This is a genomic window from Marinomonas algarum (assembly GCF_020532605.1).
Taxonomy (GTDB): Bacteria; Pseudomonadota; Gammaproteobacteria; order Pseudomonadales; family Marinomonadaceae; genus Marinomonas; species Marinomonas algarum.
On sequence record NZ_JAJATW010000007.1, the window covers coordinates 1 to 57671 of the forward strand.

Annotated in this window: 55 protein-coding genes, 1 tRNA gene and 1 pseudogene (1 of these 57 running past the window's edge); 25 read left to right on the top strand and 32 right to left on the bottom strand. The window is 46.9% G+C overall.

Annotation, left to right across the window (positions count from 1 at the left end; translation table 11 throughout):
• Positions 1-97 precede the first annotated feature (97 nt).
• Complete coding sequence (locus LG368_RS05905) at positions 98-1522, bottom strand: RNA-guided endonuclease InsQ/TnpB family protein (RefSeq protein ID WP_226753812.1); 1425 nt, start codon at positions 1520-1522, stop codon at positions 98-100.
• Positions 1523-1595: 73 nt separating this feature from the next.
• On the opposite strand from LG368_RS05905, the gene tnpA reads away from it, so the two are divergent.
• On the top strand, positions 1596-2045 hold the full coding sequence (tnpA, locus tag LG368_RS05910; protein WP_226753813.1) for an IS200/IS605 family transposase: 450 nt from the start codon (positions 1596-1598) through the stop codon (positions 2043-2045).
• Between the two features lie 864 nt (positions 2046-2909).
• A pseudogene (locus LG368_RS05915) lies at positions 2910-4262 on the top strand (sensor domain-containing diguanylate cyclase).
• A gap of 12 nt (positions 4263-4274) precedes the next feature.
• Here LG368_RS05915 and LG368_RS05920 read toward each other — a convergent pair.
• Complete coding sequence (locus LG368_RS05920) at positions 4275-5276, bottom strand: ecdysteroid 22-kinase family protein (protein ID WP_226753814.1); 1002 nt, start codon at positions 5274-5276, stop codon at positions 4275-4277.
• Between the two features lie 145 nt (positions 5277-5421).
• On the opposite strand from LG368_RS05920, the gene umuD reads away from it, so the two are divergent.
• The 4 genes from umuD to LG368_RS05940 all read left to right on the top strand — a co-directional run bounded on the left by umuD (position 5422) and on the right by LG368_RS05940 (position 9203).
• Positions 5422-5868, top strand: coding sequence for a translesion error-prone DNA polymerase V autoproteolytic subunit (gene umuD, locus LG368_RS05925; protein ID WP_226753815.1), 447 nt, complete (start codon positions 5422-5424; stop codon positions 5866-5868).
• Positions 5868-7136 (top strand): translesion error-prone DNA polymerase V subunit UmuC, encoded by a 1269-nt coding sequence (umuC, locus tag LG368_RS05930; RefSeq protein WP_226753816.1) that lies wholly within the window; start codon positions 5868-5870, stop codon positions 7134-7136. Before umuD ends, umuC begins: the two co-directional genes overlap by 1 nt.
• Before the next feature lie 278 nt (positions 7137-7414).
• Positions 7415-8605, top strand: coding sequence for a formate-dependent phosphoribosylglycinamide formyltransferase (purT, locus tag LG368_RS05935; protein WP_226753817.1), 1191 nt, complete (start codon positions 7415-7417; stop codon positions 8603-8605).
• Between the two features lie 259 nt (positions 8606-8864).
• The gene (locus tag LG368_RS05940; RefSeq protein ID WP_226753818.1) at positions 8865-9203 is read left to right on the top strand and encodes a thioredoxin family protein; all 339 of its coding nucleotides are present in this window, start codon (positions 8865-8867) and stop codon (positions 9201-9203) included.
• A gap of 138 nt (positions 9204-9341) precedes the next feature.
• On the opposite strand, the gene LG368_RS05945 is transcribed toward LG368_RS05940, so the two are convergent.
• A tRNA-Arg gene (locus tag LG368_RS05945) sits at positions 9342-9418 on the bottom strand.
• A gap of 132 nt (positions 9419-9550) precedes the next feature.
• Between LG368_RS05945 and LG368_RS05950 the strand changes: the two genes are divergently transcribed.
• The gene (locus LG368_RS05950) at positions 9551-9880 is read left to right on the top strand and encodes a c-type cytochrome (RefSeq protein ID WP_226753819.1); all 330 of its coding nucleotides are present in this window, start codon (positions 9551-9553) and stop codon (positions 9878-9880) included.
• 17 nt (positions 9881-9897) lie between these two features.
• Here the strand turns inward: LG368_RS05950 and rep are convergent, their stop codons facing one another.
• Together rep and LG368_RS05960 are read right to left on the bottom strand one after the other, a co-directional pair.
• Positions 9898-11946 carry a DNA helicase Rep gene (rep, locus tag LG368_RS05955; protein ID WP_226753820.1) on the bottom strand — a complete coding sequence of 683 codons (2049 nt, stop codon included), beginning with the start codon at positions 11944-11946 and terminating at the stop codon, positions 9898-9900.
• A gap of 191 nt (positions 11947-12137) precedes the next feature.
• The gene (locus tag LG368_RS05960; RefSeq protein ID WP_226753821.1) at positions 12138-13055 is read right to left on the bottom strand and encodes a bile acid:sodium symporter family protein; all 918 of its coding nucleotides are present in this window, start codon (positions 13053-13055) and stop codon (positions 12138-12140) included.
• 475 nt (positions 13056-13530) lie between these two features.
• Between LG368_RS05960 and LG368_RS05965 the strand changes: the two genes are divergently transcribed.
• A complete protein-coding gene (locus LG368_RS05965) occupies positions 13531-15465 on the top strand; it encodes an FAD-dependent monooxygenase (protein WP_226753822.1) in 1935 nt (644 codons plus the stop codon).
• Positions 15466-15592: 127 nt separating this feature from the next.
• Here the strand turns inward: LG368_RS05965 and LG368_RS05970 are convergent, their stop codons facing one another.
• Positions 15593-17104, bottom strand: a complete 1512-nt coding sequence (locus LG368_RS05970; protein ID WP_226753823.1) for a YifB family Mg chelatase-like AAA ATPase — start codon at positions 17102-17104, stop codon at positions 15593-15595.
• Between the two features lie 121 nt (positions 17105-17225).
• On the opposite strand from LG368_RS05970, the gene LG368_RS05975 reads away from it, so the two are divergent.
• Positions 17226-17456: a TIGR02450 family Trp-rich protein gene (locus LG368_RS05975; protein WP_226753824.1), complete on the top strand. Its 231-nt coding sequence runs from the start codon at positions 17226-17228 to the stop codon at positions 17454-17456.
• 59 nt (positions 17457-17515) lie between these two features.
• On the opposite strand, the gene LG368_RS05980 is transcribed toward LG368_RS05975, so the two are convergent.
• Positions 17516-17758, bottom strand: a complete 243-nt coding sequence (locus LG368_RS05980; RefSeq protein ID WP_226753825.1) for an accessory factor UbiK family protein — start codon at positions 17756-17758, stop codon at positions 17516-17518.
• Positions 17759-18274: 516 nt separating this feature from the next.
• Between LG368_RS05980 and glnK the strand changes: the two genes are divergently transcribed.
• The 4 genes from glnK to radA all read left to right on the top strand — a co-directional run bounded on the left by glnK (position 18275) and on the right by radA (position 23022).
• Entirely contained in the window at positions 18275-18613 is a 339-nt protein-coding gene (glnK, locus tag LG368_RS05985; protein WP_110576897.1) for a P-II family nitrogen regulator, read from the top strand.
• Positions 18614-18650: 37 nt separating this feature from the next.
• Positions 18651-19916: an ammonium transporter gene (locus tag LG368_RS05990; RefSeq protein WP_226753826.1), complete on the top strand. Its 1266-nt coding sequence runs from the start codon at positions 18651-18653 to the stop codon at positions 19914-19916.
• Positions 19917-20091: 175 nt separating this feature from the next.
• The gene (locus LG368_RS05995; RefSeq protein ID WP_226753827.1) at positions 20092-21618 is read left to right on the top strand and encodes a carbon-nitrogen hydrolase family protein; all 1527 of its coding nucleotides are present in this window, start codon (positions 20092-20094) and stop codon (positions 21616-21618) included.
• Positions 21619-21633: 15 nt separating this feature from the next.
• Positions 21634-23022, top strand: coding sequence for a DNA repair protein RadA (gene radA, locus LG368_RS06000; protein WP_226753828.1), 1389 nt, complete (start codon positions 21634-21636; stop codon positions 23020-23022).
• A 112-nt stretch (positions 23023-23134) separates the two neighbouring features.
• Here radA and LG368_RS06005 read toward each other — a convergent pair whose 3' ends face one another.
• Both LG368_RS06005 and LG368_RS06010 read right to left on the bottom strand, forming a co-directional pair.
• On the bottom strand, positions 23135-23764 hold the full coding sequence (locus LG368_RS06005) for a COG3904 family protein (RefSeq protein WP_226753829.1): 630 nt from the start codon (positions 23762-23764) through the stop codon (positions 23135-23137).
• Positions 23765-23874: 110 nt separating this feature from the next.
• Positions 23875-25365, bottom strand: coding sequence for a CoA-acylating methylmalonate-semialdehyde dehydrogenase (locus tag LG368_RS06010; protein WP_226753830.1), 1491 nt, complete (start codon positions 25363-25365; stop codon positions 23875-23877).
• 197 nt (positions 25366-25562) lie between these two features.
• On the opposite strand from LG368_RS06010, the gene LG368_RS06015 reads away from it, so the two are divergent.
• The 4 genes from LG368_RS06015 to LG368_RS06030 all read left to right on the top strand — a co-directional run bounded on the left by LG368_RS06015 (position 25563) and on the right by LG368_RS06030 (position 31848).
• Positions 25563-26468, top strand: a complete 906-nt coding sequence (locus LG368_RS06015) for a LysR family transcriptional regulator (protein WP_226753831.1) — start codon at positions 25563-25565, stop codon at positions 26466-26468.
• Between the two features lie 111 nt (positions 26469-26579).
• Positions 26580-27692, top strand: a complete 1113-nt coding sequence (locus tag LG368_RS06020; RefSeq protein ID WP_226753832.1) for an efflux RND transporter periplasmic adaptor subunit — start codon at positions 26580-26582, stop codon at positions 27690-27692.
• 1 nt (position 27693) lies between these two features.
• Complete coding sequence (locus LG368_RS06025) at positions 27694-30780, top strand: efflux RND transporter permease subunit (RefSeq protein WP_226753954.1); 3087 nt, start codon at positions 27694-27696, stop codon at positions 30778-30780.
• 87 nt (positions 30781-30867) lie between these two features.
• Positions 30868-31848, top strand: coding sequence for a LysR family transcriptional regulator (locus LG368_RS06030; protein WP_226753833.1), 981 nt, complete (start codon positions 30868-30870; stop codon positions 31846-31848).
• 12 nt (positions 31849-31860) lie between these two features.
• On the opposite strand, the gene LG368_RS06035 is transcribed toward LG368_RS06030, so the two are convergent.
• Positions 31861-32085: a DUF1653 domain-containing protein gene (locus LG368_RS06035; RefSeq protein ID WP_226753834.1), complete on the bottom strand. Its 225-nt coding sequence runs from the start codon at positions 32083-32085 to the stop codon at positions 31861-31863.
• A 165-nt stretch (positions 32086-32250) separates the two neighbouring features.
• Here LG368_RS06035 and LG368_RS06040 point away from each other — a divergent pair, with 165 nt between their 5' ends.
• Genes LG368_RS06040 through astB form a run of 4 tightly spaced genes read left to right on the top strand, consistent with a single transcriptional unit; the run spans position 32251 to position 37328 of the window.
• Positions 32251-33264, top strand: coding sequence for an arginine N-succinyltransferase (locus tag LG368_RS06040; protein ID WP_226753835.1), 1014 nt, complete (start codon positions 32251-32253; stop codon positions 33262-33264).
• A gap of 56 nt (positions 33265-33320) precedes the next feature.
• On the top strand, positions 33321-34403 hold the full coding sequence (gene astA, locus LG368_RS06045) for an arginine N-succinyltransferase (protein WP_226753836.1): 1083 nt from the start codon (positions 33321-33323) through the stop codon (positions 34401-34403).
• 47 nt (positions 34404-34450) lie between these two features.
• On the top strand, positions 34451-35932 hold the full coding sequence (gene astD, locus LG368_RS06050) for a succinylglutamate-semialdehyde dehydrogenase (protein ID WP_226753837.1): 1482 nt from the start codon (positions 34451-34453) through the stop codon (positions 35930-35932).
• A gap of 49 nt (positions 35933-35981) precedes the next feature.
• Positions 35982-37328 carry an N-succinylarginine dihydrolase gene (gene astB, locus LG368_RS06055; RefSeq protein ID WP_226753838.1) on the top strand — a complete coding sequence of 449 codons (1347 nt, stop codon included), beginning with the start codon at positions 35982-35984 and terminating at the stop codon, positions 37326-37328.
• A 2-nt stretch (positions 37329-37330) separates the two neighbouring features.
• Here the strand turns inward: astB and LG368_RS06060 are convergent, their stop codons facing one another.
• The 6 genes from LG368_RS06060 to cbiB form a co-directional block, all read right to left on the bottom strand.
• A complete protein-coding gene (locus LG368_RS06060; RefSeq protein ID WP_226753839.1) occupies positions 37331-37663 on the bottom strand; it encodes a DUF1904 family protein in 333 nt (110 codons plus the stop codon).
• Between the two features lie 34 nt (positions 37664-37697).
• Positions 37698-38102, bottom strand: a complete 405-nt coding sequence (locus LG368_RS06065) for a DUF2914 domain-containing protein (protein WP_226753840.1) — start codon at positions 38100-38102, stop codon at positions 37698-37700.
• Positions 38103-38262: 160 nt separating this feature from the next.
• A complete protein-coding gene (gpt, locus tag LG368_RS06070) occupies positions 38263-38760 on the bottom strand; it encodes a xanthine phosphoribosyltransferase (protein ID WP_226753841.1) in 498 nt (165 codons plus the stop codon).
• A gap of 74 nt (positions 38761-38834) precedes the next feature.
• The gene (gene cobU, locus LG368_RS06075; RefSeq protein ID WP_226753842.1) at positions 38835-39353 is read right to left on the bottom strand and encodes a bifunctional adenosylcobinamide kinase/adenosylcobinamide-phosphate guanylyltransferase; all 519 of its coding nucleotides are present in this window, start codon (positions 39351-39353) and stop codon (positions 38835-38837) included.
• Positions 39350-40462 carry an aminotransferase class I/II-fold pyridoxal phosphate-dependent enzyme gene (locus LG368_RS06080; RefSeq protein WP_226753843.1) on the bottom strand — a complete coding sequence of 371 codons (1113 nt, stop codon included), beginning with the start codon at positions 40460-40462 and terminating at the stop codon, positions 39350-39352. Before LG368_RS06080 ends, cobU begins: the two co-directional genes overlap by 4 nt.
• Positions 40447-41433 carry an adenosylcobinamide-phosphate synthase CbiB gene (gene cbiB / locus LG368_RS06085; RefSeq protein ID WP_226753844.1) on the bottom strand — a complete coding sequence of 329 codons (987 nt, stop codon included), beginning with the start codon at positions 41431-41433 and terminating at the stop codon, positions 40447-40449. Before cbiB ends, LG368_RS06080 begins: the two co-directional genes overlap by 16 nt.
• Positions 41434-41519: 86 nt before the next feature.
• On the opposite strand from cbiB, the gene LG368_RS06090 reads away from it, so the two are divergent.
• Positions 41520-43010: a cobyric acid synthase gene (locus LG368_RS06090; RefSeq protein WP_226753845.1), complete on the top strand. Its 1491-nt coding sequence runs from the start codon at positions 41520-41522 to the stop codon at positions 43008-43010.
• A 36-nt stretch (positions 43011-43046) separates the two neighbouring features.
• On the opposite strand, the gene LG368_RS06095 is transcribed toward LG368_RS06090, so the two are convergent.
• The 7 genes from LG368_RS06095 to LG368_RS06125 form a co-directional block, all read right to left on the bottom strand.
• Positions 43047-43229 carry a hypothetical protein gene (locus LG368_RS06095; protein ID WP_226753846.1) on the bottom strand — a complete coding sequence of 61 codons (183 nt, stop codon included), beginning with the start codon at positions 43227-43229 and terminating at the stop codon, positions 43047-43049.
• Positions 43213-43803, bottom strand: coding sequence for an ATPase (locus tag LG368_RS06100; protein WP_226753847.1), 591 nt, complete (start codon positions 43801-43803; stop codon positions 43213-43215). The genes LG368_RS06095 and LG368_RS06100 overlap by 17 nt, the downstream gene beginning before the upstream one ends.
• Before the next feature lie 140 nt (positions 43804-43943).
• Complete coding sequence (locus LG368_RS06105; RefSeq protein WP_226753848.1) at positions 43944-45314, bottom strand: MATE family efflux transporter; 1371 nt, start codon at positions 45312-45314, stop codon at positions 43944-43946.
• A gap of 121 nt (positions 45315-45435) precedes the next feature.
• The gene (gene hepT / locus LG368_RS06110) at positions 45436-45879 is read right to left on the bottom strand and encodes a type VII toxin-antitoxin system HepT family RNase toxin (protein WP_226753849.1); all 444 of its coding nucleotides are present in this window, start codon (positions 45877-45879) and stop codon (positions 45436-45438) included.
• Positions 45863-46270: a type VII toxin-antitoxin system MntA family adenylyltransferase antitoxin gene (gene mntA, locus LG368_RS06115; protein WP_226753850.1), complete on the bottom strand. Its 408-nt coding sequence runs from the start codon at positions 46268-46270 to the stop codon at positions 45863-45865. Before mntA ends, hepT begins: the two co-directional genes overlap by 17 nt.
• 57 nt (positions 46271-46327) lie before the next feature.
• Positions 46328-46624, bottom strand: a complete 297-nt coding sequence (locus LG368_RS06120; protein WP_226753851.1) for a type II toxin-antitoxin system RelE/ParE family toxin — start codon at positions 46622-46624, stop codon at positions 46328-46330.
• 5 nt (positions 46625-46629) lie between these two features.
• Entirely contained in the window at positions 46630-46887 is a 258-nt protein-coding gene (locus tag LG368_RS06125; protein ID WP_226753852.1) for a type II toxin-antitoxin system ParD family antitoxin, read from the bottom strand.
• 239 nt (positions 46888-47126) lie between these two features.
• Here LG368_RS06125 and LG368_RS06130 point away from each other — a divergent pair, with 239 nt between their 5' ends.
• Together LG368_RS06130 and LG368_RS06135 are read left to right on the top strand one after the other, a co-directional pair.
• Positions 47127-48041, top strand: coding sequence for a LysO family transporter (locus LG368_RS06130; RefSeq protein ID WP_226753853.1), 915 nt, complete (start codon positions 47127-47129; stop codon positions 48039-48041).
• Between the two features lie 190 nt (positions 48042-48231).
• Entirely contained in the window at positions 48232-48942 is a 711-nt protein-coding gene (locus tag LG368_RS06135) for a BamJ family beta-barrel-assembly machinery protein (RefSeq protein ID WP_226753854.1), read from the top strand.
• Between the two features lie 94 nt (positions 48943-49036).
• On the opposite strand, the gene LG368_RS06140 is transcribed toward LG368_RS06135, so the two are convergent.
• From LG368_RS06140 to LG368_RS06170, 7 genes are all read right to left on the bottom strand, one after another.
• A complete protein-coding gene (locus LG368_RS06140) occupies positions 49037-50290 on the bottom strand; it encodes an O-antigen ligase family protein (RefSeq protein WP_226753855.1) in 1254 nt (417 codons plus the stop codon).
• A gap of 120 nt (positions 50291-50410) precedes the next feature.
• Positions 50411-51841 (bottom strand): mannose-1-phosphate guanylyltransferase/mannose-6-phosphate isomerase, encoded by a 1431-nt coding sequence (locus LG368_RS06145; RefSeq protein ID WP_226753856.1) that lies wholly within the window; start codon positions 51839-51841, stop codon positions 50411-50413.
• A gap of 105 nt (positions 51842-51946) precedes the next feature.
• On the bottom strand, positions 51947-52963 hold the full coding sequence (locus LG368_RS06150) for a Stealth CR1 domain-containing protein (RefSeq protein WP_226753857.1): 1017 nt from the start codon (positions 52961-52963) through the stop codon (positions 51947-51949).
• A gap of 71 nt (positions 52964-53034) precedes the next feature.
• Positions 53035-53298 carry a Txe/YoeB family addiction module toxin gene (locus LG368_RS06155; RefSeq protein WP_226753858.1) on the bottom strand — a complete coding sequence of 88 codons (264 nt, stop codon included), beginning with the start codon at positions 53296-53298 and terminating at the stop codon, positions 53035-53037.
• Complete coding sequence (locus LG368_RS06160) at positions 53295-53537, bottom strand: type II toxin-antitoxin system Phd/YefM family antitoxin (protein WP_226753859.1); 243 nt, start codon at positions 53535-53537, stop codon at positions 53295-53297. Before LG368_RS06160 ends, LG368_RS06155 begins: the two co-directional genes overlap by 4 nt.
• Positions 53538-53842: 305 nt before the next feature.
• Complete coding sequence (gene fghA, locus LG368_RS06165) at positions 53843-54685, bottom strand: S-formylglutathione hydrolase (RefSeq protein ID WP_226753860.1); 843 nt, start codon at positions 54683-54685, stop codon at positions 53843-53845.
• 63 nt (positions 54686-54748) lie between these two features.
• Positions 54749-55864 carry an S-(hydroxymethyl)glutathione dehydrogenase/class III alcohol dehydrogenase gene (locus tag LG368_RS06170; protein WP_226753861.1) on the bottom strand — a complete coding sequence of 372 codons (1116 nt, stop codon included), beginning with the start codon at positions 55862-55864 and terminating at the stop codon, positions 54749-54751.
• A 210-nt stretch (positions 55865-56074) separates the two neighbouring features.
• Between LG368_RS06170 and LG368_RS06175 the strand changes: the two genes are divergently transcribed.
• On the top strand, positions 56075-56965 hold the full coding sequence (locus LG368_RS06175) for a LysR family transcriptional regulator (RefSeq protein WP_226753862.1): 891 nt from the start codon (positions 56075-56077) through the stop codon (positions 56963-56965).
• On the opposite strand, the gene LG368_RS06180 is transcribed toward LG368_RS06175, so the two are convergent.
• Entirely contained in the window at positions 56924-57418 is a 495-nt protein-coding gene (locus LG368_RS06180) for a GNAT family N-acetyltransferase (protein ID WP_226753863.1), read from the bottom strand. The genes LG368_RS06175 and LG368_RS06180 overlap by 42 nt on opposite strands.
• Positions 57419-57422: 4 nt before the next feature.
• On the bottom strand, positions 57423-57671 hold the 3' portion of the coding sequence (locus LG368_RS06185) for a class II fumarate hydratase (RefSeq protein WP_226753864.1). 1125 nt of this gene lie beyond the right edge of the window; only the last 249 of its 1374 coding nucleotides appear in the window; its start codon lies off the right edge, out of view; its stop codon occupies positions 57423-57425.

The window sequence follows — 57671 nt, forward strand, 5'->3', positions numbered from 1 at the left end:
GCTAAAGCTATCGAGTTTCCAAGACAAAAACCTAAGCTAATGTCCTTTGTTGTAAGAAAGGTTGGTGCAAGACTTGCCACCGAGTGGTGGTCTGACGTCAGCTTTTTTGCGCGAACAAACAAGGTGACATTTCCGAAGAAACAGCCTCTAACTTTCCTGATTTTTTAACTGATGACAGCTCATTCACCAGTGGCGGGGATACCGCCTTCTTCTTTCTAATTGCCGTCTTCTTACGAGTTTTTGCTTTGTCAGCAAACGTAGACTCTTTGATGTAAGTCACAGCGCGTTGTGCTATTACTTTTGCTGCATTTTCGTCAGCGTGAAATGTGCCACATCCGTTCAGGCAAACCAGCGTTGATTGATTTGGCCTGGTGGTGTTTTTGGTTTTGCATACGTGACAGGTTCTTGATGTGTAAGATGGGTTTACTTCGACCACCGCCTTTCCATGGTCGCTAGCCTTGCACTTGATGTACGTGCCAAGCCTCCCAAGAGACACATTGAGCAAAGAACGGTTTAGGCCGCTTTTTGCTTTGCCATTATTCTTAACGTATTTGCGACCTGTTGCATTGCGCTTAGGCTTTGCCTTGCTCGTCATGTTGACTAACTTTAAATCTTCCAAGCTAATGATAGGCTTGGCCTGCATGACGATTTCTTTAGAAATGGTATGGCAAAAGTTCTCGCGGATATTGGCCGTTTTGCTGTCTAATTTCGAAATCTTGACGGCCAATTTCCGTTGCCCCTTGGATTCGCAACGGTGCTTATTTTTGTTTTTATTGAGGCGTTTTTTGTTCGATAAAATACGTTGATAGCGCGCTTTTCTCTTATTGAGCGCTTTTAGTTTGGCGGTCTGCGTGGGGCTGTAAGCATATCGTGCGCCCTCACTGGTGCAGGCAGGAAGAACGACACCACGGTCAATCCCTGTGATCTGCGCAAGTAAATCATCGTCATTACAGCCTGCAAAGCCACCAAGCAGCACTTCGTTTGTGGGCAGTTCTACACCATCATTATATGACCCAGAAAGAGTAAACTTTTCTCCCAATCTTGAGACTCTAAATTGCTTACAGAGTTGATCTGGTGCGTAGCTTAGTTGAATCGAAAACAGCTTTTGCCGTTTCTTAGTCGCATTGTCAAAGAAGGTTAAGAGCGTTTTGTTTTCATTGAGCGGCTCAAGAACGAACATTTCTTTTGTGATCAATGCGCTGCGCTTTTTGCCGCGCCCCTTCTTTTTGGGGAACTTACGCAAACCTACACGAGAGGCTTCTACGTCAGAAAACGCAAGGCTTGCTGCATTGCGCATAATTTGGGGAGGAATTTCCTTTAAGAAAGGTAGATCCTGATTTGTGCGTATGTGGCTGTAGGCTTGATTGATGCGTTCTCCCTTACTCTCAGCAAGCAAGCTCACATACTCAGATAGCTTCTGATTGCGCATAACATTGGACGCACCAATCCACTGGGCAAAGCAAGTAGCCTGACGGCCACTTAATTTGTCAGAGATATTGATGCTAAATCCACGTATTGCCATGCGGAAGATGCCTTGTAATGTGTGTATGGACAGACTAAACTATCTTGATTATTAAATCAAGTATGAGGTTAATATGTACGAATGGAGAACAGGAAGAAGTTGTGTTTATAAAAACCAAGTTCATCTAGTGTTTGTTACGAAATATAGACGATCTGTTTTTACCTTAGAAATGGGTGAACGTCTTCGTGAGGTGTTTTCTGAGACTTGCGATCAAATGCAATGCGAGTTGATGGAGTACAGCTTTGAGGACAATCATGTGCATTTGATGGTGCAGGCACATCCTAAAGTAGCGATATCAAATGTGGTCGGAAAGTTGAAAGGCAAATCTAGCTACGTACTACGCAAAGAGTATTGGGAAAGCGTTCGCACCAAACTGTGGGGTGATCGATTCTGGTCGCCAAGCTATTGCGTAGTTTCATGTGGAGGCGGCAGTTTGGAGCAAGTGGCCGCCTATATTGAAAGCCAGAATAAACCGCCCTCTAGTAAATCTGTCAAACAAAGTAAAGCCATCAGCAAGCAATAAAGCTTCGCTTTACGTAAGGCTTAACTCGCCGCTAAAGCAAGCGAGAATGCGCCTTAGCCTTGTTCAATCGGCGTAAAGACAAATCGAGAATGCACTATGGAACAGCCCATTTTATTAAATCAAGCAAACTTACCACTTCTTCCTGACGACGTTGTCTGTCCTATCTAATCAAAAGAACGATACTCCACATTAGCCCTTTTCCTTAATAAAGGGGCTAACTCTACTCAAAGAACCTATCTTTTCCATATGTCATTACTCGTCACTTCATTACTACAGACCACCTCATCAATGATCGCAATTGTGGTGCAATAGAAGCTTATCCATACAACTAGACGCTTTTTTGCCCATATCATCTAGTTTTATGCTTAAATATTCTTTTAGGTTGGGTGGTGTAACAGAGTAAGTCAGGTCGTCATTGCCCTCGCAACACCTGCAGATAAGAGAAAGATATTGAAAACAATTCATTTACGCTGGTTGATTATTGCCCCCTTTGTGGTGCTTGCTTTGCTTGCAGGCATTTTTATGGTGCTTTTATCCTCATCGACGATAAATGAATTGGCTTACTTGGTTGGCAAACAATATATCCAAGAAGTGGAAAACCGCACTCATGATCGGGTCAAAAACTTTATGGCGCCGTTGAACAGTACGCTTCAAATTAACGCCAACGCTTTTCAGCATCACCCAGAGTGGATGAAAGATTTATCCTCCGTTGCTGGTCGGTTTTATGAGCAAGCACAACCCTATAAGCAAATGACCTTTATTTCGGTTGCTACTGCCAAGGGGAATTACCTAGCTTCGTCTCAAGACCCCATTGCTAAGGGTAAACACAATCTTGCCGCCAATTTTGTTCACCAGCCATTAGTGATGGAAGGTTTCGAGTTTGATCCTGTGACCTATATTGGCAACAAAATCACCTCCGATCCGACATTCCCCTATGACCCCAGAACACGCCCCTTTTATCGCGATGCGGAAAGAGCGGGAACTGTGGTTTGGAGCGATATAGCCCCTTATTATGGTCACCCTACTCTTGGTGTTGGCTTGTCTGCGCCGATTTACGATCAACATGGTGACTTACTGGGTGTTACCGCCACCAGCATTGCTCTGGTTGAATTAGATGATTTTTTAAAGTCATTAACGCTGGTAAAAGGGGCCTATGTTTTTTTAGCTGAAACCAACGGTAACCTTATCGCATCCTCAGAACCTGAGACCTTATATGACAATAAACAAGGCTTCTTTACTCGACTGAATCTTAAAACACACCCTAACCCTGCTTTTCAACAAGCAGGGCAATACCTAGCCAGTCGTTCTCAGACACTGACGGCGAACGGCGAGACATACCTGTATTTCTTACGACCTATTGAGCTTGCACACAATAAAACATGGATTGTTGGTACGTTAATACCCAACGAGCATCATAAAAACATGCTTATGGGCTACGCGAAGTATCTGCTTTTCATCACGTTTATTTTGTTGTGTATTATCGGTTTACTTGGCTCTATTATCGCTCATTACATCGGTAAGCCCATTAAGCAACTTAATGACGCGGCCAACGGTAACAGTCTTGAGCGAATCAAATCGTTACCCCATCCTTTGAGCCGTATTGATGAGATCAACTCACTCAGCCATGGCTTAACCACCATGGCAACGGATTTGTCAGACGTCATGCACAATCTAGAGCAAAAAGTGATGGATCGCACCGCCCTATTACAAGGGGAAAATGAATCTTTAACCATGACCTCTATGATGGATGAGTTAACTCAACTCTATAATCGACGAGGCATGAATCTCGCCATTGACGACATCATTAAGAAGCATCATCGATCTGGATTGCCTTTTGTCTTTGTAATTTGTGATATCGACCACTTCAAAAGCATCAATGATCAACTTGGACATACCACTGGCGATGCGATACTGACTAAGACAGCGCATCTATTAAAGGCACATTCTCGTTCAAATATCGATATTGTGGCACGCTATGGTGGGGATGAGTTTATTATGGTTTTTCCCGATATCGACTTGAGTTACGTGTTGAAAAAGCTCAATACCATCTTATTTAAGTGCCGTACATAAATCGATATTGAACAAACAGTGACGCTAAGTTTTGGTGTGGTTCACTCTAGTGAAGTAAAGGTCATGTCACTGCACAACCTTATTAGCCACGCCGACGACAAGCTGTATCAGGCAAAAAGAAACGGCCGTGATACCATTGTGAGCTAAGAGTGTCCATATTCACTGCCCATACAACTGATCCAGCGCCTGTTCCGTCAGCTTTTGACTGAACTCAGTATTCTTCGTATGACTTGGCGACCAGCCGATAATAAAGCGATGGAAGTCGGCCCAAGCGATCATAAATAAGGCTTGCCATTCGTCTAGCACATCATGAACAAACGCTTGAGACTCGCCTTGTGCCATTAGCTCACGGCCCAGTTCAGAAAAATACTGCGCCAGTAGGTAATCCATATTGTCTGCTAAAGCCTGTTCTGACAAGGCTCCGCCTAAAAGATAGGCAAGATCTTGAACGCCAACACCGCCCCCAACATATTGAAAATCGACGGCTGCAACTTGCTGATGAAAAGGTGAGAAACAAAAGTTCGCCACTTTCGCGTCACCATGAACGATGGTTTTAAAGCGTGCTTGATCTAGGCACTTAGCCAACGCCGCTGCTGCGCTTTTAAGCCGACCGTTTGCCATTGCCGACCATTCATCAGGTCTAGTATCCAGGTGCCAGTACGTCCCTTTTAACCACAACCCTTGCGGCCAATTTATTGCTGGCGATTCATGGAGGAAACGCGCATGAAAAGACGCTAACCAGTGAATACAAGCAATAAGCTGGTCAATATTGCCCTCTTCGTATCGAGCTGAGTAGCCTGATGCGTCTAGGTCTTCGAGTAGGGTCAAACGTTGGCCTGTGTCTTCATTGTAAGAATCGCCATAGCAACATGCCACACGAGCAGATGGAGGACATTTCGGTGCCCATTTGCGATACCAATATTGCTCAATATCGTAAGAACGCACCTTACGTTGATGAGCAAGATCAGAGTGCCAACCTCTAGGGTGATTCACTGCCTTCGGAAAAGAACAATGCTTAATGATTACCGACGTAGGGGCTTCTTTCCCCGTTAAAGAGTAACGGACAACCTCGCCGTACCCACTCCATAAAGGTTGAATAACATGCTCTCGTTTTACCGTATCCGCCCTGCAGTGGCGTTTAATAAAGATCTCTGGGGTCATAATGTTCATCGTGTTGCTATGGAAAAGTACGATATTTTACCTGTAAACAGGTCGCTAAACGGCTTTTTTCCTCCTTAGAAAGGCGTTGATCTTTTCCTGTCATTAAAACTATACTGTATATATATACAGTATTTTAGGTTTTATTATGCGTGTTTCTTACCTTGGTGTCGCTGAGTCAACAGCCTTTATCAATACCAACAGTGTGCGTATTCCTCTTTATACAGAAAGCGTCTCGGCAGGCTTTCCCTCACCGGCACAAGACTTCGTCGAACGATCCCTGGATCTCAATGAGTATTGTGTTTCACATCCCACAGCAAGCTTTTTTGTCCGTACACAAGGGGACTCTATGATCGACGCGGGGATTTTATCTGGGGATGTCTTACTCGTCGATAAATCTTTAACCGCTCGCCATGGCGACACCGTTATTGCCTGTATTCACGGCGAAATGACGGTAAAAGTACTGGAACTAGAGCCTCATGTACTGCTGCAACCGAGGAACAAGGCATACAGAGCCATTCAAATCACCGAAGAATCTGGACTTGAGATCTTTGGGGTCGTCACCAGTGTTATCCGCAAATACGAGCGCAAATAATGCAAACGGCCTTTGCACTGGTCGATTGCAATAACTTCTACGCCAGTTGTGAAAAACTGTTTCGACCCGACCTCAAACACACTCCTGTGGTGGTATTGTCCAATAATGATGGCTGTGTTGTCGCACGTTCGAAAGAAGCAAAAGCACTCGGCATTAACATGGGTGTACCTTTGTTTCATATAAGAGAACAAATTAAGCAACACGGTATCGTGTGTTTTTCTTCTAATTACGCCCTGTACGCGAACTTATCAAATCGAGTGATGACCATTCTGGAGGAAGAAGCGCCCCAGGTAGAAATCTATTCCATCGACGAAGCTTTTATGGACCTTACAGGACTTGATCCGATCGTAGACCTGCTAACATTTAATCAACACATCAAGGCAAAAATTGACCAATGGACTGGTATTACGGTGGGTATTGGCATTGCTCCGACCAAAACACTGGCCAAATTAGCCAATCATGCTGCCAAAAAATACCCCGCAACCGGCTCAGTCGTGGATTTAATGTGCCCTCACCGTCAACGTCGATTGATGTCCATCGTCGATGTGAGTGAGGTATGGGGGGTTGGCAAACGACTGTCTCAGCGCTTAAAAGCACAAGGTATCCATACCGCATTGGACTTGGCAAATGCGAACCCCAAAGCAATCCGTCGAGATTTTTCCGTTGTTCTGGAGCGAACGGTTTGCGAACTCAATGGTATCTCTTGCTTGGCGTTGGAAAGCCATCACCCAACGAAAAAGCAGATCGTTTGCAGCCGTTCTTTTGGCCATAAAATCACAGATAAAGCCGCACTGCGTGAAGCCGTAGCAAGGTACACAACCCGAGCCGCTGAGAAGCTACGCGACGAAGGCTGTCTTTGTCGTGTTGTGAACGTGTTTATTCGAACCAGCCCCTTTGTGTCTGATGAGCCGCAGTACTCAAAAACACTGACAGCAGAACTGCCCAGCCCAACGGATGACACACGCGATTTACTTGAGATCACAAACGCTATTTTTCAGCAGCTCTATCGTGATGGGTTTCGCTATGCAAAAGCAGGTGTCATGCTGACAGATTTTTATGAGCGAAAGTGCTTTCAGTCCGACCTTTTTAACACGTCACACAGCGCAAAATCTGCGGCACTCATGACGGTTGTTGATCAGATCAACCAGAGCGGACTCGGTCGTGTCTTTTTTGCATCGCAAGGCACCTCTTCTACGTGGTCGATGAAAAGAGAGCATTTATCGCCGGCTTACACCACCCGATGGGACAACCTAAAAACGGTGTATTAACCATTCATTTATTCACCTTTTAGAGTAAATTACATATCAAAAGTCAAAGGCCTTTCGGGACAACATGCTTCATGACAATCATTGAGATTAGCCGTTGGGCACCAGAAAAATCGGTTAATATGTTGTCATAAAATCGTTGGTAAGCATGTATGTTGATTTATAACCAAGCGGTTGTTTATGTAGGATGATGGCTGTAGAACCTCTTAATCACCATCGCCTTATCTGATAGTATTTGCGACCTAATATCTCACCATTTTATCCATATAAGAGTGAATTACATGTCAGATTCCATTTTAGGTACGGCAACATCAGCAAGTGCAACGAAGGCATTATTATTAGGCTCAGGCGAGTTAGGCAAAGAAGTGGCCATAGAGCTGCAGCGCTTTGGTATCGAAGTCATTGCTGCGGACAGTTATGAAAACGCGCCAGCCATGCAAATTGCACATCGCTCTCATGTTGTCAGCATGTTAGATGGCAAGCGTTTAGAAGACATTATCCGCTTAGAAAAACCGGATTTTATCATTCCTGAAGTGGAAGCCATTGCAACAGATACCTTGCTTGAATTGGAGCAACAAGGTTTTAATGTTGTACCGACGGCTCGTGCTGCGAAGTTGACCATGGACAGAGAAGGCATTCGCCGTTTAACCGCTGAAACCCTAGGTGTGAAAACCTCGCCTTATATTTTTGCCGATACCAAAGAGGAGTACTTACAAGCGGTTAAAGAAATTGGACTGCCTTGTGTGGTGAAACCTGTTATGAGCAGTTCAGGCAAAGGCCAAAGCGTGGTAAAAAGCGAAGCGGATTTGGATGCGTCATGGACTTACTCTCAGGAAGGCGGCCGCACAGGCAAAGGTCGTATTATTATTGAGGGTTTCGTGCCTTTTGATTATGAAATCACCTTATTAACCGTGAGCGCGGTGGATGGTATTCACTTCTGCGCGCCAATTGGCCACCGACAAGAAGATGGCGATTACCGTGAATCCTGGCAACCACAAGCCATGTCTGAAACGGCATTACAAAAAGCACAAGCCATTGCGACAAAGGTCGTCACTGAGTTAGGTGGCCGTGGTTTATTTGGCATGGAATTTTTTGTAAAAGGCGATGAAGTCTATTTTAGTGAAGTCTCCCCTCGCCCACACGATACAGGGTTAGTGACCTTGGTATCACAGGACTTATCTGAGTTTGCATTGCACGTGCGCGCTATTTTAGGCTTCCCTATTGGTAACATTACACAATATGGCCCTTCCGCTTCTAGCGTAATTTTAGGCAATGGCACATCACAAGATATTCGCTTTGAACAGGTCGCCAATGCACTAGGCAAAGTCGCAGGTTCACAAATACGTTTATTTGCAAAACCCAATATTAACGGTGGTCGTCGTTTAGGTGTCGCCATTGCTCGTGGTGAAAATATTGAGCAAGCGATTGATAATGCAAAATCCGTCAGTGGTGCGGTGAATATTCTTTATTAACGCGGTATAAATAGGGGCAGTATCAAAGGAATGGTACGCCCGAGAGGGTTTGAACCTCCGGCCTTATGAGATCAGATTGAACATACGACACAATAATAAGACTAGACGATGGTTGGTGTTCTGCTGTTAATAGAGAGCCCTGCCTTTGCACTCTTTATGAAAACCACCCTTAGATATGCAGTGAGTTCGGAATGAAGTCTGAGGAATATGCTGATATATTTAATATCGCTGAAATGTAGAATTCATAAGAGGTCATACTATGCAAGCCAGTACAATAGGGTTTAATCCCGACTATTCAGAGGAAGCGCCAGCGTTTGAAGACATTCAGGCGCTTAGTGGATACTCTATTTTGGAGTTCGGTACGCCTTGGTGTGAATATTGCCAAGCCTCTCAAGCCGCTGTTGAAGGTGCTTTGAAAGAAAACCTAGCACTGTTGCACATCAAAGTTTTTGATGGCAAAGGCAAGCGTCTGGGCCGCCAATTCGGCGTAAAACTTTGGCCAACACTGATTTTATTGAAAGACGGTGAAGAAGTGGACAGAATTGTTCGCTTTACCTCACTTGATGAAGTTGTAGCGTTGTTGGGGCGACAGCTTTAACTCATTGTCGAACACTTTAAGCAGATGAGACAAGTTGTAACGGGTCAATCCGTTAAAAAGCCCCTAAAAGGCAAATGCGTTTATTTAGATAGAATAGAGAGAAAATTACTGGCTAAGTCTTTGAATTAATAGGAGAAGTGGTACGCCCGAGAGGATTTGAACCTCCGGCCTTCGCCTCCGGAGGGCGACGCTCTATCCAGCTGAGCTACGGGCGCATGTCTTGGTAACGCAGTAAGCAATCTATATTGACTTAAGTTGCGTATTCTAAAGGAAATTACTCAGGATTCCAGTGCTTAATGACACAAAGCATTAGATAATAGCGTTTTTCTTCTGATTTGGGGTAAGGGATGTTTTTTACGGCAATGCGTTTAAAAAAAGCGACGCTTGGGTTATTGGCTTTCGCGCTTCTTACCAGTAGTAACATAGCCAGTGCAGAGCGTTCCGGCGAAAAAATATTCTACTCCTACTGCGTTGCCTGCCATATCAGCGGCGTCGCAGGTGCACCAAAATTAGGCAGCAAAGCGGACTGGCAACCTCATATTAATAAAAGTATGGCCACTTTACTGAAAAACTCGATCACCGGCATTAAAGCGATGCCACCCAGGGGAATGTGTTCTGACTGCACGGACCAAGAGCTGGAAAACACTATTCAATTTATGATCGACAGCACCAAATAGCACGTTTATCAGACGGGTTAACCATTCAACATGGCTTTGAGTGCTGATAATGAGGCTTGTCCACGCTCCCTTTTCGCACTTTCACCTTCATCACCTCGTCCTTCCCAAACCAAATCCTCTTCCGGCAACTCGTCTAAAAATCGACTCGGCAAACAATCTATCTCCTCACCATATTGGCGACGTTTTGATGCCATGGTAATGCACAGGGTCTTTTTCGCCCGTGTAATTCCCACATAAGCCAACCGACGCTCTTCTTCAATATCATCACTTTCAATGCTGTTACGATGAGGTAAAAGCTCCTCCTCACAACCCAGTAAAAACACATGAGGATACTCAAGCCCTTTGGAAGCATGTAAGGTCAATAGTTGCACTTTATCTTCGTCTTCCTCTTCTTCCTGACGCTCTAGCATATCAATCAATAGCAACTTACTAATCGCCTGATCCAGACCGGCCGTTTCATCTTCTTCCCATGCGGACTCCATCATGCGCTGAATAGACTCCAGCAGAAAGCGCACGTTTTCGATACGACGATCACCCGCTTTTGAAGAGGACGTTTGTTCTTGAATCCAGCCATAGTAATCCATATCGTGAATCATCTGCTCGATGACAGGCACGGGCGATGCACCCTCTAATCGTTGACGCAAGGTAGACAGCCAGTGTTCAAATTCCCGTAGACTTTTAAGTGAGCGACCCGACACTGTTTCTTCCAGCTCTTGATAGCCCGATGCCTCAAACAAGCTGATTCCTCGTTCAGCAGCCAGATTACCCACTTTTTCTAACGTAGCCGGTCCAATTTCTCGACGTGGCAAATTCACAATACGTAAAAAAGCATTATCATCCGATGGATTCACTAAAAGGCGCAGATACCCCATCAGATCCTTGATCTCAGCGCGTGCAAAGAATGACGTACCACCGTTCATTTTGTAAGGAATACGATAAGCTTGCAGCTTGATTTCTAACAAGCGCGCTTGATGATTACCACGATATAAAATAGCAAAATCTCGGTACGGAATATCATGACGAAGATGACGGCTCTGAATTTCTGCCGCAACACGTTCTGCTTCCGAATCTTCATTACGAGTCACCATCACGCGAATGGGGTCCCCTACTTCATGGTCACTCCACAGGGCTTTATCGTGAATGTGTGGGTTATTGGCAATCAGCGTGTTAGCGGCTTTTAATATGGTCTTGGTTGAACGGTAATTTTGCTCTAACTTAACCAATTTAAGCGTTGGGTAATCCACTGATAAGCGCTCTAAATTTTCAGGGCGAGCGCCACGCCACGCATAAATAGACTGATCATCGTCCCCCACCAAGGTAAAACAACAACGAAAACCCGCCAACAAACGAATTAATTCGTACTGACTGGCGTTGGTGTCTTGGCACTCATCCACCAGCAAATAACGTACTTTTTTCTGCCAGCGGTCCCGTAACTCTTGATCAGCCATAAGCAAACTGACGGGCAGCAAAATAAGGTCATCAAAATCCACCGCATTATAAGCACGCAAATATCGCTGATATTGCACATATACCTGCGCCGCCAACAAAAACTCCTCCGTGTCGGCGTTGGTCATGGCCTCTTGAGGTGTAGTCAGGTCGTTTTTCCAATTCGAAATCGTATGCTGACAATAAGCGGCAGAATCCATTTGTCCATTGAATTCCTTATCTAAAATTTCTTTTACCAAGCTCAACGAGTCTTGCGCATCAAACAGCGTAAAGCCTTCTTTTAAGCCTGCGCGACGAAATTCTTTGCGTAAAATACGTAACCCCAGATTATGAAAGGTCGAAATACTCAAGCCTCGACTTTCGGCTTTTGACAGCATGCCAACCACTCTCTCTTTCATCTCGCGAGCGGCTTTATTGGTGAAGGTCACCGCAATAATGCTACTGGCTTTAAAGCCACAGGTTTGAATCAAATACGCGATTTTTGTCGTAATTACACTGGTTTTACCTGAACCTGCACCCGCCAACACAAGCAGAGGACCATCAATCTTTTTTACAGCATCAAGCTGACGCTCATTCAAATTGCGCAGACGCTGGGAAATAGATGGTAAAGACTGACTCATGGAAAAAACCTGGCTCTAAAGCGGTAGAAAAACAGCCCTAAGTGTAACCGACATCGACATTCCTCGCACCGTGTTAACTTACTGCCCCGAACAAAAAAAGGAAGCGAATCGCTTCCTTTTTAAACCCAAATTTAAGACCCAAAAACGGCTTGATAGGTGTTAAGCCATTTTACTCTCTTTTTAGTCGTTAACTAATCTGACGTCTCATTTTCAACAGGACGACGACTCCAATAACTTGCCAAAAGCGAACCTGAAATATTGTGCCATACACTAAACAAAGTACCAGGCAAAGCCGCCATTGGTGTGAAGAACTGCACCGCCAGTGCCGCGGCTAAGCCGGAATTCTGTAGACCAACCTCAAACGCAATTGTGCGACTTACTTTGGTATCAAAACCGAGTAATTTTGTTACCCAGTAGCCCAAAGTCAAACCAATCGCATTATGAATAATCACTGCGGCGGCAATCACAGCGCCCACTTGAATAATCTTCGAGGCACTCAACGCCACTACAATGGCAATAATCAGCACAATCGCAAACATAGACACATAAGGAAAAATGGGTTCGGCTTTGCGCACATACTGTGAGAAAAAGGTATTAATCAACACACCGCCCGCGACAGGCAAAAGAACGATTTTAAACAAACTCATCAGCATACCAGCAACAGGCACATCGACACTTTGACCAATCATCAGAGACACCAAAAGTGGCGTCAATATCACGCCTATTAGAGTGGAAATCGCTGTCATGGAAATCGATAAAGCCGTGTCGCCTTTGGCTAGATAACACATCACATTCGACGAGGTACCGCCCGCTACACTTCCCACGAGCAACATTCCCACTGTCAGTTCGGTATCAAAACCAAACGCCAACGCCACGCCAAATGCAGCAATGGGCATCACTAGAAATTGCAATAACACCCCAACACCCATAGCGGTACGATTTTTCAATACCTGCTTAAAATCGGCTGGGCTTAATGTCAAACCCATTGCCAACATGATAATGGTCAACAGTGGCACGATTTGCCCTTTTAAACCGACAAACCAATCAGGTTGGAAAAACGCGACGGCCGACAACAACAAAGCCCAGAGGGGAAACAGCTGAATTACCATACTATAAAACTCCATTTATGCTGTAAGGTTCATCATTTCGACTTAACCAAACAAGCAAAGATTAATCATTATTTTTTTTATCCATTTAATCGTTGCTTAACTTATTAATGCCCATCAAAAAAAGAACAAAAACAGCGACGTAACCCACAGACGCAAGCAAGAAAAAAGGGGTACTGATTGTATAGAAATGCTTCTCATTAAAACAGCATCACATTGAATATTAATGCGCATTTTTTCCTTAATGAGACACTGCAGAAGCCAGCGTCTTCTCCATCTTCCGATAACTCAACGGGACTCCCGAATACAGTGAAAGCCCCAAACACAGTGAACACCCTCCCCTACTAAGACTCGTTGGTGTACTTAATATAAACCAGTCTAGTAGGCCATTTTATATTCATTGACAGCAATCAACTTAACATGTTAATTATATTTCTATGTTGTAGCTTTGAATTATAAAAATCAGAGGATCATAGTAATGCAATATCATTTGAATGGTTTTAAGCCCGGTAACTACCAAGTTTCTGATAAAGCTCGCAAGCCTTATCCCAATCCCGAAATTGTCGACTTGCCAGAGCAAGTAGATGTTTTAATTGTTGGTACAGGCCCTGCTGGCCTGACGATGGCAAGACAAATGTCAGAGTTTGATGACATCACAACATGCATTGTGGACATGGCACCGGGGCCATTACTTTTCGGCCGTGCCGACGGCATTTCATGTCGTACTATAGAAATCATGGAAGCCTTTAACAGCAGTGAAATGGTTGTGAAGGAAACTTACCAGTTGAAGCAAAACACTTTCTGGGAACCAGATACTGAAAACCCTAATAACATAAAGCGAACCGAGAAAATTTCTGACGCAAGAGCAGGGTTATCTGAATTCACACACGGTATCGTAAACCAAGCACGTCTACATGAATTATTAATTGACGGTATGCGCAATACCGTTACCCATTTAGAACCCCACTACAGCCGTGAACTTGTTGATTTAGTCATAGATGAAGACTTAACCCAAGATTTAGCTGCCTATCCAATCACAGCCACTTTTAAACGTATTGATGAAGCAGGCAACGGAAAACTTGAAACCATAAAAGCTCGCTATGCAGTCGGTTGTGATGGTGGCCGTAGTCGTGTTCGTAAAAGCTTAGGCATTAATATGCAAGGCGATTCCGCCAATAAAGCATGGGGGGTCATGGACATATTGCTCAATACAGACTTCCCTGATATTCGAGTGAAGAGCTTTATACAATCTAAAGATCATGGTGCTGTGATGACCATTCCTCGTGAAGGTGGTTACCTTTGCCGTTTCTATGTGGAATTAGATCATATTGACAAGGACAAGCGCGCCAGTGATGTAAAATTGACAGAAAAAGATTTGGTCGCAAAAGCCCAGAAAATCTTTCATCCATACAAACTTGATGTCAAAGAAGTCGCTTGGTGGTCTATTTACGAAGTTGGGCAACGCATTGCAGAGCGCTTTGATAATCGCCCACTTGGTTCCTCAGAAGACATCATTCCTCGTGCGTTTGTAGCGGGTGATGCTTGCCATACCCACAGTCCAAAAGGAGGATGGGGGCTCAATACATCTTTACCAGATACCTTTAATCTAGGATGGAAGTTAGCGTCTGTCTTGCAAGGCAAATGTGACTCTAAACTGCTTCATACCTATGAAACAGAACGTCGCAAAGTTGCTCAACAACTGATTGATGCAGACCGTGAGTTATCTAAGCTCGTTGCTACACGACCTGCAGCAGGTGAAAATACTGATCAGGCAAGAGTAGACACAGCCAAAATTGAAGCCTTTATGAAGCGTCAGAGTGGTTTTGTTTCTGGCGCATCCATTGAGTATTACCCCTCTTATCTTTGTACCGGTCAAGAAAATCAAGCATTGGCGACTGGGTTTAACATCGGTCAGCGCTTTCACTCTGTTGAGGCTCAACGAACAGCAGATGGTCGTATCCAACACCTTGGGCACTTGGTGAAAGCGGATGGGCGCTGGCGTTTGTTTGTCTTTGGCGGAGAGCAAAAGCCAACAGACACGTCTTCAGAAGTGTTTAAGTTGATTGACTATCTGGCAAAAGACAACACTTCCCCTGTGGTGAAATATACACCAAGTGGCGCCGATATTGACTCAGTTATTGATACCTATGCGATCTTCCAACAAGAAGATTTATCAATGCATGACTTACCTGAGTATTTATGGCCAGCTAAAGGGAAATATGGCTTACATGACTATGAAAAAGTGTTCCAAAAGTCCGCTAAACACGACCCTTATAGCCTAAGAGGCATCAATACAGAAAAAGGCTGTGTGGTTGTGGTACGACCAGATCAGCATGTTGCCACTATTCTTCCTTTAAGTGCTCATCATGAGTTGGCTCAATTCTTTGATCATTTCATGATAGAGCCAGAGTAAAGCGTTAGTGGGCTCAGAAAGTCATATTATCTGAGCCCACAATTTGGTCGCACTGACAGTTCTACCACACTGATTGTTCTACCAAACTGACAGTTTTACCAAAAAAATGTTAATACGAACAATTTCCTTAATGAGACACTGCAGAAGCCAGTGTCTTTTCCATCTTCCGATAACTCAACGACTCCATAAGGTGTGCTCTGGTCACGGGTGAACCGTTCAAGTCCGCCAAAGTTAACGCCACTTTAAGCACCCGATGATAAGCCCGTGCCGAAAGCTTAAGTTTTTCAAGCGCATGTTGCATAAACGCTTTGTCGTCTTCACTAAGCGCACAGATGGCTTCCAATCGCCGGCCACTGAGCAATGCATTCTGTACACCTTGTCGACTACGCTGACGTTCCACCGCTTTTTCGACTCGATGTCGCACTTGATCGCTGCACTCACCTTCCTCTTGCGCATTAACCAACACCCCTGAAGGCAAAGGTGGCACTTCCACATGCAAGTCAATTCGATCTAAAAAAGGGGCCGAAAGTTTTTTGAGGTATTTTTGGCTAGCGCTCGATTGATAGTAATCTTGCCCACCACTGTAGGCTTCATTACTGGCGTTCATCGCAGCGACCAGTTGAAAGCGAGCGGGGAAAGTCACTTGGCTTCGCGCACGAGAAATATGCACTTCACCATTTTCTAAGGGCTCACGCAGTACTTCGAGCACTTTTCGATCAAACTCGGGCAATTCGTCTAAAAATAATACCCCACAGTGGGCTAATGACGCTTCTCCAGGCTTAGGCATGGATCCTCCTCCTACCAAGGCGGCCGCCGAACAAGAATGATGCGGCGACCGAAAAGGACGTTCTGACCAGTGCCAATCTAGCCCCATTTTCCGACCCGCGACTGATTGCACCGACGCAACAGCCAAGGCTTCAGCCTCTGTCATCGTAGGCATAATGCTGGGTAACCGAGAAGCCAACATGGTCTTTCCCGTTCCAGCAGGACCGATAAATAACAGGTTATGCCCTCCCGCTGCGGCAACTTCAAGGGCTCGTCGTGCCTGATATTGGCCTTTTACATCACGCATATCTTTGTGGTCAGGAAGAGGGGCATCACTGGGTAAAGAAACGCAGGTGGGTAATTGAGCCTGTTTCAGTAAGTGTGCCGTTACCTGCGTTAAATGCTTAGCAAACACCGCATTACTTTCCACAAGCGCCGCTTCTTGTTGATTGTCTTCTGGCAAAATAAGCTGACGATGCGCCTGATGGCAAGCAATCGCAGAAGGCAATAATCCTGGCACACCTCGCACTTCACCCGATAATGCCAGCTCACCAATAAACTCTGTCTCTCTCAACTCAATATCACCTAACTGCCCAGAAGCGACCAAGACACTGATCGCAATAGCAAGGTCGTAGCGCCCCCCTTCTTTGGGTAAATCGGCGGGTGCAAGGTTAATGGTGACTCGTCGAGTAGGAAACTCAAAATGGCTGTTGATAATCGCACTGCGCACACGGTCTTTTGCTTCTCGCACCGCCGCTTCCGGCAAACCAACAATATTAAGCGCTGGTAGACCATTCGAAATGTGTGTTTCAACGGTAACTAGGGGGGAAGACACGCCAACACGGGCGCGGCTATAAATCGTCGCAAGACTCATGATCACTCCTTGATCGTCATTGTTTCTAAACATCCATCGGCAATCCGGCCAGTGAATGTGTGCGTATTCTTATGCGCACCGTACATTTTCATTCTTGTTTATCGACAAAAAAGAGGCTCGTATGACAACAACCAAACCTCACCGTATTAACCCAAACAAACTGCTCTTATCGAAATGGACATCCAACTCGCCACAACAAAAAGAAAAACATTTTATTGTGACCAAGCTGCATCGGGACGAAAACGAGGTCGTTATAGCGTGTATTCTAGAAGCGGTTATCAATAAAAACCAATATCAACTGCCTTGGCAAGACTTAACTTCTGTCGAAAACTGGCAACAAGGCTGGAAATGATACAAGCACCCCGTTGCCAGCACACTGTTTATGGGCAAGATACCTTGTCATGCCCTACTCTATTCTTGGTTTTGCTCTAACTCTTGTAGACGGGCTTCTAATAGCGCAAGCTTTTCGCGGTACTTCGCCAACATCGCTTCCTGCACTTCAAACTCTTCTCGGGTAACCAAGTCCATTTTACTCAAAGTATTACGGGCCACCTCATGAAGGTGCACTTGAATCTCTTCTTTTGGTAATTTGCCCAGCGTTTCAGCCGCTTGCTCTAAACCGGTTCCCAGTTGCTTTATAAACTGATCTATCATGACATCCTCGTTCCTATATCAATTAACACAACAATGCATACAGCGTATGTTTGACCATAGTCATTAAGTGTAAGGGGTTAGTCATAAATAGTATAGAAAGCCAGTCGCAAAATACACTGAGGATCGATCGATACAGGCTTTGTAAATCGCCTCTTTTTTGTGCGTTTCAGTAGGATCTCCGAGAAAAAGAAAACCACTCAGCCTGCTCGTTGATCACTTGGTGCGAAAAAAACACTTCCCTCAAAGCACCCTAAAAAAACAATAGTTTCAACACGTTAACGCTTCAAAGTAAAAAGCCCATACCTAGAACGCACCAAAAAAATGCATCTTAAAACACAAACAGCCCAATATGCCGCACTAAATCCGTTCATGGTGAGCACTTTTTCTGTCTCAATACCAACATAATCCTGACAAAGCCTTTAATACAAAGGCTTACTCATAGATGGCACGCATATTGAATAAAGCTTGTTACCTGCGATACGACAATAAAACTGACTTTTTAAGGAGACAGTGGGTATGAAGCTTATTACTGCCATCATCAAGCCATTTAAACTCGATGATGTTCGAGAAGCACTTTCTGAGATTGGTGTTCAAGGGATCACCGTCACAGAAGTCAAAGGTTTCGGACGTCAAAAAGGCCACACAGAACTGTACCGTGGCGCAGAATATGTCGTCGATTTTTTACCGAAAGTAAAAATTGAACTTGCCATTGCAGACGACATGACGGACCAAGTGGTTGAAGCCATTACGAGTGCAGCAAATACAGGCAAAATCGGCGACGGTAAAATCTTTATCGTTAACCTTGAGCAAGCGGTTCGTATTCGTACCGGTGAAACGGGCGTCGAGGCTGTTTAATCACAGCCGACTTATATAAGCCTTAGGGGGGCGAAACATGCAAGATCAAATTTTTCATTTACAATATGCCATGGACACCTTTTATTTCTTGGTGTGTGGCGCACTCGTTATGTGGATGGCAGCTGGGTTTGCCATGCTGGAAGCCGGTTTAGTACGTGCTAAAAACACCACAGAAATTCTTACCAAGAACGTGGCTTTGTTTTCCATTTCTTGCATCATGTATCTAATTTGTGGCTACTCTGTCATGTACGGTGGCGAGTGGTTCCTTTCTGGCATCCAAGACGTAGACGTTGCATCTACTTTAACGGACTTCGCTGGTCGTGACGGTGGCTTCGAAGGCGGCTCTATCTACTCTGGTGCATCAGACTTCTTCTTCCAAGTGGTGTTTGTTGCAACCGCCATGTCTATCGTATCCGGTGCCGTGGCTGAACGTATGAAGCTGTGGGCATTCCTTGTCTTCGCGGTTGTTATGACAGGTTTCATCTACCCAATGGAAGGTAACTGGACATGGGGCGGTGGTTCTGTCTTTGGTATGTTTAGCCTAGGTGACCTTGGTTTTACTGACTTTGCTGGTTCCGGTATCGTTCACATGGCTGGTGCTTCTGCAGCGCTTGCTGGTGTCTTAGTACTTGGTGCTCGTAAAGGCAAATACGGTCCAAACGGTGAAGTACGTGCAATCCCAGGTGCAAACCTACCCCTTGCAACATTGGGTACTTTTATCCTTTGGTTGGGCTGGTTCGGTTTCAACGGTGGTTCTGTTTTGAAACTGGGCGACATCGCCAGCGCAAACTCGGTTGCTATGGTGTTCTTGAACACAAACGCGGCCGCAGCCGGTGGTGCTATTGGTGCCTTGTTTATCGCACGTATCTTGTTTGGCAAAGCCGATCTTACTATGTTGCTTAACGGTGCATTGGCGGGGTTGGTTGCTATCACAGCCGGTCCAGATACACCAACCGCACTGGGTGCGACGCTTATTGGTATTGTGGGTGGCGTGATCGTTGTGGTTTCTATCCTGACACTAGACAAGCTTAAAATCGATGATCCAGTGGGTGCCATCTCTGTTCACGGTGTGGTTGGTCTTTGGGGCTTGCTAGCTGTGCCACTAACTAACGATGGCACTACCTTCGGCGGACAAATCGCTGGTGCTCTTACCATCTTCGTTTGGGTATTCGTAACAAGCCTTGTTGTTTGGTTGGTCATCAAAGCCATCATGGGTGTTCGTGTTAGCGAAGAAGAAGAATACGAAGGCGTTGACCTTTCTGAATGTGGTATGGAAGCGTACCCAGAATTCAGCAAGAAATAAGCTAATCGTTTAACCACTTGGTTAAAATACAAAACCCTCGCCTTGGCGGGGGTTTTGTTTTTTCAAAGACAGCGTATTATTCCACCCTATTCATCTGGCACCCATTGGACAACGACCTCCTAGCCGCTGCAAAAATGGCCTTGCCGATACGACTCAACAGAGGACACTGTGTTCTATGAAAGAAGATCTACATTTAACCATACGTAACCTTACCAACAACGACTACGACCAGGTCAAAACGCTCATGGATAAGGTGTATCACGACATTGGTGGCGCTTGGCCTGAACACACCATACACAAACTGATTAAGGACTTTCCTGAAGGTCAAATCTGTTTAGAAGACCACGGCAAAATCGTCGGCCTTGCCCTCTCTGTTCAAGTCAGTTATCAAAAATTCAGTAACCCTCACACCTACGATGACTTAATCGACCAAAAAGAAAACATCTTAAACGATGACTTAGGCGATGCCATGTATGGTTTGGATGCGTTGATTGCACCAGAATATCGTGGTTACCGTCTTGGTCGTCGACTTTATGAAGCTCGAAAAGACTTGTGTCGTCAGCATAATCTCCGTGCCATTCTGGCAGGCGGTCGTATCCCGAATTACCACGAACACGCCCATGAAATGAACCCCGCAGAATACTTAGAAGCGGTTCGAGAGCGTCGCATCTATGATCCCATCTTGACCTTTCAATTATCGAATGACTTTCAGGTCACCCGTTTGTTAAAGCGCTATATGCCGGAAGATGAAAAGTCTCAAGGGTATGCCACGCTACTGGAATGGAAAAACATCTTCTTTGAGCCCGACACCAATGTCATTCGTTCCCGTAAAACTCAGGTGCGTATCGGCGCCATTCAATGGCAAATGCGGGAAGTAGAAAGCGTTGATGAACTGCTCAAACAGGTTGAATACTTTATTGATGCCGTATCCGATTACAAAAGTGACTTTGTGCTTTTTCCCGAATTCTTTAACGCGCCACTTATCGGATTAAGCCCAGATCAAAGCAACCAAACCGAAGCCATTCGCTTTTTGGCCAGTTTTACAGAACGCTTTAAAAACGAGATGTCACAGTTTGCTGTCGGCTACAACATTAACGTCATCACCGGCTCCATGCCATTAATCGAAGATGACATTGTGTACAACGTCAGCTATTTGTGTCGCCGTGACGGCACCGTGGAAGAACAAAGAAAAATCCACATTACCCCCCACGAACGTCGTGATTGGGTTATCCAAGGGGGCAATGAAATCCGTGTGTTCAACACCGATGCAGGACGTGTAGGCATCTTAATTTGTTACGATGTGGAATTCCCAGAACTGGGGCGTTTACTGGCAGAGCAAGACATGGACATTCTGTTTGTCCCTTTCTGGACAGACACCAAAAATGGCTACTTACGCGTGCGTCGTTGTGCCCAAGCTCGCGCTATTGAAAACGAGTGTTACGTGGTCATTTGTGGCAGTTGCGGCAACTTACCTCAAGTGGAAAACTTGGATATTCAATACGCACAGAGCTCGGTCTTTTCACCGTCTGACTTCTCTTATCCCCACGATGCGGTTATGGCAGAAACCACGGCCAATACCGAGATGATCATGTTCTCTGATCTAGACTTAGACAAGTTAAAGCTCACTCGCAGCGAAGGGTCAGTGAACAACTTAAAAGATCGTCGTACTGATCTTTATGCGTTAAATTGGAAGAAGAAATAATAAACAAGGACGATTATGGCTAAGATAAAAACCGCTTTTGTCTGCAATGAATGCGGTGCAGACTACGCAAAATGGCAAGGACAATGTTCGTCCTGCCAAGCATGGAATTCATTGTCTGAAATACGCTTAACGTCAGGCAAAACCTCCGCCCGTGTTTCCGCGACACAAGACCCACGCTATCAGGGTTACGCTGGGGCGGTAACCGGCATTCAGAATCTATCCGATGTGGATTTAGGCGATGTGCCACGCTTTAGCTCTGGTGCCAAAGAGTTCGATCGCGTACTCGGTGGCGGCTTAGTGCCCGGCGGCGTAGTACTGATCGGTGGCCACCCTGGTGCGGGTAAAAGTACCTTACTGTTGCAAACCATGTGCTGGTTAGCGCAGCAGCAGGCGGCATTGTATGTCACTGGGGAAGAGTCCTTGCAACAAGTGGCCATGCGCGCCCAACGTCTTGGCTTGCCGACACAGAACCTAAAAATGCTCTCGGAAACCAACGTCGAAGCCATTTTGACCATTGCTCAGCAGGTCAAACCCAAGGTGATGGTCATTGATTCCATACAAGTTATGCACCTTGATGGCGTCGAATCCGCACCTGGCAGCGTGTCGCAGGTGCGCGAAAGCGCTGCGGTGTTAACGCGTTTTGCCAAGCAAACACAAACCGCGGTATTACTCGTTGGTCACGTCACGAAAGATGGCTCTTTGGCTGGGCCAAAAGTGCTTGAGCACATGGTGGATTGTTCTGTTTTGCTAGAAGGCTCCGAAGATTCTCGCTTTCGTACCTTACGCGGGATGAAAAACCGCTTTGGTGCCATCAATGAGTTAGGCGTGTTTGCCATGCTGGAAAATGGCCTTAAAGAGGTCAAAAATCCCAGTTCAATCTTTCTCAACCGCAGTAATCAGCCTGCTGCCGGCAGTCTAGTGATGGTCGTATGGGAAGGAACGCGGCCACTGCTGGTTGAGCTCCAGGCCCTTGTGGATGATTCTGCCTTAGGCAACCCAAGACGCGTCACTGTTGGATTTGATCATAATCGCTTAGCGATGTTACTGGCCGTATTACACAAACACGGTGGTTTACTGACCTCTGATCAAGACGTGTACCTTAATGTCGTTGGCGGTGTAAAGGTATTGGAAACCAGTGCCGATTTAGCCGCCATTGCCGCTGTGGTATCAAGCTTTCGTGATCGTATATTGCCCCACGACCTGGTGGTATTAGGGGAAGTTGGGTTATCAGGGGAAATACGACCTGTACCCTCAGGCCAAGAGCGCATCAGCGAAGCCGCCAAACACGGTTTCACCCGTGCGGTCGTCCCCAAAGCCAACTGCCCGAAAAAGCCTATTGAAGGCATGAAGGTGATTGGTGTTGACCGCTTGTCTGAAGCGCTCGATGCGATTTTTGAAAACTAACCACAAATACAAATAAAGCACAGGACAAACAAAGCGCAGGGCAAAAAAGCCTAAGCTGGCACGCAATACATCCTCACATTGGGTGTATTGCGTGAGTCAATCCGTGAAAGGTTTATTGCGTCACCAATTGGAAATCGTACACCTCTTCTGGTGACAAGAAATAGACCCTTTCAGCAGGTGCGGCATCGAGTGAAAACCAATAGAAGCGTTCTGGTACGCCCATTTCTAAATAAAAATTCACGTAGACAGCGTGAACCGGATCGGCCATATTCAGTTCTTCGGCTGTGGTTGTCGTACCGTCTGACCAAGCATGAACACCGACGCCAGCGCCAGAGCCTATGGTGCGATTCACCCCACCTAGAAATAAGTCAACGCCACCAGACAAGACATAACCCGTCGGCGCAATGTGCGTATTCAACCCTAAACGACGAATAAGACGCGCCCCTTCCATCGTTGCTTGTTGATCAAGAGAACCTGGCACATCTACTAGCATGACGTCTGTCACATTAGGGTGTGCTTCCACCATGTCTTTCAAGGAGTCAACCAAGTCGCTGCCGAGCACACCAAATACATAAGCCGTGTTGCCCTCCACTTCGATCTGCAAACTTTGTGGCGAATACTTCGCTTTTTGATAGGCTGTACTTTCTGGGGAATCAAAAAAGGACGAGCAACCACTCAAAAAGAGTATGGCGAGGAAACCTAACCACGGCATCGTTCGAACAATATTTTTTGGAGAAGTCATGACGCACCCAGCACAAAGAAAAAAACATCATAGCACTGCGAAATGAGAGGGCAAAGGAGGTGCAAAGAAAAAACAGAACCGTTTACCAAAGGTAAACGGTTCCCAGAAAACTAAGAAGGAAAAGCGAAACTCTTACCTTCACGTACACCAGCGGAAGGCCAACGCTGAGTAATGGTTTTACGTTTTGTATAAAAGCGCACTGCGTCTGGGCCGTAAGCATGCAGATCACCAAATAACGAACGTTTCCAACCGCCAAAGCTGTGATAAGCCACCGGCACAGGTAGGGGCACGTTAATACCAACCATACCCACTTCAATATGATCTGAGAAGTAGCGTGCGGCTTCTCCATCTCGGGTAAAAATGCACGTACCGTTGCCGTATTCATGGTCATTAATCAACGTCATGGCTTCTTCCATGGTCTCCACACGCACCACTTGCAAAACAGGGCCAAAAATTTCTTCTTGGTAGCTCTCCATGTCTTTTGTTACCCCGTCAATCAAGGTCGCCCCCACAAAGAAACCCGATTCATACCCTGCGACGTGAGGATGACGACCATCCACCACCACCGTCGCGCCTTGCGCTTCGGCACTGTCAATAAAGCCCACCACTTTGTCTTTATGGGCTTGGGTGATCACAGGACCAAAATCATTACTCTTATCGGAGCATTCGCCTACTTTTAGAGGCGCCATCGCATCGCTCATCTTGCTAATCAGCGCATCCCCTGCTTCTTTGCCGACCGCAACCGCAACCGACAACGCCATACAGCGCTCACCAGACGAACCAAAAGCCGCGCCTAACAATTGACTGACCACGTTGTCCATGTCGGCGTCCGGCATCACAATGGCGTGATTTTTTGCGCCGCCTAAGGCTTGGCAACGCTTGCCATTGGCGCTGGCTTTGCTGTAAATGTATTCCGCAATGGGGGTTGATCCCACAAAGCTCACCGCTTTCACACGCTTGTCTTCAAGAAGCGTATCCACGGCGACCTTATCACCGTTCACTACATTGAATACGCCCGCTGGCAGTCCAGCTTCATGCAGCAATTCAGCAATAAACAACGCCGTACTTGGATCACGTTCAGAAGGCTTCAACACAAAGGTGTTGCCACAAACAATGGCCATCGGGAACATCCATAGGGGCACCATGGCAGGAAAGTTAAAGGGCGTAATGCCTGCAACGACCCCCAATGGCTGGAATTCGCTCCAAGAATCGATGTTTGGACCAACGTTTTTGCTGTACTCGCCTTTTAGTAACTCAGGGGCGCCACAAGCGTATTCCACGTTTTCGATGCCACGTTGCAACTCACCTGCGGCATCATGACAAATCTTGCCATGCTCAGCACCAATCAGCTCACAAATACGATCAGCATGCTCTTCGAGTAAGGCTTTATATTTAAACATAATACGAGCACGCTTTAAGGGCGGAGTATTGCGCCATTCAGGGTAAGCAGCTTGCGCAACAGCAATGGCTTCCTCAACGGTTTCTTTTGACGCAATGGCCACTTGCTTTGCCACTTGACCGGTCGCAGGGTTAAATACGTCTTGCGTACGCATCGCGTCCGCTGAGGACTTGCCTCCAATAATGTGCCCAATAATGTCCATCAATACTTCCTATCTATGTGCTGTTTAATGAGTGAAAGCGGTAATCATGCTGGAAACGTGTCTTTGCCATGACCATTGACACTACTATGCCAAGGGGAATAGATTACAAAAACTCGATTCTATTAACGCTTAATTAAACTATTACTTAACTGAGAAAACACCAAAATACGCCGTCATCTACCCTTAGGAGGGGCTTTATGAAACAATTTCAAAGCCAAGTCAGTGATGCGGATTTACGCATACTGCGCATTTTTCGTACCGTGGTCGAATGCGGAGGGTTTTCGGCGGCCGAAGTGGAACTCAACATCAGTCGTGCGGCCATCAGCATTGCCATGTCTGACTTAGAAACCCGCCTTGGCTTTCGCCTCTGTCAGCGCGGCCGATCCGGGTTTTCACTCACCAATGAAGGCAGTCAAGTGTACGATTACACCTTACAGCTTTTGTCGTCGATCGAAGATTTTCGCACCAACATCAATGCATTACACCAGCACTTAAAAGGCGAATTAAATATTGGCATTACCGATAACCTCGTCACCTTGCCTTATACCCGTATCACCCACACCCTCGCTCGACTTAAAGACAAAGGCCCACAGGTCACCATTAACATTCGCATGATTCCCCCCACAGAAGTGGAACGCGGTGTGTTAGATGGCCAGCTGCACGTCGGCATAGTACCAGACCTGAAAATCCTCAGTGGTCTGGATTACCTCCCCCTTTATCAAGAAGAATCTAAACTCTATTGCAGTGATACCCACCCCTTGTTTCAACAAAGCGATGACAGCGTTAGTAAGAGCGCCCTAAAAGAGTACGATGCCGTTTTACCGGCGTACGCACAAACCTCTGACATCAAGGCGCAACATCAGCCACTCAGGCCCACCGCAACCGCCACAGACCGAGAAGGCATCGCGTTTTTGATTTTAACAGGGCGTTATATTGGCTTTTTACCCGATCATGTGGCCGAGCGCTGGGTGCGAGATGGCCGCATGCGTGCAATCCTGCCAGACGAGTGTCACTACATCACGCAGTTTTCAACCATTACCCGAAAAGGCGCTCGCGCGAACTTAATCTTAGAAACCTTCCTTAAAGAGTTAGAGAAAACATAAGATATTCTTAATACAACATATCTTTCATATATATTTAAAAGTTTATATCTATAATGATGAGATATAAAATGCATTCATCTATCTTTATGCTATTTATTTACGGAGTCATCAATGCCATCCCCAAAACGCACCAGTACGATCATTGGTCTTACGCTCAGCGCGTCTTTATTGCTCGCCGGCTGCTCCCCAACGGAAGAAGAAACCGTCGTTGAAAAAGAGATCATTCGCCCCGTAAAACTGGTTCCCATCCAAGCCACCAACACCATCAATATTCGTCGTTTTCCTGCTGAATTAAAAGCCAGCGAAGAAGCCGACATTGCCTTTCGTGTAGGCGGACAATTAATGGAGCTGAACGTGGTAGCGGGTCAACGTGTTGAGAAAGGCGACCTCTTGGCCGTGCTTGACCCAACGGACTTTAAATTGCAAGTCGAATTGGCTCAAGCCAATCAACGCCTTGCCAAAGCACAGTTTGAGCGTATTCAGAACCTTTTACGCCAAAACGTCACCACACAAGCCCAATATGACTCCAACAAGGCCACGCTTGATCAAGCCAATAACGCCCTACAAACCGCGCGAAATCAACTGAAATACACCAAGGTATACGCGCCTTTTAGCGGTGTTATCTCTTCTGTTGCGACGGAAAACTTCCAATACATCAATGCCACAGCCCCCTTGATGCATTTGCAAAACATCGACGAACTGGACATTGAGTTCCAAGTCCCTGAAAGCTTGGTGGTGAGCATTAAATCCACCGACACTCACTACCAGCCCAATGTGGTGGTCGACGTGGCTCCGAGTGAGAAATTGACGGGCTTGTACAAAGAACACAACACCACGCCAGACGAAACCACCATGGCCTATGATGTGACGTTAAAGCTGATGCGTAACCCAGCGTCACCGCTGACCTTATTGCCTGGCATGACTGCCAACGTAGACATTGATTTGAGCCGCTTATTGGGACAAGAAAAACACATCACGGTACCGGTCGAAGCCGTCTTACGCCATGAAGATACGAATACCGGCCAGGCAAACAGTACGGTCTGGGTCTACAACAAGGCGACGGGGCGAGTCAGTTCCCGCGTGGTGACGTTAGGCACCTTACAAAATGATCAGATCGAAATCACCTCCGGCCTAAACGTAGGCGACCAAGTGGTAGCCGCTGGGGTAAACAGCTTAACGGACAGCATGCAGGTGCGTCCATGGACTCGCGAGCGTGGCTTATAATATGGATATTGCTGCTTATTTCATCAACCGTAAAGTCACCAGTTGGATGATTACACTGATCCTATTGGTCGGTGGGGTCATTGCCTTTACTAACCTCGGTCAACTGGAAGACCCGGAATTTACCATCAAAGATTCTCTTATTATCACCTATTACCCAGGGGCTTCCCCTGAACAGGTGGAGGAAGAAGTCACCTACCCCATTGAACGTGAACTGCAAAACTTGCCCTACGTGGACAAAATCGTCTCTACGTCAAAAGCGGGCTACTCAAAAGTACAGTTAACCATTAAAGACACCTATCGCGCCGAGCAGTTAAAACAAATCTGGGACGAAGTACGTAAAAAAGTCCGTGATATTACCGGCACCTTTCCAAGCGGGGTCGCTACCCCTGTTGTCTTAGATGACTTTGGTGACGTATACGGCGTTATGCTCGCCATTAACGGTGAGGGTTATCCATACAAAGACTTAGAAAACTACGTTGACTATGTGAAGCGTGAACTTGTCTTAGTCGATGGGGTGGCCAAAGTCTCCGTTGCGGGAGAACAAGACGAACAGGTGACCATTGAGATATCCCGTTCCAAACTCACCAATATGGGCATCGCCCCCAGCCAATTGCAATCGTTACTGGCAAACCAGAACAGCGTGTCTAATGCGGGTCGGGTTAAGGTCGGCAGTGAATACATTCGTATCAGCCCTACTGGAGAATTTAAAGACATCTCCGAATTGGAAAACCTGATTGTGGGCACGCCAACCAATGGCAAATTGATTCGACTACGAGACATAGCCACAGTAAAACGCGAATACGTCGAGCCCAAAAGCCATATTGTTAACTTTAATGGCGCCAAATCCTTGTTGCTCGGTATCTCATTCTCGAACAGTGTCAACGTTGTTAAGATCGGGGAAGCGTTAGAAAACCGTATTGAAGAGCTGCAATATCAACAGCCTGTTGGCTTGAACATGGAGCCGATTTACTTTCAGTCGAAAGAAGTGGATCGCTCTGTGTCTAACTTCCTGCTTAATCTTGCCGAAGCCGTGGGTATCGTTATCTTGGTGCTCTTGGTGTTTATGGGCATTCGCTCAGGCATTTTAATCGGCATCATCTTGTTGTTGACCATTTTGGGCACCTTCATTGTGATGGATTACTTCAACATCAACCTACAGCGTATTTCCCTCGGTGGTTTGATCATTGCCTTGGGGATGCTGGTGGACAACGCCATTGTGGTGACCGAAGGCGTACTCATTGGTTTGCAACGTGGTATGACCAAATTGCAAGCGGCCAGCGCCGTGGTAAAACAAACCAAATGGCCGTTGCTCGGTGCCACCGTCATCGCTGTCACCGCGTTTGCCCCCATAGGCTTGTCTCCTGACTCCGTAGGGGAATTTGTTGGTTCCTTGTTTTATGTCTTGCTGATTTCTCTTTTGTTAAGCTGGCTCACCGCCATTACCCTGACGCCCTTCTTTTGTGACTTGTTCTTTAAAGACAAGATTGCTAACGGCAACGAAAGTGACGACGGCGCTGCCTCCGTTGACCCATACAGAGGCTTTATCTTTACCGGTTATAAATGGTTGCTCGATAAAGCCATGCATTACCGCTGGATCACCGTGTTGTTATTGGTTGGCAGTTTAGTGACGGCAGGGTGGGCGTTTCAGTTTGTGAAGCAGTCCTTCTTCCCTCCTTCCACAACGCCTATGTTCTATATGGACATTCAAATGCCGGAAGGCACGCACATTGATGATACCTACAGCACAGTGGAAAAAATCGAGCAGGAATTACTGCAAGATGAGCGCATCAGTGATGTCACCTCCACCACAGGGCGTGGTGCTTTACGCTTTATGCTGACCTATAACGCGGAGCAAACCAACTCCAGTTATGCCCAGTTTATTGTGCGTACTGAAAACACCGAATTGATTCCTGATCTGTTAAAAGACTTGTATTACAAGATGCAGGAAGAATACCCAGAGCTGGAAGTAAAACTGCAACGCCTACAATTAGGGCCCGCCACCGGAGCGAAACTGGAAACGCGCATCAGTGGCCCAGACCCGCAGCTGTTGCGTCAGTTTAGTGCGCAAATTAAAGAGATTTACCGCGAAGACGGTGGCCTTGAGAACATCAAGGATAACTGGCGTCAACCGGTAAAAGTGCTGCGTCCTATTTTCAACGATGCCCAAGCAAGACGCCTTGGTATCAGCAAAACCGAACTGGACGACGTGCTCTTAACCAACTTTACTGGCTCGCAAATTGGCTTGTATCGTGAAGGTACGGACTTACTGCCAATCGTACGCACAGCACCAGAAAGCGAGCGTGTATCAATTGATCAAATCCGTGATTTGCAAATTTACAGCCCGGCAACAGGCTCTTACGTCACCTTGTCGACCTTGGTGTCTGGCTTCGAAACCGTGTGGGAAGACCCCATTATCGAACGCCGCGACCGTAAGCGTACGATTACCGTCATGGCTGACCCTAATATCCTAGGCGATGAAACCGCCATGGCCATTTTTGGACGCACTCGTGGTGCCATCGAAGCCATCGAATTGCCACCAGGCTACAGCCTAGAGTGGGGGGGAGAATACGAAAGCAGTACCGATGCGCAGGCCAACATTTTCAGTGCTCTGCCTATGGGTTATCTGTTTATGTTTATTGTCACCATCTTGCTGTTTAACTCGATTCGTGTGCCGCTTACCATTTGGTTCTGTGTGCCTTTAGCACTGGTCGGTGTGTCAACAGGGCTGCTAGTGATGAACTCTGCCTTCAGTTTTATGGCGCTGTTAGGCTTCTTAAGCTTGTCAGGCATGATCGTGAAAAACGGCATCGTCTTAGCGGATCAAATCAATTACGAACTTGAACAAGGCACGGAAGCCTATCAAGCCGTTTTTAATTCCGCAGTCAGTCGTGTGCGTCCTGTGTGTATGGCGGCCATCACCACCATTCTTGGCATGGTGCCCTTGTTGTACGATGCCTTCTTTGAAGGTATGGCCGTGGTGATCTCCTTTGGCCTAGGCTTTGCGACCATACTGACCTTAATCGCCGTACCGGTATTTTATTCACTGTTGTTCCGCGTGAAATACCGTCGCTATCGTGACTTTGGTTAATCGCACCGGTCTATTGCAATAAACAAGCGACCTAACGCTAGCGTTAGGTCGCTTGTTTTTTTTCAAAACACTCACTTTGAGGACACTATGCCTTTGGATGACATTTCAAAGCTGGATATTAAATTGCTTGTCGCCTTCGTAACCATTATGGAAGAAGGCAGCGTATCTCGTGCTGCAGAAAGACTGGGCGTTACCCAGCCCGCCCTCAGTAAAAGCTTACAGCGGCTGAGAGAATTATTTCACGACGCCCTGTTTACTCGTCAAGCTTATGGCCTAAGCCCCACCGCACGCGCCTCTGAATTAAATGAAATGATTCAGCCTATTCTAGTTGCTATGCAAGAGCTCATGACACCAAACTCATTGAATTTAGCAACGCTCAATCGGCGTTTTAAACTGCGGGTGGATGAAGGGGATCTAGAAAATTTTATCGAGCCCCTATTAGCGTCATTGCACTATCAGGCACCCGGCATCAAGCTGAGCATTGGCGCTTGGGGCGACACACAGCTCGATGAATTAACCTCAGGCAATGTGGACATGGGCATTATGCGCATCGGTGACACCCCTGGAAACATTCGCAGTAAACTGATTGGTTATATGGAAAGTTGTATTGTGCTCAGCGAAGCGCACCCTTTATTTCACCAAGATGAAGTCACGGTTGCAGAGCTTTTATCCAACAAGATCGTCACTCATCATCTGCGCAGCAACCGTAATGCGTCGTTTGCCAAAACCGAACAAAAACTCAAGCAACGGGGCTACAACATCGAACCCAGCTTGGAAACCGATAGCCTGATGGTGGCCATGCAAGCCGTTAAACGTGGCATGGCATTGGTAACGTCACGTTCAATTGGTGACTTATTTTTGCAAATGACCTGTGAAAAAACCCATTTTTATCCGGTCAAACTGTTGCCGCCGCCCAGAGAAGTCGTCGAGATCGACGAGTACAACTGCCGACACCCGATTCATATTTTCTGGCACGAACGCTTTAATAACGACTTGGCCCATCGCTGGCTGCGAGAACAGATTCTCTACTTTATGCGTGAATCGCCTTGGATGCACGCTCCTAGCTAGCGCTTTGTTGAATCATGACCCTTCGTCACGTTGCGCTTTAAGCCACTTAAAGCGCGGCACCGTCACCCCATTCACAACCACAGATTCACGAAACATGCTCAACGGTCGTGCCCACCAGCCAAACTCGCCGTATAAAGCCTGGTAAATCACCAAGGCCTCTTCCGTTTCACTGTGCGTCACAACGCGTTCCACCCAATATTGGGCGCCTTTGTAGTGCTGATACACGCCTGATTTCATGTTTTTCCTCTCTATACTTATTAAAAATCGACCCATAATCACCAATATTTGCAAATAACGGTCGCTAATAAGAAAGTTACACTCTTACAGCCACGCATTAACTCGGCAATAATAGTGTCACTGTCATGCTCTATGATGCCATTTAATTTCCAGTGAGACGTGTCCATGTATCTAGTACGCCCTGTTGATTTTGCCGACCTTCCGAAACTCGAACGCCTTGCCCAGCAAGCAGGGATCGGTATCACCAATTTTCCGGCGAACCGTGAACGACTCAATGACAAGATTGCCGCTTCACGACGCTCTTTTCAAACGGACGTGGTGCAACCCGGTGACGAATCCTACTTGTTTGTCTTAGTGGATACCACTTCCGATGAGGTGGTCGGTTGTTGTGGTATAGATGCCATGGTGGGAGTCGATACGCCATTTTACAGCTATCGAATCGATGAGGTTGTACACGCATCACCACAATTACAAATTCATAACCGTATTCCCGCGCTCTTTTTGTGTCACGATTACAGTGGCACCAGTCGCCTCATTGCGCTGGTGGTCGATAAGGCGCATCAAAACCATTTGGCCATGTCGCTATTGTCTCGAGCACGTTTACTCTTTATTGCCCGCTACCCAGAACGCTTTACCAAGCGCCTCTTTGTTGAATTACGTGGCGAAAGCGACAAACAAGGCTATTCGCCTTTTTGGGACGCGCTAGGTCAGCACTTTTTCACCATGGATTTTAAAAAAGCCGATTACCTATCCGGTGTCAGCAACAAAAACTTCATTGCCGAACTGATGCCTCGTTACCCCATTTATGTGCCGACTCTACCGGACGCAGCACAAGACTGCATCGGTGTGATTCATGAAGAGTCCAGCAAAAGTGCCGATATTTTATTGGAAGAAGGGTTTGAGTTTCGTGGCTATGTCGATATTTTTGACGCTGGCCCTAGCATCGAAGCCAACACGAAAGACTTACGCACCGTATCTCAGCAGCAAGCGGGCAAAGCCCTCAGTCTTACCGGTGTTCCCCAAGGGCCCATGCATTTAATCGCAACCGGACACTTATCGCACTTTTTTGCCACCGCGGCCCCTGCAGAACCTGAGGTCGCCGGCTTGGCCATTGACGCTACCGTGCAAACCACACTGGGCATCTCGTCCGGCAGTCGCATCCAATGGGTTGCCCTGTAACCGGCTCAAACCTTAATCACCCCCTAACTGACGAAACACATAAGAGGAAAACCACCATGATGGTCATACGCCCTATCTGTCAAGATGACTTATCGGCTCTGTATCGCTTAGCCGAAAAAACTGGCATTGGTTTCACCTCTTTGGTCAGCGATGAGACCCGCTTGCAAAAAAAGATCAACAGAGTGGTTGATTCTTTTAATAAAGAAAACGTCACCGCACCGCACAGTGAAGACTATTTAATGGTATTAGAAGACAGCACCACAGGCGACATTGTTGGCACCTGCGGCATTTTGGCGACGGTCGGTCTTGATGAGCCCTTTTACAGCTACCACCTTGGCACCATCACCCACGCCTCCCGAGAGTTGGGGGTTCACAATGCCGTACCGACATTGATTCTGAATAACGATTTCACTGGTTTCAGCGAGATCTGCACGCTCTTTTTGGAGGAAGAATATCGTCACTCAAAAAATGGTCAGCTGCTGTCCAAAGCGCGTTTTATGTTCATGGCACAATTTCCTGAACGATTCACAGAAAAAGTGTTCGCTGAAATGCGTGGGGTAAGCGACGAACAAGGCGTTTCTCCTTTTTGGGAAAGCCTAGGGCGCCATTTTTTCTCCATAGATTTTAAAGAAGCCGACGAATTGACTTCCCAAGGCAATAAGCAATTTATCGCTGAACTCATGCCCAATAACCCGGTGTATGTGAATCTATTACCCCAAGCGGCTCGTGAGGTATTAGGCAAGGTTCATCGCAACACCCAACCCGCGAAACGCCTACTCGAACAAGAAGGCTTTCGTTATGAAAACTACGTCGATATTTTTGATGGCGGTCCAAGTCTTGAAGCCCGTGTGCAAGACATACGTGCGGTACGGGATAGCCGTATTTACTTAGCGAACATCGAGCCAGCCGACACCCTTAATGCAAGCGATAGCACACATAAAAAATCAACACAAACAGACGCAATAAAAGAAGGCCGTCACTATCTGGTCTCCAATACCAAGGTGGCAGATTTCCGTTGTATCTTAATTCAGCGGTCTGCCCCCATTGGCAGCCACATCACACTGACCCAAGAAGAAGCCGAGTGTCTTCACATCATCCATAAAGAACCCGTACGCGTCGTCGAGTTATCACCTTATTAACCGCTTATGGATAAACCCAAACAACCATCTGTTGAAAAGGAGCGAATATGAGCCCGCTACAAGAAGCACATTATATTAATGGCCAATGGATTGCCGGTGAAGGCCTGCACTTTACGTCAATCGATCCCGCTGATGCCAGCCTAGTTTGGCAAGGCCACAGCGCCTCTCCTGAACAGGTGGATAACGCCATTAACGCCGCACGCTGCGCGTTTCCGGCTTGGGCCAATCGTCCTTTGGAACAACGTCTCCGCGTCATTGAAGCATTTGCAGCCTTGGTAAAAGAGCACAGCGAAACCATCGCGACATTGATCAGCCGCGAAACCGGCAAGCCCATTTGGGAAACCCGCACCGAAGCCGCCGCTATAGTGGGCAAGGTCACTATTTCTCAACAGGCTTACCACGAGCGTACTGGTGAAAAAACCACGCCGATGCCAGGGGCAACAGCACGTTTACGACATCGTCCCCATGGGGTTGTGGCGGTCTTTGGGCCGTATAACTTTCCAGGGCATTTGCCTAACGGCCACATAGTGCCCGCGCTGATCGCCGGCAATACAATCGTTTTCAAACCCAGTGAACAAGCGCCGGCCACCTCAGATTACATTGTACAATTATGGCACCAAGCAGGTTTACCAGCGGGTGTGTTGAACCTTATCCAAGGGAAACGGGAAACCGGCGTGGCATTGGCCAACCATCAGGGCATCGATGGGCTTTTCTTCACGGGCAGTCCGCAAGTCGGTCATATTTTACACCAGGATTTTGCTGGTCATCCGGGCAAAATTCTGGCACTGGAAATGGGCGGCAACAACCCACTCTTAGTGTCAGAACAGGTCGCTGACCAACGCGCTGCCGTACATGAAATCATCCAGTCGGCGTTTATTTCTGCAGGCCAACGCTGCACCTGTGCACGTCGATTATTGTTACCAAAAGGGCAAACGGGAGAGGCGATTTTGCAGTTGCTTATCACGGCGACGAAAAACCTGTTAATCGATCGATTCGATGCTGAAAAACAGCCTTTTATGGGACCTGTGGTCTCTGCGCAAGCTGCCGATGGCTTACTGCAAGCCTACCAAAAGCTTCTCGAATTGGGTGCCACACCACTAGTCGAAATGACCCGTGGTGATACTCAGACCGGTTTCGTGACTCCCGGTATTGTCGACGCCACGAACATGCTCGATACACTACCCGATCAAGAATATTTCGGCCCCTTACTGACTGTGATTCGCTACGACTCATTGGAAGAGGCAATGAAAATTGCCAATAACACCCGCTTTGGTTTGTCCGCAGGCCTCTTGTCAGACGATGCGACGGAATATGCGTGGTTCCTGCAACACAGCCGCGCCGGCATTATCAACTGGAACCGTCAAACTACCGGTGCTTCCAGCAACGCGCCCTTTGGTGGCACAGGGGCCAGTGGCAATCACAGAGCCAGTGCTTACTATGCGGCCGATTACTGCGCTTACCCCGTAGCGAGCATTGAAGCCGACTGTTTGACCATGCCGGAAAAACTGGGACACGGACTTACGTTGTAACTTTTACACGTTATGAAACATTCACCAAACAAGGTAAAAAGAGAGCATTATGAGCACAGCGACAGAAGCCAATTTTGACGGTTTAGTGGGACCTACCCACAATTACAGCGGCTTATCTTTTGGTAATGTCGCGTCTTTAAGCAACTCCGCCCAAGCGTCCAACCCCAAGGCGGCGGCCAAACAGGGCTTAACCAAGATGAAAGCCTTGGCGGATATGGGCTTTGTGCAAGGGGTGCTTGCGCCCCACGAACGCCCTCATATCCCAACATTACGACGCCTGGGCTTCAGCGGCGGCGATGCGCAGATTTTGCAGCAAGCCGCCAAACAAGCGCCCAAACTCTTAGCGGCAGTCAGTTCAGCGTCTTGTATGTGGACGGCCAACGCCGCCACTGTGTCTCCCAGTGGCGACACCAACGATAAGCGAGTGCACTTTACGCCGGCCAACTTGGTGAACAAGTTCCACCGCTCGATAGAACACGAGACCACTGGCGCGATCTTGCGTGCTACCTTCAACGATGAGCGATATTTCGCCCATCACTTTGCTCTGCCCAGCGTTGACCAATTTGGTGACGAAGGCGCAGCCAATCACACCCGCTTTTGTGACGGCCATGGTGAGCAAGGGGTGGAGTTTTTCGTCTATGGTATGGAAGCGTTTAATACAAACACACCGCGTCCGGCTGTGTTCCCCGCACGCCATACATTGGAAGCGTCACAAGCCGTCGCACGTCGCCATGGTTTGTCGCCCGATCAAGTGGTTTATGCACAACAAAATCCTGCCGTCATCGACGCGGGTGTCTTTCACAACGACGTGATCGCTGTCGGTCATCGCAATGTGCATTTTTATCACCAAGAAGCGTTTTTAGACACCGCAAAAATGCGTGATGATTTGCTCGCGGCATGGGGTGATAGAGACTCGACATTGCATTTTATTGAAGTGCCCAGCGCGGAAGTTTCGGTGCAAGACAGCATTCAGTCTTACTTATTCAACAGTCAATTATTAAGCCGTGGCGATAACGATATGCTCTTGATCGTGCCAGGAGAATGCGAGAACAACCCTGCGGTGTGGGCCTATTTGAATCGTTTAGTGGCGGGAAGCTCCCCGATTAACGAGGTGAAAGTGTTCGATTTAAAACAAAGCATGAGTAACGGCGGTGGCCCCGCATGCCTTCGTCTTCGTATTGCGTTGACTGAAGCGGAACGGCAAGCAATTAATCCTGCTACCTTAATAAATGACTCGCTGTTTGAACGTCTAAACTACTGGGTCGACACACACTACCGAGATCAACTGTATGAAAAAGACTTGGCCGATCCCATGTTGCTCATCGAAAGTCGTAACGCCCTTGATGAACTGACTAAAATACTGCGCCTAGGCAATGTCTACGAATTCCAGCGTTAGGGTCAAAAGTGTTCGCCGTTTTCGTAGTAGTCCTTGCCCTGTAGGTCACGAAATAAGACAGTGATGTCTTGCCCTGTCTCTACCAAGGGTCTAACAAGGTCCTCAATGACTAGGGCGGCTTTACGTTTGGTTGCGTCGCCTCGGTCAAACCATAACACCTCAAAGAAGGGGTACGCAGGGGAAGCCCCGCCCACTGCAAGGTAGGTGGTGGCCTGAAACTCCAGGGTAAAGTGAGAATTAGGGGTATCGGTCAGTTCTGCGAGGTTTTCAATCAAAATATCAGCGATGGATTCCAGTTCGTCAAACGCCAACCCTCGTACACGTATGTGCGGCATAACACTCCTTACCTTGTCGTTATTAAACGTCTATCTAATAGTCGTCGAGATAATCAAAAGAATGGCTCTCAATGACTTGACCATCGCGTAAGATATCTACGCGCCATTTGCCATCAAACCCTGGCATTAAACGCTTACTCGACCAAACACGCCAGCGATCACCGCCAATATCAAAGGCAATTTCAGCCTGATCTTGATCGTCTAAACGCCAGCGGTGGGTCACTTCACTGCCGGCCATATCGCGCAAGTCCGTAAAAAAATACACCCGCTGGATTTCGCCATATTCTACCTTAATCACAGAGCCAATATTATCAATCGGCTCGCGGTCAATCACGCCTGAAGTAAACTGAGCACGAGCAACATCGCCTTGTGCAAAGGCGGGTAATGTCATCATCGACAACACACCAACCATCATCAGTCGAGTGAGCATTTGCAACATAGTAAATTCCTATCGTCATACGAACGGTATCACCCATGCTAACATGATCGGTGATCCATTAATTCATGCCAACCTATTCATAGTGGCATTGAATAAAGAACAGATATAATCACAAAACGAACAGACAAAGGAATAAGGTAAACGAAAAAAAACCAATGCGTTACTTTTCTTGACGATTCGCCAGTGGCGTAGAAAAGGTGTATTCCATGTCCCAAGGGAAACGAATCCAGGTATCTTGACTCACTTCGGTAATAAAAGTATCCACTAAAGGTTTGCCTGCTGGTTTGGCATAAATCGTCGCAAAATGCGCTTTTGGCAGCATTTCGCGTACTGCTTTCGCGGTGCGCCCTGTATCAACCAGATCATCGATCAAAATAAAGCCTTCACCATCGCCTTCCACGCCTTTTAGCACACTAAGGTCACCCTGTTTCATGGCACCCTCACCCGCTTCACCGTCTTTGTAGCTCACAATACAAATGGTGTCGATAAGACGAATGTCCATTTCACGACACAAGATCGCCGCTGGCACCAAACCACCGCGGGTAATGGCAATAATGCCTTTCCAAGGGCCCTGTTCTAGCAAACGCCAAGATAAAGCACGGGCATTACGGTGCAATTCTTCCCAAGATACAGGGAAATCTTTTGAATAAGGGGTCATTTAAGCTCCTAGGCTTTGCTCTCAATAATGGGGTTGGGGGATCAATTTGCACAAGGTACGTCTGTACATTGCGACTAAAACGTTGATTTTAGCGGCATAGGCAGTCCTGCCGCAACTAAAGTTACCCGATCGGTCAATTTAGCCAAGGCTTGATTCATGGCACCCGCCTCATCTGCAAAGCGTCGCGCTAGGGCGTTTATGGGCATAATACCTAAACCCACTTCACTTGATACCAATACCAAGTCGCCTTTGAACATGGCCACCGCCCGCAGTAACGCTTGCTTTTCTTGCTCTAAGCGCGCCTCGTCTTCCAAGCAAAGTAAATTGCTTAGCCATAAGGTCAAGCATTCCACGATCACTGCTTGCCTTGGTGAATTAAGAGCATCCAATACCTTGGCAAGCGCTAAAGGTTCCTCAATTAATTGCCATTCAGGGGGGCGCTGCTGTTGATGCAAACGAACACGCTCAGCCATATCCTCATCCCAAACTTGCGACGTGGCCACATAAGTGACGGGCTTTTCACCAGCGACGACTTGCGCTTCCGCAAAGGCGCTTTTGCCGCTACGAACACCACCCAATACGAGATGCTTCATGCTAAATCTCGCCCTCCCACACCCTTTAACAACCGAATTAAGGCGCTGTTCAAGGCGTCCATTTCGTCTAATGCCGGTAAGGCAACACGAACCCAGTCATCACCTAAACGCACATGCACACCGACTTTATGCAGCCAGTGAAACACTTTTTCACCCTGCTCAGGATCAACAAACCAGGTGACAAATAAGGCATTGAGCACATAATCTTGGGAATCGAAAATGGTATTGAACTTGGGCATTATGCGCTCGACAAAAGCCGCTTGTCGCGCCTTGAGGCTTTCTAAAGCGTGAGTTTGCCACGCCGTATCTGCCAACGCCAAGCTCACCAAGTGCAAGCTCGGCGTCGCCACCGGCCAAGGCCCCAACAGATTACGCAGTAGAGCTTGCCAACGAGAATGACAAAACACAAAACCCACCCGCGCACCGGCCAAACCAAAGAATTTACCCACAGAACGCAGCACAAACAAAGACTCACCCAGATCAGACGAAGGCAGATTTCTCAAGACACTGCGCTCAGGATAAGGGTCAATAAACGCTTCGTCGACCACCAGGTGTGCGCCTTGTTGCTCGGCATGGGCAATCAGCTTTGTCATTGTCTCTGAGGTCGCCCACTCGCCTGTTGGGTTATTTGGCTGGATCACCACCGCCACTGCCCAAGGTTGCGTTAATAGCTCATTCAGCTCGTCATAGTAAACCACCTCGTAGCCCCATTTCTGCCAAGCAAAAGCGTGTTCTTGGTAACCGATACGTGGCACAAAAGCCCGTAATGATGTAACAGGGGCGGTTGTCGGTAAGCCGTGTTGTAATAGAACAGGCAAACACTCAATAATATGCTGAGAGCCAGCGCCAATAGCCTTAGGGCGACGTTTAAAATAACGCTCCGCTTCGTCAAATAACACATTTTGGTCTGGGAGATCCATCCACAAACGGGTATCAAAAGCGGGAACAGGCCAAGGTTCACGATTGCAGGCTGACGATAAATCAAGCCAATGCAGCGCTTCATTGCCACGCTGCCGTTGCCAATAAGCGAGATCACCGCCGTGTTTGGGAGGGGTGTTGTTCAATGCTGACAAGGCTTTATTTGTATTTGCTTCTAGATCAGCAGCCATATTAACGCTCCCCATAAATACACACTTTTATCCACCAGCAAAATCGCCTCTTTTAGATGTTTTGGTTTGGGCATGTCACCGTTCACATTACCCAAAATTGGTCGAGTTTCCATTTTGCCAAAATACGGTGCTTCGCCGCCTAATTGTATACCTAACGCGCCCGCGCCCGCCGCCATCACTGGGCCGGCATTGGGGCTTTTCCAACGGGCAGAGGGCTGTTTTGCGCTACAAATCGCACTCTTCCAGCGTCCACACGCCGCGTAGGTATAAACCACCAGTCGTGCCGGCACGTAGTTTAATACGTCGTCGATACGGGCGGCACACCAGCCAAAGTGTAGAAACTCGGTGGTTTTGTAGCCCCACATGGCGTCTAAGGTGTTGGCCAAACGATAGAGCAATACGCCCGGTGCACCGAGCAAGACGAACCAAAAAATCGGCGCAAAAATCGCGTCGCTGCCGTTTTCCAACACAGATTCAATGCCCGCTTTGGCCACCGCGCTGTCGTCGAGATGTTGCGTGTCACGACTGACAATGTAACTGACCGCCACGCGAGCTTGATCCAGCTTCTCTTCGGTTAATGGTGTGGCCGACAAGGGCTGATAAATGGCTAAAGCGTGTTCACGTAAACTCTGCCAACCAATGGCAAAATACAACACCAAGACAGACACCAGACTGTCGAGCCAATTCGGCAGACACCAAAATAGCGCCAATAACAAAGTGACCCAAGGCACCACGGCAAACAGCCAGGCTAATACGCCCACCATACGCTGGCGAACCGGAGTGACATCCGTCGGTAGTTGCAGTTGGCGGCGACAAAGGTCGACCCAGCGACCAAACCAAATCAGCGGATGCCAGCTTTTTGGTTCACCCAGTAGTCGATCCAACACCAAGGCCGCGACCAGTATCCAGCCCGCTTGCGCAAATTCGCCAAAGAATCCGTTAACCACAGTGTCTACATTAAAAAGGATCATCAATAGAGGTCGTTTTTTCACATCATAGGGGAAGAAGGTAAGGTAGAATTCTACCACCGAATTGATTTAAAGCGTGATAATCCTACATGACAGCCTTTAGTTTAATGGTGCAAGGCACCACCTCAGACGCTGGAAAAAGCACTCTCGTCACCGCCTTGTGTCGACTGTTCGCACGTCGAGGTCTTAACGTAGCACCTTTTAAACCCCAAAATATGGCCCTGAACAGCGCCGTCACTCAAGACGGTAATGAAATTGGTCGCGCCCAAGCCGTGCAAGCTTACGCGGCGGGGCTTGAGCCCCATGTGGACATGAACCCTATTTTGCTCAAGCCAAATACCGATACGGGTGCTCAGGTGATTATTCAAGGCAAGGCCATTGGTAACATGAACGCCGTGGGCTATCACGAATACAAAAGCATCGCCAAACGTGCTGCGTTGGAATCCTATTATCGCCTGGCTGGACAATACGACGCCATGCTGATTGAAGGCGCCGGCAGCCCGGCGGAAATCAATCTACGCGCCCGCGATATTGCGAATATGGGCTTTGCTGAAAGTGTCGATTGTCCGGTGATCATCATTGCCGATATCGACAAAGGCGGTGTCTTTGCTCACCTCGTCGGCACATTAGACTTACTCAGCCAAAGTGAGCAAGATCGCGTGATTGGCTTTGTAATTAATCGTTTTCGGGGGGATATTAGTTTGCTTCAATCCGGTTTGGATTGGCTCGAAGCACGCACTGGCAAACCCGTGTTAGGCGTGTTGCCCTATTTGATGGGGTTTCATTTGGAATCGGAAGACGCGGTCACCAAAAGCCCGCTAAAAAGCGACGGCAACGCCCTATTGCACGTGGTTATTCCAATTCTACCACGCACTAGCAACCACACCGATTGGGACGCTCTTCGTTTGCACCCTAATGTACAGGTCACACTGGTAAGCGCTAACGAGGTGATTCCACCAGCGGATTTGGTGATTCTGCCCGGCAGTAAGAGCGTGCAAAGCGATTTGAAGTTTTTGCGCCAACAAGGCTGGGAAACCTACTTAAACAAACATTTACGATACGGTGGCAAACTGATGGGGATTTGTGGGGGGTTTCAGATGCTTGGCGATACCCTGAGCGATCCGCTCGGCTTGGAAAACCATCAGGCCAACACGCAATGTGCAGGCTTTGGTTTTATCCCCATGGACACCGTATTGGAAAAAGACAAACAGCTGAAACAACGTCACGGTACGCTGGCTTTTGAAGATGACACAGCCAACGTCACCGGCTACGAAATTCACTCAGGGGTATCGCGCTTTTCCCACCCCGTCAGACATGTCGCTGAACTTGAAACGAATAACGCCGTTGAAAAGGAAGGCTATATGTCCGATGACCAGCAAATCATTGGTACTTACCTGCACGGTGTGTTTGATCACCCAGACGCCCTTGCGGCGCTATTGCGCTGGGCCGGTGCTGAACAAGCCGATGCCTTTGACTACAACCAACTCCGCGACAGCGAAATCAACCGCCTCGCCGACAGTGCTGAACAGCACATGGACATCGACGCCTTAATCAAACAGTGTCGAGAGTTTCACCATTAAACGACGGATAACGTCTCGTACGTCGGCTCATTCGGCCTATGATTTGGTTGACTCTGTTGTTATGGTTGCTATGGAAAAGTCTATACGATGCACTTCTCCTTTTGTTGCTACGACAATATATTGACCTAATGCTTTTCTACGACGTACAACACGACTAACCGCTCTTTTTAAATGATGAACGCGATCAAAATTAGGTTGGTAATTATCTTGATTCTGCATAGTGTATTAACTCCATAAAATAGGTATAAAGCTCTTTATCGTTGATAATCAATTGACCTTGTTTTCGTTCAAATATCGACATCGGCTCTTGGTTTTCATTGTACAGGCATTCTGCGTAATTCACTTGCTTAGAATAATACCTGTAGAAATTTATTAGGCTTTTGGGGAACCTTCGCTCTATGTCTTTACTTGGTATATTGTGTCCTCCATGTTCAACGCGCTCTATAACTCGTTGTTTTGAAACTTCTGGAGAGCTTACTAACAAATAAAACACCGATACCAACCAACCTGACTCTCGCCATTCTTTTATATGCTTTAAATAACGTAAACCAGACAATGTTGTCTCAAAAGCAAAGCTTGTGTTGCCCGAAGACAAGCCTCGAAGCCTTTGTAAAAAAATACGTGCTGCTTTGACATTGGCTTTTTGTGGATCTTCTGGAGAGATTTCTCTCGCAATCTCATCAGCATTTAGGTAATGCTCAATAATTCCCTCATCTATTAAACCTAATGCAAAGGTTGTCTTACCTGCACCATTCGGGCCGGCAATAATGAAAATTTCTTTTGACTTACTCATCGACATTGATTCCTATCTTTCACGAACACGCTCAACACCAAACAATATCAAATTAGATATCACTTTCATTGAAATTTTGAAAGGTGATCACCCATACTATTAAACGTCGGATAAAGTCGTGACCGATCCTTTGATTTCATTTAAGCCACTTCCCGTGGCGAGGCGATACGTTTGCCTTCAAAGCGACGTAGAACAATGTTGAAACGTACGATGAGAATTGCCGCTAAGATGGTTAAACCCGTTCCCAAACCGATATAAAAGCCTCGTAGCGATAAGGTTTCTGCCCATGGACTGTAGTGCGACAACCAGAACCCAAACGGCATGCTAAAGCCAAATAAAGACACCGCAAAGGCGATCATGGTTGAGCGCGTTTCACGAAAACCGCGCAGCGCCCCAGTAAACACGGTTTGCAGCATATCGGGGAATTGGTAACAAGCCGAAATAACCAGGATACTCGCAGCCAATGCAACGACATCGGCATTGTTGGTGTAAATATACGGAATCTCGTTATGGAAGGTTTGCGTGATGACAAAGCACGTCGTCACGTAACCTAATCCCAGCCAAACAATAACACGGACGCGTTTTCTCACGCCGCTGACGCCTTCTTTTGACATGGCCTTTGCCACGACAATCGCAGTCACAGCGCTCATCGCCATCATAGGGGTAAACAAAAATGACGTATAGGACATCACAATTTGACCGCCGCCCAATGCCAAATCCCCAAACGACGAAATCAGCCAAGTCATCGATGAAAACAAGCCGACTTCAAAAGCAAAGGCAAAACCCGCTGGGGCACCAACGCCCAGTAAAATGCCAAAATGACGGGTATAACGCCACACAAGACGGGTGAATAAAGGCTTTTTATTGATAAAGCGATCATAGACAAAGAACATCAACACCGCTAAATACAAAGACAAGGCCGAGGCTAAGGCCGCTCCCTTAACCCCCATTTCAGGTAAGCCGAATTTGCCAAAAATTAATGTGTAATTAAACCCAATATTCAACACAAGGCTGGTACTGGCAACAAACAAGGGAAAACCAGGACGACCAGCGGCTTCGAAGAGGTTTTTATAGGCGGTCATCAGGGCCAACATAGGCAAGGCTGGCGCAAAAATATAGAGGTAAGACACCGCCACACGACGGGTCTCTTCTTCCGTCGCCATCATAGCGGCAAAGTACGGTAAAATAAGCACCGCGACTAAACTGGCCATCACACCAATCACAAAAGACAAACCAACCGCTTGTGACATATAGAGATTCACCAGCTTAGGCTGTCGGCCGTGTAAATGTCGCGTCACCAGCGGTGTTAAACCAAAGGTTACGCCGATCATAAAGCAGCCTACTGGTAACCATAAACTGGATGCCAAGCCCACCGCCGCCAGATGCAAGGCACTGTAATGCCCCAACATAATGGTATCCACCACACTGATAGATAATTCCAACGTCATGGTCAACACCATGGGGAACAACAAATGCAGGACTTCTTTTAATACAGGAAAACGCTTAACCACACATCACCGCCGACTATCCGTAGCTACTGACCACGACCGATTAAAGGACTCACAAAATAGCCGAGCAATTTACCACCGATCGCAACATAATGCACTTGGCTTGTCCCTTGGTCTAAAAAGCTCAATCTTTCATTAAAAATACAATGGCTTTATCACTGAACGTGTCTAACTGCAGGTAATGGGATTCTTTGATAATAGTATCTATGATCGTCAAATCGATTTTTAGGTAATCGTGTACTAGACCATTGCGTAGACCTATTATTTTTTTCCACTCTTGTAACTCGTTGCCTGTAATAAAGCCATGCTCTCTTAATTGACTGTAAGTTTGATACGCCTCTGCGGCAGAGTGGCCTTGAATTTTTTTTAGACAGTGCTTTGCCAAACCAATGCACAGTTCAGTAAAAACTTGCAGCAACCGCTCGACAGCCAAGTAATCCCTACTGCGAAAGTGGTCACTGATCAAGTCGCTTCTTAAGGCATCAAGTTCTTGCCGGTATTTTTGTTTATGTTTTGAAATTTCAGTTAGATAATGCTGCAACCCTTGGTTATTACTCGACTCTGTCATGACGTTTATTCTCAATTAATTGGAATTCAAATTGACTACGAATACGGTCTTGCTCTTGCCATACTCTCGGGTTGTCTTGACCATACAAAAGCTTACCTGTTTCTACGATGTCATAAGCCAAATAAATCGGCGCAGAATTGATATCCACAATACTCAACATGTCACTCATAAGGCCTAAGCGCTCACACCAATCGATGGCCAACATATTGGGCCTTAGATACTTATCCATGATGCTCAATTGGTGATCATAAAAAGCGACAGCAATATCATAGTCACTGTGTACTTGGGCTGTGCCCTTACTTCTTGAGCCGTATAACCAAACAGCAGCAATATCGTTATTTTCAATTGCAAGCTGTCGAACGGTCGCAATAACATCGTTTGGATTAGACAAAATACGCTCTTATTTCATAATGGTAATAGCAGAGTGGAACTCTGAATAGACATCATATTAAAAGTGTCGCTGTGGGTCTTGGCGGCTGTGTAGTACACGGATAATTTCTACCGTATTTAATGTGACTCTGTAAAATATAGAATGGCTTTTAATAGGTAGGCTTCTGGTGTCTGATAGAAGATCAGAGCGGTTCACGCCTATTAGAGGATACTCGGTAAGCCTCCAGAACTGTTCTTTTGTATTCTCAAGATAGCGCTCGGTCTGGGGTTGTCCCAATTGCCGCAGCCCGTACTGATAGATATCTTTTAGGTCAGTTTTAACGGCAGGTGCTATAACGAGCTGATGTACTGGCATACGGCTTAAGCCTTTATGTCGTCGAACAGTGTGTCTAAAGCAGATTTTGACTCAATACTAATGCCTTCACAGCGATCTAGCTGATCAGTACCAACTTTTAGCTGTTCGCGTAAACGAGCCAACTTCATTTCATGTATCCAATCTTCATGTGTGTCCATAAAGCGCAGGGCGTCACGGATCACTTCGCTGGCATTGTTGTATAGGCCACTTTCCACTTTGGCTTTAACACGAGACTCTAGTTCGCTAGTCAATGACACATGCATAATTAACTCCAAGGATATATATTCATACGGATTATGCTAGATTCAAATACAAAGATTGTCAATGTGTGTATTAATTGACAATAAAGTTGGGGATTGATAAGCAGAAGGCGTCAAAGCGATATAAAGCAAGACCTATGCTTGCCTTGTGTTTCGCCGCAAATACCTTGAAAATGCCGCTTTATTATTTGCATCGCGACAACTTTACCCTTCATCGACTTTTTCAAGGAAGATTTCCTGACATGACCATTCTGATTACCCTCGGCCCTTTATTGATTGCGCTATTATTTGGCTATTGGATCAATATCAAGGTATTCACTCCGCAGCGGGTGGCAAAGGGATTAGAGCAGCTGGTGTACCTAATTTTAGGGCTAATAGGCTTTAGTTTGGGTGCGCTGGACAATTTGGCGGCAAAATTACTGGTTGCCGGCTATCAAGCGATTGTCTTTTTCACTCTGGTCAGCGTGTTTAGTTTGGGCGGTTTGTACCTCAGCGGCCTGCGTTTTGGCGGCACCCACGCCAGCCGCTTGGCAGAAGGGCCATCAGACAGCAAAGCGCATGCGCTTATGGACGCGGCGAAAACCCTTGCTTGGGTCGTCGGTGGCGTTGTACTGGGGTTCTTTGCCAAAGACTGGTTCACCCACGTAGACGAATGGGTCACCGGCTTATTGTATGTCTTGTTGTTTTTGGTCGGCTGCCAATTACGCCAAGGCAACCATAAACTGCGTAAACTGTTTCTCAATGTACAGGGCGTGGTAATCGCCGTGGTCACCATTGTTACTACGCTCTTCGCTGGTTGGATCGGTAGTCTAGTGCTGGATCTTGATTGGCATCAGGGCTTAGCGGTTGTGTCTGGGTTTGGCTGGTACAGCTTATCAGGGATCTTAATCACCGGATTGGGCGACCCTGTTTTAGGCACCACGGCGTTTTTATTAGATTTGGCTCGGGAAATTCTTGCCCTGTCTATCATTCCTTTTTTAGCACGTCTTAATAGCCATATGTCAGTGGGCTATTCTGGCGCCACGGCAATGGACTTCACCCTGCCAATGCTTGGCAAGTTTCACGGCGCACAGATTATTCCTGTGTGCATCGCCAGCGGCTTTATTATGAGTATTTTAGTACCCATACTGATTCCCTTGTTTATGGGGATGGGGTAACGATTGATGCTAAATAAGCATTCATTTCTTGAACTATGTCAGAACAAGGTCAATATATCGAATTTTGTGATGTTGTTACTCATTCAAAACAGCGAAACCGTTTACAGCACTAGGGCGTATCCATTACATTGAATGCTACGATTTTGTCACCATCAATAAGATACACCAACAAATAATGGAATCTTTTCTTATGAAAAAAACTCTCATCGCGGCGCTGGTTATGTCTTCTGTTTCTTTCGCCCACGCGGACGGCCATAAGGTTGCCCTAGACACAGAAGAACAGCGTCTGGGCTACAGCATCGGCACTATGTTTGGCTCACGCATGACAGAAGACTTTGCCGACCTGGACATGGACACCTTTGTCGCGGGTTTTAAAGATGCTTTTAATGGCGAAGAAGGTCAAATGAGCATGGATGAAGTGACTCAAACCATCCAAGCTTACCAACAAGAACAAATGCAGTTGGCCCAAGCTGAACAAGAAAAAGCCGCTGCTGCCGCCAAAGAAGAGGCAACCGCCTGGTTAGCAGAAAAAGAAGCCGAAGACGGTGTCATGAAAACCAACACAGGCTTGTTGTACAAAGTCATCAGCAAAGGCGACGGTGATACCCCAACGTCTTTGGACACAGTCGAAGTGGATTACGAAGGCAGCCTAATTGACGGCACGGTCTTTGACAGCTCCTACGAGCGCGGTGAATCCATTAGCTTCCCACTAAACGGTGTGATTCCTGGTTGGACGGAAGGCTTGCAACTGATGCCTGAAGGCTCTAAATACGAACTTTACATCCCATCAGACCTGGCTTACGGCCCTGGCGGCACAGGCCCTATTCCACCACATTCAGCACTGAAATTTGTTGTCGAACTGCACGATATTGTTAGAGAAGAAACAGAAGAAGAAAAGTAAGTCACTCTTCTCAAGTTCATTAAATCAAACACTGAACACAAAAATAGCTGTCACTTCATTGAAGTGACAGCCATTTTTTTGGTTCAATAATACATTAGACCATTGGCTCTTCTTCTAACGCCTCACGCTCCGCCCAACGCAACGCCGCCCAGAAATACACAACGGGAAACGCGTACATAACAACGCCAATATTATGGGAAAGCATTCCCTGAGTTAAACTGAAATCAATATACCCCATAGGAATCAAAGCACCCGCAATGGCATAAGAACGGATACGCCAATCTGTTTTGTGTTCTTTTAACTTGTTTAAAAACAGCTTAAGAGGAACCAAGTAAACCATCAGCAAAAACACCAAACCGACGATCCCACGCTTTGCCAAAGCATCAAAATATTCATTGTGAGCATGACCAAAACGAGAAGAGGCTTTACTGATCAGATTATCTGCAGCCAACTCTTTTCTTAAAGGCGTAATCTGACTCGCACCCACGCCAAAAATAGGCGCTTGCTTAACAATCAGAACGGAGGATTTCCAAAGATCAAACCGAACGCCTACGGATGTTGCGCGACGTGAACCATCCAGATATTTAGTAATGTCAGAAACCGCATCATTGACACGCTTTTGAACCCCCGTTTGCGGTACAGCAACAACGGTTACAAGAGACAAAATAACAACCGAAAATACGCTCAACAATAATTTTCGTCCTAACAGATCTCGACATTGCCAGAACAAGAATAAACCAATAAAAGGCAAGCCAACCCAACCGCCTCGTGTACCAGACAAAACAGAACCGCCTATGCCAGCAAAACCGCCTATAATGGACAACCACATCCAGGCATAGCGTTTTTGTGAATAGAAATAAATCGCACCGGCAAAGCTCAGCAGGCCTAACAACATGGCGGTATTGCCAAACATAATTTCGTTTATACCCACCCCTGATCGCCTATCACCGAGCACAACCCTTTCATGGAGCGCCATCGAAAAAGCAAAGATTGCACCAAATAATACCGAATACCAAAGCCACTCCTTACGGTTTGTGACATTCAGCAACAATACCAACACAGGCAAAACCACTAAAAAGCGAGAAGGCTTATCAAGTTCCCTAATACTCATGCTATCCATCGCAACCGCGATAAACATGCTAATAGCAAAAGAAAAGAACGTCCAAAAAAGGAGACGATCTTGCTTATTCAACAAGGCCCACTTAGGCTTAATGAAAATAAGCCCTATGCTGGATAAGAAAATCAACGCCCCCCCTATGTTGTAGCCACCAGGCATACCGACGGATATTGCAAAGGTCAGCCCAGCAAAAAACCACGCTAAGCAAATAAATCTTGCGATTAAAGACATAAAAACGTTTTTCCTATTCCTTGTTTTTCAAGGAAAACAACTTATTTTGATCACACTGATTCCCACTAGAGAAGTGGCGCCCTATAAAAAACACAAAAAGACTCACACGATCGGTCACTTCTACCGCCCGTACTCATCACCAAAACGCACTATGTCGTTTTCACTTAAGTAGCTACCCGATTGCACTTCCACCAGTTCCAGAGGCATTTTGCCGGGGTTTTCTAAGGCATGAATCACACCCACGGGTATGTAGGTCGATTGGTTTTCTATCAGTATCATTTCTTGATCGCCATTTTGAACTTTTGCTGTGCCAGACACAACAACCCAGTGCTCTGCTCTATGGTAATGCATTTGTAAACTAAGCTTTTGACCTGGCTTAACGACAATCCGTTTCACCAAAAAGCGTTCACCTGAGTCAAGCACCTGATAACGCCCCCAAGGACGATGTACTGTGGTGTGGCGTAGGTGTTCTTCACGGCCCTCGACTTGGATACGCTCAACGATTTTCTTCACGTCTTGGGCGTTGTCTTTGTGCATCACCAAGACCGCATCGGCGGTTTCAACAATCACCAAATTGTTGACGCCCACAGCGGCAACGAGACGCGATTCTGAGCGCACCAAGCAGTTAGAACTGCCTTCTGCCATCACATCACCGAGCAACACGTTTTGCTCAGCGTCTTTGTCGGCATAGTCGTACAACGCATCCCAAGCGCCGATATCGCTCCAATCCCCAGCGTAAGGTACGACCTTGGCATTGTTCGTCGGTTCCATCACCGCGTAGTCGATGGACTCGGCTGGGCAAGCGGCAAAAGCATCGGCGTCAATGCGCACGAAATCCATGTCTTCACTACGGGCTTGGTACGCCGCTGTCACGGCATTGGCAATGTTGGCTCGGTGTGTGGTGAGTTCTTCTAAAAAGGCCGCGGCTTTAAATAAGAACATACCGCTGTTCCACAGGTAATCACCCGAGTCTAGGTAAGACTGAGCGGTCTTCGCATCGGGTTTCTCGACAAATTCTGCCACAGCAAAGTCATCGCCAGCACGAATGTAACCATAGCCCGTTTCAGGACGAGTCGGTTGCACGCCGAACGTCACTAAAGCGTTGTCTTTCGCCAGTGTCGCCGCTTGTTGAATCGCTGCTTCAAAGGCGGTCACATCACGTATTACATGATCAGCCGGCAAAACCAATAACAGGCTGTCTTCTACCGTACCTGCGCCTGAAGAGCTGATATGCTGAGCTTCTAGCGCGGCTAGTGCAATGGCTGGCGCGGTGTTACGACCCTTTGGTTCCAATACGATGCTGGCTTGGGTGACACCAATTTCTTGTAGCTGCTGGGCAATCAAGAAACGGTGGTCTTCATTACAAACAACGATCGGCTCACCAAGATGCCGCATCGGCACCTTTAATTCAGTGACCCTCAGTACCGTTTGTTGCAACAGGCTCAGCGTTTTATCCACGAGTGGCAAACACTGCTTGGCACACAGGGCCCTCGACAAGGGCCACAGACGAGTGCCAACACCACCGGATAAAATAACAGGGATAATGTTCAACTGAGGCCTTAGTGTGCAAAAAAGAGCAAAGATTCTATCAAAGTCTATCGAGAAGAAACACAAAGCAGAAACAATAAAAAACCAGCCAAAACGCATGATATGACATCAAACAAGCAAATGGCTTTCTTCATCCGTTTGATAACATTGAGGAAAACCACCCACTACCTGAGCAATGCGCTCTTCAGCATCCGGAATAAGTTCAACCAGTTGTGGAAGATCATTCACACACAAAAACTTGATATCGGGGTCAGCAGCTCGATCCAACAAAGCCAAGGTCTCAGCCACAGGCAACCCCTTGCCTTGCCCACTGACAATATGCAAATGGTCTTTCTTAGTAAGAATCACCGCTTCTTGATCTTGAAGGCAGGCGTGATTATGCAAGCCTTGAGGCAAAAATTGCGCTAGGTTACGAAAGCGATATTGTATGTTATTGAGAAACACATCGGGATAACGGGCAAACAATTCCGCCATTTTTGAACGTCGAAAAGGGTGCACAACATGAGCTGCAGAAAACAAAGCATTCGCCGGATACCCCAGAATCGCCGCCGCTTGGATTTGCATAAAATGATGAAATCGAGCAGGGTCAACACGGGCTTCACTGTCCTCAAGCACCTGACTAAAATCCGCCCATCGACCTCGCAACACCGGCGTCAGCCCCTCAAACACATCACTCGGATGCAAAGGCGCCGCCAGAAACACATCGTCATTAAAATACAAAAAACGCTCGCTCAACCCCTCAATTCGCCACAACATACTCTCTATGGTTAAGGAATTAAACGTAGGCAACACCTCAGTAAAACCAGCGAAAAGATCCACATGATAAACAAGCCGCACCTTAGCGCGAAGCGCCTCGGACAAACACGACAAATCCGGCCCAACCTCATCCACCACGATCCAAATCGTCCCAACCCAGGGCGCATGATTCTCAATCGACTGAAGGCAATATAAAACCTCATCACTGCACACCCAACGGTGAGGATTCGATGCATTTTCATGCAGAGGCTCCGCTTCCAGCGCCATATAGTACTGACGCTTCAACCGATGCTGCTCATCACTACCGTCCACCCAGGTAATCACCGCATCAATCGGGCCAAATTGATCGTCTATTGCATTGCTTAACATGGAGGTATCCGTCTTTAAAAATACTGTTTTTTTATAGCAATTAGGTATCAGATCAATCCTCTACCGTCCGCTTACTCATAATGACTCCAGAGCCGGAGTACTTTAACAACATTTTCAGTATCAAACACTTGATACACAAGACGATGCTGATAATTAATCCTTCTAGAATAAGCACCTGCAAGATCACCGACCAACTTTTCTAATGGGGGTGGTTTCTGATAAGGGTCTTCAGAAACCAAAGTAAGGAGCGCTTTTGCTTTGTCTTTCAACCCTCCAGAGGCTAATTTCCTTGCGTCTTTTTGAGCTTGCTTTGTGTACACCAACTTCCATGTCACCAATCTAATTCCTCGTCACATTCACTTAAAGGCGTCTCCATGCCCTTACGAATAGAATCACCCATCTTCGGTACAGACAGCAAAAACAATGTCTCTTGGATCGAAGACCAATCTTCTTCTGAAATTAACACCGCATTATTGCGCTTACCAGTAATAACAATAGGCTGATGAGACTCCGCTGTTTCATCAATCAACCGATACAAATTGCCACGCGCTTCCGTTGCTGTCATACCAGCCATTACACACCTCAATACCATCTCAATCACCATTAAATTGTACGCCTCAAGTAACGTACGTCAATACGAACGTCATACTCAAATGGCAAAATAAACCTAACGCATATTCAAGAGAAACCAAACAACGTCTCAACAAGATAAACGGCAATTGCTAGGATGGGAAATAGACTCAAAGAGAACCAAGCGACGCCTCAACAAGATAAACGGCAATTGCTAGGATGTGAAATAGACTCAAAGAGAACCAAGCGACGTTTCGACGAGGTAGGCGGTAGTTTCGAGGAGAAACGTCGCTTGGTTCGATTAGCAGATTAACTCAAGGCTTTTGCATGAAACGCCAAATGCTCATCGATAAAGCTGGCGATAAAGAAATAGCTGTGATCGTACCCAGGCTGACGACGCAAAGTAAGCGGATGCCCAACTTTCTCACACACAGCTTCCAGAGCTTCAGGCTTAAGCTGCTCAACCAAAAAGTTGTCTGCTTCCCCTTGATCAATCAACAAAGGCAAACGCTCGCTGCCTTTATCTGCATTACTTTCCACCAAACACGTCGCGTCCCATTCTTTCCAAACAGCACGGTCTTCACCCAAATACCCCGTAAACGCCTTCTCACCCCAAGGACACTGAGTCGGATTCACAATTGGCGAAAACGCCGATACAGACTGATACACGCCAGGATTCTTCAACGCACAAATCAATGCCCCATGGCCACCCATAGAATGACCTGAAATCGAACGCTTATCCGTCACAGGAAAATTCGACTCAACAAAGTTTGGCAACTCTTGCACCACATAATCGTACATATGATACGTATTCGAATAAGGCGCCACGGTGGCGTTTACATAAAACCCCGCCCCAGAGCCAAAATCATAACTCTCATGCTCACCCGGATACTCAGTGCCTCGTGGACTGGTATCTGGGCAAACAATCGCCAGACCCAACTCCGCGGCTTTGCGAAACGCCCCCGCTTTTTGCGTGAAATTTTCGTCGGTACAGGTCAACCCAGATAACCAATACAACACAGGCACACTCTGCGTTTCTGCTTGAGGCGGCAAATAAATCGCAAACGTCATCTCACCTTTCACCGCCACACTTTCATGCTTATAGCGCTTCAACCAACCACCAAAACTCTTTGTGCTGGATAACAACTCCATATTCATCTCCTATCAATGACAAAAAAGCCCGCTGAGCGGGCTTTTAACATCGGTTATAACAGCTTATTGATCAAACAAGATGACCGTACGAATACTCTTACCTTCGTGCATCAAATCAAACGCTTTATTGATGTCTTCCAAGCCCATGGTGTGTGTCACAAATGGGTCGATCTCAATTTTGCCATTCATGTAATCTTCCACATAACCTGGTAATTGGCTACGGCCTTTTACACCACCGAACGCCGAACCTTTCCAAACTCGCCCTGTCACCAACTGGAATGGACGCGTCGAAATCTCTTGGCCTGCGCCCGCCACACCAATAACAATAGACTCGCCCCAGCCTTTATGACAACACTCAAGAGCCGAACGCATCACCTGTACATTACCGATACACTCAAAAGAGTAATCCACACCGCCATCGGTCATATCAACAATTACCTGCTGAATAGGCGCATCAAAGTTTTTCGGGTTCACACAATCGGTTGCACCAAACTGCTTCGCCATTTCAAACTTAGATTCATTGACATCGATAGCAATAATGCGAGACGCACCGGCCATACGCGCACCTTGGATACAAGACAGACCGATACCGCCAAGACCAAAGATAGCGACCGTATCACCCTCTTCGACCTTCGCCGTGTTTAAGACCGCACCGATACCCGTGGTGATACCACAGCCTAACAGACACACTTTCTCTAACGGTGCATCCACGTGAATTTTCGCTAGTGCGATTTCTGGCACCACGCTGTACTCAGAAAAAGTAGACGTCCCCATGTAATGGAAAATCGGCTCGCCGTTGATGCTAAAACGGCTCGTTCCATCTGGCATCAAGCCTTTCCCTTGCGTTTCACGTACCGCGCTACACAAGTTGGTTTTGCCTGACTTACAGAATTTACACTCACCACATTCTGCAGTGTAAAGTGGAATAACATGGTCACCCACACTCAAAGAGGTCACGCCTTCGCCGACGGCTTCAACAACGCCTGCGCCTTCATGGCCCAAAATGGCAGGAAAAACGCCTTCTGGATCTTCGCCAGACAAGGTAAACGCATCTGTGTGACAAACACCCGTTGCCACCATACGAACTAAGACCTCACCCGCTTGCGGATCTTGTACATCGACTTCTTCAATTTTAAGAGGTTGGCCTGGACCCCAAGCAACAGCAGCTTTACATTTCATGGTTTTCTCCAAAGTGTGTTTAATCGTGTCTTTCTATTTCCAATTCACACAGTCTAGCGACAAATCATTCAGAGGATAATATCTGTTTTAGCAAAGGATTATTGCCATAATGCAACAATCATTTTGAAAACGCGCCAAAACGTTATAATATAACACTTCTATTCTGAATCACTCTCTCTACTTATCGAGCTAAGAAGAAAAGGAGTTGCAATGAAAAACTGGGAAGCCATGGAAGCCTTTGTGGAAGTCGTACGCCAAGGCAGCTTTTCCGCTGCCGCTGCTAAACTCGGGGTTTCCACCTCTCATATCAGTCGACGCATCACGCAACTGGAAGCCGACCTAGGCAGCACACTACTGTTTCGTACCACACGAAGAATTCGCCTAAGCGAAGCGGGTGAGTTGTATTATCAACATTGTCGTGGTTTGCCCGAAGCACTCAGCAGTGCCGAGGAAGTGATTTCAGGATTGAACCAAGCACCGATTGGTCCCTTTAAAATGACCTGCGCCACCACGTTTGGTGAACGCTATATCGCGCCGTTAATGAATGATTTTTTATTGACACACCCCAAGATAGAACTGGACTTTCATCTTACCAACCGAGCGGTAGACATTATCGAAGAGGGTTACGACTTAGCCATTCGCATGGGCGCGATGAAGGATTCCAGCCATTTGTCACGACGCCTATGCGATCGCGTCGAACATTTGTGTGCTTCTCGGGAGTATATTGATCAACATGGTATGCCCCACACTTTAGGGGAACTGGGCAAGCATCGCTGTTTGATTGGCTCGAAAAGTCATTGGTTATTTCAACACAATGGTCAACGTAAAGAAGTGAAAATCAGCAGTCAGTGGCGCAGCAACTCAGGAACCGCCTTACTTGATGCCGTACGCAAAGGCATGGGCATTGCTCAATTACCGGATTATTATGTGCAAGAAGATTTGGCCAATGGCAACCTGATCGCACTCTTGCCCCAATACCAGTACCCTTACAGTGGCGTTTGGCTGGTTTACCCCAAGGTTCGTCAGCCTTCACCAAAATTACAGAGTATCTGTCATTACCTAATCGAGCACTTTAAACAGCCCGATGTTTTTAGCAAATAAAAGTACGCCATTGTCTTCTCGCTCTAAGACAAATCCGAGACCTTGTGCGACTTTAATGGACGCCAGATTGTCTTTTTTTACTTGAGCAATAAAGTGGGCATCAAACGTCGTCAAAAGTTCTGTCAGCATCTTATGGGCAACGCCTTGTCCTCGGGCTTCCGGGGCCACCGTCCAAGACAATTCCCAGGTCGTCTCTTGAGCGTCCATTCTGAGATCAGCACGACAGGTCCCCACTGGGACCCCCGCTTTTTCTGCTATCCAAATACGACGACGCCCGGGCTGAGCAAGAGACGATTGTAACCAATCCAGATGATCCAAGAAGGCGATCTCACCACTGTGATGCGACGCCGCACGAGTGGCAGGATCGTTACGCCATGCCAACAAACGCGTTGCATCGGACAAAGAAGCAACGCGCAAACAGACAGAGTTTCCTGACGACAGGTTACTCGACAAGGGCTTACCCCCCATGAGTTAATTTGGCCGGATCAAGTAGCGCCAGAAGTTCTTCTCGGCTCAGGTCGGTGTGCTCTTCTGCGACATCCACAACAGGACGACCTTCTTTGTAGGCGGTTTTCGCAATGTCTGCCGCCTTGGCGTAGCCAATAATAGGATTTAATGCCGTGACCAAAATGGGATTACGGTGTAAGGCTTCATTAAGCTTGTCTTCATTAACCGTCAGGGTCGCAATGGCACTGTCTGCTAATCG

Coding starts and splice junctions, on each gene's coding strand:
- LG368_RS05905 (WP_226753812.1), bottom strand. CDS start 1,522: ATGGCAATACGTGGATTTAGCATCAATATCTCTGACAAATTAAGTGGC.
- tnpA (WP_226753813.1), top strand. CDS start 1,596: ATGTACGAATGGAGAACAGGAAGAAGTTGTGTTTATAAAAACCAAGTT.
- LG368_RS05920 (WP_226753814.1), bottom strand. CDS start 5,276: ATGACCCCAGAGATCTTTATTAAACGCCACTGCAGGGCGGATACGGTA.
- umuD (WP_226753815.1), top strand. CDS start 5,422: ATGCGTGTTTCTTACCTTGGTGTCGCTGAGTCAACAGCCTTTATCAAT.
- umuC (WP_226753816.1), top strand. CDS start 5,868: ATGCAAACGGCCTTTGCACTGGTCGATTGCAATAACTTCTACGCCAGT.
- purT (WP_226753817.1), top strand. CDS start 7,415: ATGTCAGATTCCATTTTAGGTACGGCAACATCAGCAAGTGCAACGAAG.
- LG368_RS05940 (WP_226753818.1), top strand. CDS start 8,865: ATGCAAGCCAGTACAATAGGGTTTAATCCCGACTATTCAGAGGAAGCG.
- LG368_RS05950 (WP_226753819.1), top strand. CDS start 9,551: ATGTTTTTTACGGCAATGCGTTTAAAAAAAGCGACGCTTGGGTTATTG.
- rep (WP_226753820.1), bottom strand. CDS start 11,946: ATGAGTCAGTCTTTACCATCTATTTCCCAGCGTCTGCGCAATTTGAAT.
- LG368_RS05960 (WP_226753821.1), bottom strand. CDS start 13,055: ATGGTAATTCAGCTGTTTCCCCTCTGGGCTTTGTTGTTGTCGGCCGTC.
- LG368_RS05965 (WP_226753822.1), top strand. CDS start 13,531: ATGCAATATCATTTGAATGGTTTTAAGCCCGGTAACTACCAAGTTTCT.
- LG368_RS05970 (WP_226753823.1), bottom strand. CDS start 17,104: ATGAGTCTTGCGACGATTTATAGCCGCGCCCGTGTTGGCGTGTCTTCC.
- LG368_RS05975 (WP_226753824.1), top strand. CDS start 17,226: ATGACAACAACCAAACCTCACCGTATTAACCCAAACAAACTGCTCTTA.
- LG368_RS05980 (WP_226753825.1), bottom strand. CDS start 17,758: ATGATAGATCAGTTTATAAAGCAACTGGGAACCGGTTTAGAGCAAGCG.
- glnK (WP_110576897.1), top strand. CDS start 18,275: ATGAAGCTTATTACTGCCATCATCAAGCCATTTAAACTCGATGATGTT.
- LG368_RS05990 (WP_226753826.1), top strand. CDS start 18,651: ATGCAAGATCAAATTTTTCATTTACAATATGCCATGGACACCTTTTAT.
- LG368_RS05995 (WP_226753827.1), top strand. CDS start 20,092: ATGAAAGAAGATCTACATTTAACCATACGTAACCTTACCAACAACGAC.
- radA (WP_226753828.1), top strand. CDS start 21,634: ATGGCTAAGATAAAAACCGCTTTTGTCTGCAATGAATGCGGTGCAGAC.
- LG368_RS06005 (WP_226753829.1), bottom strand. CDS start 23,764: ATGACTTCTCCAAAAAATATTGTTCGAACGATGCCGTGGTTAGGTTTC.
- LG368_RS06010 (WP_226753830.1), bottom strand. CDS start 25,365: ATGGACATTATTGGGCACATTATTGGAGGCAAGTCCTCAGCGGACGCG.
- LG368_RS06015 (WP_226753831.1), top strand. CDS start 25,563: ATGAAACAATTTCAAAGCCAAGTCAGTGATGCGGATTTACGCATACTG.
- LG368_RS06020 (WP_226753832.1), top strand. CDS start 26,580: ATGCCATCCCCAAAACGCACCAGTACGATCATTGGTCTTACGCTCAGC.
- LG368_RS06025 (WP_226753954.1), top strand. CDS start 27,694: ATGGATATTGCTGCTTATTTCATCAACCGTAAAGTCACCAGTTGGATG.
- LG368_RS06030 (WP_226753833.1), top strand. CDS start 30,868: ATGCCTTTGGATGACATTTCAAAGCTGGATATTAAATTGCTTGTCGCC.
- LG368_RS06035 (WP_226753834.1), bottom strand. CDS start 32,085: ATGAAATCAGGCGTGTATCAGCACTACAAAGGCGCCCAATATTGGGTG.
- LG368_RS06040 (WP_226753835.1), top strand. CDS start 32,251: ATGTATCTAGTACGCCCTGTTGATTTTGCCGACCTTCCGAAACTCGAA.
- astA (WP_226753836.1), top strand. CDS start 33,321: ATGATGGTCATACGCCCTATCTGTCAAGATGACTTATCGGCTCTGTAT.
- astD (WP_226753837.1), top strand. CDS start 34,451: ATGAGCCCGCTACAAGAAGCACATTATATTAATGGCCAATGGATTGCC.
- astB (WP_226753838.1), top strand. CDS start 35,982: ATGAGCACAGCGACAGAAGCCAATTTTGACGGTTTAGTGGGACCTACC.
- LG368_RS06060 (WP_226753839.1), bottom strand. CDS start 37,663: ATGCCGCACATACGTGTACGAGGGTTGGCGTTTGACGAACTGGAATCC.
- LG368_RS06065 (WP_226753840.1), bottom strand. CDS start 38,102: ATGTTGCAAATGCTCACTCGACTGATGATGGTTGGTGTGTTGTCGATG.
- gpt (WP_226753841.1), bottom strand. CDS start 38,760: ATGACCCCTTATTCAAAAGATTTCCCTGTATCTTGGGAAGAATTGCAC.
- cobU (WP_226753842.1), bottom strand. CDS start 39,353: ATGAAGCATCTCGTATTGGGTGGTGTTCGTAGCGGCAAAAGCGCCTTT.
- LG368_RS06080 (WP_226753843.1), bottom strand. CDS start 40,462: ATGGCTGCTGATCTAGAAGCAAATACAAATAAAGCCTTGTCAGCATTG.
- cbiB (WP_226753844.1), bottom strand. CDS start 41,433: ATGATCCTTTTTAATGTAGACACTGTGGTTAACGGATTCTTTGGCGAA.
- LG368_RS06090 (WP_226753845.1), top strand. CDS start 41,520: ATGACAGCCTTTAGTTTAATGGTGCAAGGCACCACCTCAGACGCTGGA.
- LG368_RS06095 (WP_226753846.1), bottom strand. CDS start 43,229: ATGCAGAATCAAGATAATTACCAACCTAATTTTGATCGCGTTCATCAT.
- LG368_RS06100 (WP_226753847.1), bottom strand. CDS start 43,803: ATGAGTAAGTCAAAAGAAATTTTCATTATTGCCGGCCCGAATGGTGCA.
- hepT (WP_226753849.1), bottom strand. CDS start 45,879: ATGACAGAGTCGAGTAATAACCAAGGGTTGCAGCATTATCTAACTGAA.
- LG368_RS06120 (WP_226753851.1), bottom strand. CDS start 46,624: ATGCCAGTACATCAGCTCGTTATAGCACCTGCCGTTAAAACTGACCTA.
- LG368_RS06125 (WP_226753852.1), bottom strand. CDS start 46,887: ATGCATGTGTCATTGACTAGCGAACTAGAGTCTCGTGTTAAAGCCAAA.
- LG368_RS06130 (WP_226753853.1), top strand. CDS start 47,127: ATGACCATTCTGATTACCCTCGGCCCTTTATTGATTGCGCTATTATTT.
- LG368_RS06135 (WP_226753854.1), top strand. CDS start 48,232: ATGAAAAAAACTCTCATCGCGGCGCTGGTTATGTCTTCTGTTTCTTTC.
- LG368_RS06140 (WP_226753855.1), bottom strand. CDS start 50,290: ATGTCTTTAATCGCAAGATTTATTTGCTTAGCGTGGTTTTTTGCTGGG.
- LG368_RS06150 (WP_226753857.1), bottom strand. CDS start 52,963: ATGTTAAGCAATGCAATAGACGATCAATTTGGCCCGATTGATGCGGTG.
- LG368_RS06160 (WP_226753859.1), bottom strand. CDS start 53,537: ATGGCTGGTATGACAGCAACGGAAGCGCGTGGCAATTTGTATCGGTTG.
- fghA (WP_226753860.1), bottom strand. CDS start 54,685: ATGGAGTTGTTATCCAGCACAAAGAGTTTTGGTGGTTGGTTGAAGCGC.
- LG368_RS06170 (WP_226753861.1), bottom strand. CDS start 55,864: ATGAAATGTAAAGCTGCTGTTGCTTGGGGTCCAGGCCAACCTCTTAAA.
- LG368_RS06175 (WP_226753862.1), top strand. CDS start 56,075: ATGAAAAACTGGGAAGCCATGGAAGCCTTTGTGGAAGTCGTACGCCAA.